This is a genomic window from Streptomyces sp. NPDC002889, from assembly GCF_042888425.1.
In the GTDB taxonomy this organism is placed as follows: Bacteria; Actinomycetota; Actinomycetes; order Streptomycetales; family Streptomycetaceae; genus Streptomyces.
In genome coordinates this window covers 73678-131348 of the sequence record NZ_JBIAPT010000013.1, presented here as the reverse complement: position 1 = coordinate 131348, position 57671 = coordinate 73678, and the positions used below count along the sequence as shown (strand labels likewise).

General features: G+C 69.8%; 50 protein-coding genes (1 of these 50 running past the window's edge). 24 read left to right on the top strand and 26 right to left on the bottom strand.

The window, feature by feature from the left end; all coding sequences use genetic code 11:
• The 3 genes in view from ACFYWI_RS21090 to ACFYWI_RS21080 are tightly spaced (at most 14 nt apart) and all read left to right on the top strand, a layout consistent with a single transcriptional unit that may run on beyond the window.
• A protein-coding gene (locus tag ACFYWI_RS21090) for a hypothetical protein (RefSeq protein ID WP_389234504.1) crosses the window boundary here: on the top strand, positions 1-296 show its final stretch. Its footprint begins 526 nt before the window's first position; 296 of the gene's 822 nt are visible here — the last part of the coding sequence; the start codon falls outside the window, past its left edge; it ends in the stop codon at positions 294-296.
• 14 nt (positions 297-310) lie between these two features.
• The gene (locus ACFYWI_RS21085) at positions 311-2263 is read left to right on the top strand and encodes a fumarate reductase/succinate dehydrogenase flavoprotein subunit (protein ID WP_389234501.1); all 1953 of its coding nucleotides are present in this window, start codon (positions 311-313) and stop codon (positions 2261-2263) included.
• On the top strand, positions 2260-3045 hold the full coding sequence (locus tag ACFYWI_RS21080; RefSeq protein WP_389234498.1) for a succinate dehydrogenase/fumarate reductase iron-sulfur subunit: 786 nt from the start codon (positions 2260-2262) through the stop codon (positions 3043-3045). The genes ACFYWI_RS21085 and ACFYWI_RS21080 overlap by 4 nt, the downstream gene beginning before the upstream one ends.
• Before the next feature lie 61 nt (positions 3046-3106).
• Here ACFYWI_RS21080 and ACFYWI_RS21075 read toward each other — a convergent pair whose 3' ends face one another.
• Complete coding sequence (locus tag ACFYWI_RS21075) at positions 3107-4207, bottom strand: hypothetical protein (protein WP_389234495.1); 1101 nt, start codon at positions 4205-4207, stop codon at positions 3107-3109.
• 87 nt (positions 4208-4294) lie between these two features.
• On the opposite strand from ACFYWI_RS21075, the gene ACFYWI_RS21070 reads away from it, so the two are divergent.
• Positions 4295-6355 (top strand): TPM domain-containing protein, encoded by a 2061-nt coding sequence (locus ACFYWI_RS21070; RefSeq protein ID WP_389234492.1) that lies wholly within the window; start codon positions 4295-4297, stop codon positions 6353-6355.
• Positions 6356-6575: 220 nt separating this feature from the next.
• Here the strand turns inward: ACFYWI_RS21070 and ACFYWI_RS21065 are convergent, their stop codons facing one another.
• The 5 genes from ACFYWI_RS21065 to ACFYWI_RS21045 all read right to left on the bottom strand — a co-directional run bounded on the left by ACFYWI_RS21065 (position 6576) and on the right by ACFYWI_RS21045 (position 11480).
• Positions 6576-9152 (bottom strand): SpoIIE family protein phosphatase, encoded by a 2577-nt coding sequence (locus tag ACFYWI_RS21065; RefSeq protein ID WP_389234489.1) that lies wholly within the window; start codon positions 9150-9152, stop codon positions 6576-6578.
• A 147-nt stretch (positions 9153-9299) separates the two neighbouring features.
• Positions 9300-9716: an ATP-binding protein gene (locus ACFYWI_RS21060; protein ID WP_389234486.1), complete on the bottom strand. Its 417-nt coding sequence runs from the start codon at positions 9714-9716 to the stop codon at positions 9300-9302.
• A gap of 150 nt (positions 9717-9866) precedes the next feature.
• Positions 9867-10280, bottom strand: a complete 414-nt coding sequence (locus ACFYWI_RS21055; RefSeq protein ID WP_389234483.1) for a (deoxy)nucleoside triphosphate pyrophosphohydrolase — start codon at positions 10278-10280, stop codon at positions 9867-9869.
• Between the two features lie 42 nt (positions 10281-10322).
• Positions 10323-10505, bottom strand: a complete 183-nt coding sequence (locus ACFYWI_RS21050) for an SPOR domain-containing protein (protein ID WP_389234480.1) — start codon at positions 10503-10505, stop codon at positions 10323-10325.
• Between the two features lie 222 nt (positions 10506-10727).
• On the bottom strand, positions 10728-11480 hold the full coding sequence (locus ACFYWI_RS21045) for a GntR family transcriptional regulator (RefSeq protein WP_389234477.1): 753 nt from the start codon (positions 11478-11480) through the stop codon (positions 10728-10730).
• Positions 11481-11741: 261 nt separating this feature from the next.
• Here ACFYWI_RS21045 and ACFYWI_RS21040 point away from each other — a divergent pair, with 261 nt between their 5' ends.
• Positions 11742-13085 (top strand): glycoside hydrolase family 18 protein, encoded by a 1344-nt coding sequence (locus tag ACFYWI_RS21040; protein ID WP_389234473.1) that lies wholly within the window; start codon positions 11742-11744, stop codon positions 13083-13085.
• A 118-nt stretch (positions 13086-13203) separates the two neighbouring features.
• Here the strand turns inward: ACFYWI_RS21040 and ACFYWI_RS21035 are convergent, their stop codons facing one another.
• Together ACFYWI_RS21035 and ACFYWI_RS21030 are read right to left on the bottom strand one after the other, a co-directional pair.
• On the bottom strand, positions 13204-14265 hold the full coding sequence (locus ACFYWI_RS21035) for a DUF4190 domain-containing protein (protein WP_389234470.1): 1062 nt from the start codon (positions 14263-14265) through the stop codon (positions 13204-13206).
• 226 nt (positions 14266-14491) lie between these two features.
• A complete protein-coding gene (locus ACFYWI_RS21030) occupies positions 14492-16066 on the bottom strand; it encodes a S8 family serine peptidase (protein WP_389234467.1) in 1575 nt (524 codons plus the stop codon).
• A gap of 221 nt (positions 16067-16287) precedes the next feature.
• Here ACFYWI_RS21030 and ACFYWI_RS21025 point away from each other — a divergent pair, with 221 nt between their 5' ends.
• Positions 16288-17382 (top strand): threonine synthase, encoded by a 1095-nt coding sequence (locus tag ACFYWI_RS21025; RefSeq protein WP_389234464.1) that lies wholly within the window; start codon positions 16288-16290, stop codon positions 17380-17382.
• Between the two features lie 28 nt (positions 17383-17410).
• Here the strand turns inward: ACFYWI_RS21025 and ACFYWI_RS21020 are convergent, their stop codons facing one another.
• Together ACFYWI_RS21020 and ACFYWI_RS21015 are read right to left on the bottom strand one after the other, a co-directional pair.
• Positions 17411-17860, bottom strand: coding sequence for a winged helix-turn-helix transcriptional regulator (locus tag ACFYWI_RS21020; RefSeq protein ID WP_389234461.1), 450 nt, complete (start codon positions 17858-17860; stop codon positions 17411-17413).
• A 35-nt stretch (positions 17861-17895) separates the two neighbouring features.
• A complete protein-coding gene (locus ACFYWI_RS21015; RefSeq protein ID WP_389234458.1) occupies positions 17896-18930 on the bottom strand; it encodes a hypothetical protein in 1035 nt (344 codons plus the stop codon).
• Between the two features lie 139 nt (positions 18931-19069).
• Here ACFYWI_RS21015 and ACFYWI_RS21010 point away from each other — a divergent pair, with 139 nt between their 5' ends.
• Positions 19070-19777 (top strand): SDR family oxidoreductase, encoded by a 708-nt coding sequence (locus tag ACFYWI_RS21010; protein WP_389234455.1) that lies wholly within the window; start codon positions 19070-19072, stop codon positions 19775-19777.
• A gap of 280 nt (positions 19778-20057) precedes the next feature.
• Here ACFYWI_RS21010 and ychF read toward each other — a convergent pair whose 3' ends face one another.
• Positions 20058-21146 carry a redox-regulated ATPase YchF gene (gene ychF / locus ACFYWI_RS21005; protein WP_389234844.1) on the bottom strand — a complete coding sequence of 363 codons (1089 nt, stop codon included), beginning with the start codon at positions 21144-21146 and terminating at the stop codon, positions 20058-20060.
• A 184-nt stretch (positions 21147-21330) separates the two neighbouring features.
• On the opposite strand from ychF, the gene ACFYWI_RS21000 reads away from it, so the two are divergent.
• The gene (locus ACFYWI_RS21000; RefSeq protein ID WP_389234452.1) at positions 21331-21900 is read left to right on the top strand and encodes a DUF6542 domain-containing protein; all 570 of its coding nucleotides are present in this window, start codon (positions 21331-21333) and stop codon (positions 21898-21900) included.
• A gap of 131 nt (positions 21901-22031) precedes the next feature.
• Here ACFYWI_RS21000 and ppgK read toward each other — a convergent pair whose 3' ends face one another.
• Together ppgK and ACFYWI_RS20990 are read right to left on the bottom strand one after the other, a co-directional pair.
• Entirely contained in the window at positions 22032-22769 is a 738-nt protein-coding gene (gene ppgK, locus ACFYWI_RS20995; protein ID WP_389234449.1) for a polyphosphate--glucose phosphotransferase, read from the bottom strand.
• A 66-nt stretch (positions 22770-22835) separates the two neighbouring features.
• Positions 22836-23828: a 4-hydroxy-3-methylbut-2-enyl diphosphate reductase gene (locus ACFYWI_RS20990; RefSeq protein WP_389234446.1), complete on the bottom strand. Its 993-nt coding sequence runs from the start codon at positions 23826-23828 to the stop codon at positions 22836-22838.
• A gap of 114 nt (positions 23829-23942) precedes the next feature.
• Here ACFYWI_RS20990 and xseA point away from each other — a divergent pair, with 114 nt between their 5' ends.
• The 3 genes from xseA to ACFYWI_RS20975 all read left to right on the top strand — a co-directional run bounded on the left by xseA (position 23943) and on the right by ACFYWI_RS20975 (position 26178).
• Positions 23943-25151: an exodeoxyribonuclease VII large subunit gene (xseA, locus tag ACFYWI_RS20985; RefSeq protein ID WP_389234442.1), complete on the top strand. Its 1209-nt coding sequence runs from the start codon at positions 23943-23945 to the stop codon at positions 25149-25151.
• Positions 25152-25220: 69 nt separating this feature from the next.
• Complete coding sequence (locus tag ACFYWI_RS20980; protein ID WP_389234439.1) at positions 25221-25463, top strand: exodeoxyribonuclease VII small subunit; 243 nt, start codon at positions 25221-25223, stop codon at positions 25461-25463.
• 124 nt (positions 25464-25587) lie between these two features.
• A complete protein-coding gene (locus tag ACFYWI_RS20975) occupies positions 25588-26178 on the top strand; it encodes a malonic semialdehyde reductase (RefSeq protein WP_389234436.1) in 591 nt (196 codons plus the stop codon).
• A gap of 79 nt (positions 26179-26257) precedes the next feature.
• Here the strand turns inward: ACFYWI_RS20975 and ACFYWI_RS20970 are convergent, their stop codons facing one another.
• Positions 26258-26827, bottom strand: coding sequence for a DUF4245 domain-containing protein (locus tag ACFYWI_RS20970; RefSeq protein WP_389234841.1), 570 nt, complete (start codon positions 26825-26827; stop codon positions 26258-26260).
• A 134-nt stretch (positions 26828-26961) separates the two neighbouring features.
• Between ACFYWI_RS20970 and glpX the strand changes: the two genes are divergently transcribed.
• Positions 26962-27993 carry a class II fructose-bisphosphatase gene (gene glpX, locus ACFYWI_RS20965; RefSeq protein WP_389234433.1) on the top strand — a complete coding sequence of 344 codons (1032 nt, stop codon included), beginning with the start codon at positions 26962-26964 and terminating at the stop codon, positions 27991-27993.
• Between the two features lie 238 nt (positions 27994-28231).
• On the opposite strand, the gene ACFYWI_RS20960 is transcribed toward glpX, so the two are convergent.
• Both ACFYWI_RS20960 and ACFYWI_RS20955 read right to left on the bottom strand, forming a co-directional pair.
• Positions 28232-28585: a WhiB family transcriptional regulator gene (locus tag ACFYWI_RS20960; RefSeq protein ID WP_389234429.1), complete on the bottom strand. Its 354-nt coding sequence runs from the start codon at positions 28583-28585 to the stop codon at positions 28232-28234.
• 153 nt (positions 28586-28738) lie between these two features.
• Positions 28739-29401 carry a DUF1707 domain-containing protein gene (locus tag ACFYWI_RS20955; protein ID WP_389234426.1) on the bottom strand — a complete coding sequence of 221 codons (663 nt, stop codon included), beginning with the start codon at positions 29399-29401 and terminating at the stop codon, positions 28739-28741.
• Between the two features lie 189 nt (positions 29402-29590).
• Here ACFYWI_RS20955 and ACFYWI_RS20950 point away from each other — a divergent pair, with 189 nt between their 5' ends.
• Entirely contained in the window at positions 29591-31267 is a 1677-nt protein-coding gene (locus ACFYWI_RS20950; protein WP_389234422.1) for a fumarate hydratase, read from the top strand.
• A 130-nt stretch (positions 31268-31397) separates the two neighbouring features.
• Here the strand turns inward: ACFYWI_RS20950 and ACFYWI_RS20945 are convergent, their stop codons facing one another.
• Positions 31398-32954: a ricin-type beta-trefoil lectin domain protein gene (locus tag ACFYWI_RS20945; RefSeq protein WP_389234419.1), complete on the bottom strand. Its 1557-nt coding sequence runs from the start codon at positions 32952-32954 to the stop codon at positions 31398-31400.
• A gap of 106 nt (positions 32955-33060) precedes the next feature.
• Here ACFYWI_RS20945 and ACFYWI_RS20940 point away from each other — a divergent pair, with 106 nt between their 5' ends.
• The 4 genes from ACFYWI_RS20940 (at position 33061) to ACFYWI_RS20925 (ending at position 39048) form a co-directional block, all read left to right on the top strand.
• Positions 33061-34455 (top strand): class II fumarate hydratase, encoded by a 1395-nt coding sequence (locus tag ACFYWI_RS20940; RefSeq protein ID WP_389234416.1) that lies wholly within the window; start codon positions 33061-33063, stop codon positions 34453-34455.
• An 80-nt stretch (positions 34456-34535) separates the two neighbouring features.
• Positions 34536-35213 carry a DUF402 domain-containing protein gene (locus ACFYWI_RS20935; protein WP_389234413.1) on the top strand — a complete coding sequence of 226 codons (678 nt, stop codon included), beginning with the start codon at positions 34536-34538 and terminating at the stop codon, positions 35211-35213.
• Positions 35214-35539: 326 nt separating this feature from the next.
• Entirely contained in the window at positions 35540-37477 is a 1938-nt protein-coding gene (locus ACFYWI_RS20930) for a SpoIIE family protein phosphatase (RefSeq protein ID WP_389234410.1), read from the top strand.
• A gap of 107 nt (positions 37478-37584) precedes the next feature.
• Positions 37585-39048 (top strand): catalase, encoded by a 1464-nt coding sequence (locus ACFYWI_RS20925; protein WP_389234407.1) that lies wholly within the window; start codon positions 37585-37587, stop codon positions 39046-39048.
• Positions 39049-39304: 256 nt separating this feature from the next.
• Here the strand turns inward: ACFYWI_RS20925 and ACFYWI_RS20920 are convergent, their stop codons facing one another.
• Positions 39305-41539, bottom strand: a complete 2235-nt coding sequence (locus tag ACFYWI_RS20920) for a transglycosylase domain-containing protein (protein WP_389234404.1) — start codon at positions 41537-41539, stop codon at positions 39305-39307.
• A gap of 381 nt (positions 41540-41920) precedes the next feature.
• Here ACFYWI_RS20920 and ACFYWI_RS20915 point away from each other — a divergent pair, with 381 nt between their 5' ends.
• The 3 genes from ACFYWI_RS20915 to ACFYWI_RS20905 are packed head-to-tail and all read left to right on the top strand — an operon-like array spanning position 41921 to position 45458.
• Entirely contained in the window at positions 41921-42445 is a 525-nt protein-coding gene (locus ACFYWI_RS20915; RefSeq protein WP_389234401.1) for a PadR family transcriptional regulator, read from the top strand.
• Positions 42442-43128 carry an ABC transporter ATP-binding protein gene (locus tag ACFYWI_RS20910; protein WP_389234398.1) on the top strand — a complete coding sequence of 229 codons (687 nt, stop codon included), beginning with the start codon at positions 42442-42444 and terminating at the stop codon, positions 43126-43128. Before ACFYWI_RS20915 ends, ACFYWI_RS20910 begins: the two co-directional genes overlap by 4 nt.
• Positions 43125-45458, top strand: a complete 2334-nt coding sequence (locus ACFYWI_RS20905; RefSeq protein WP_389234395.1) for an FtsX-like permease family protein — start codon at positions 43125-43127, stop codon at positions 45456-45458. Before ACFYWI_RS20910 ends, ACFYWI_RS20905 begins: the two co-directional genes overlap by 4 nt.
• Before the next feature lie 142 nt (positions 45459-45600).
• Here the strand turns inward: ACFYWI_RS20905 and ACFYWI_RS20900 are convergent, their stop codons facing one another.
• On the bottom strand, positions 45601-46614 hold the full coding sequence (locus ACFYWI_RS20900) for a hydrogen peroxide-inducible genes activator (RefSeq protein WP_389234392.1): 1014 nt from the start codon (positions 46612-46614) through the stop codon (positions 45601-45603).
• Positions 46615-46745: 131 nt separating this feature from the next.
• On the opposite strand from ACFYWI_RS20900, the gene ACFYWI_RS20895 reads away from it, so the two are divergent.
• Both ACFYWI_RS20895 and ACFYWI_RS20890 read left to right on the top strand, forming a co-directional pair.
• Positions 46746-47300, top strand: coding sequence for a peroxiredoxin (locus tag ACFYWI_RS20895; protein WP_389234389.1), 555 nt, complete (start codon positions 46746-46748; stop codon positions 47298-47300).
• Between the two features lie 6 nt (positions 47301-47306).
• Positions 47307-47840: an alkyl hydroperoxide reductase gene (locus ACFYWI_RS20890; RefSeq protein ID WP_389234386.1), complete on the top strand. Its 534-nt coding sequence runs from the start codon at positions 47307-47309 to the stop codon at positions 47838-47840.
• Between the two features lie 43 nt (positions 47841-47883).
• Here ACFYWI_RS20890 and ACFYWI_RS20885 read toward each other — a convergent pair whose 3' ends face one another.
• The 5 genes from ACFYWI_RS20885 to ACFYWI_RS20865 all read right to left on the bottom strand — a co-directional run bounded on the left by ACFYWI_RS20885 (position 47884) and on the right by ACFYWI_RS20865 (position 53683).
• The gene (locus ACFYWI_RS20885) at positions 47884-48678 is read right to left on the bottom strand and encodes a hypothetical protein (RefSeq protein WP_389234383.1); all 795 of its coding nucleotides are present in this window, start codon (positions 48676-48678) and stop codon (positions 47884-47886) included.
• Positions 48675-50006 carry an AI-2E family transporter gene (locus ACFYWI_RS20880; RefSeq protein WP_389234380.1) on the bottom strand — a complete coding sequence of 444 codons (1332 nt, stop codon included), beginning with the start codon at positions 50004-50006 and terminating at the stop codon, positions 48675-48677. The genes ACFYWI_RS20885 and ACFYWI_RS20880 overlap by 4 nt, the downstream gene beginning before the upstream one ends.
• 115 nt (positions 50007-50121) lie before the next feature.
• Positions 50122-50820, bottom strand: a complete 699-nt coding sequence (locus tag ACFYWI_RS20875; RefSeq protein ID WP_389234377.1) for a transglycosylase SLT domain-containing protein — start codon at positions 50818-50820, stop codon at positions 50122-50124.
• A gap of 420 nt (positions 50821-51240) precedes the next feature.
• Positions 51241-52563: a PhoH family protein gene (locus tag ACFYWI_RS20870; protein WP_389234374.1), complete on the bottom strand. Its 1323-nt coding sequence runs from the start codon at positions 52561-52563 to the stop codon at positions 51241-51243.
• A 358-nt stretch (positions 52564-52921) separates the two neighbouring features.
• A complete protein-coding gene (locus ACFYWI_RS20865) occupies positions 52922-53683 on the bottom strand; it encodes an isoprenyl transferase (RefSeq protein WP_389234371.1) in 762 nt (253 codons plus the stop codon).
• 106 nt (positions 53684-53789) lie between these two features.
• Between ACFYWI_RS20865 and mgrA the strand changes: the two genes are divergently transcribed.
• Complete coding sequence (gene mgrA, locus ACFYWI_RS20860; protein WP_389234368.1) at positions 53790-54827, top strand: L-glyceraldehyde 3-phosphate reductase; 1038 nt, start codon at positions 53790-53792, stop codon at positions 54825-54827.
• A 1204-nt stretch (positions 54828-56031) separates the two neighbouring features.
• Here the strand turns inward: mgrA and ACFYWI_RS20855 are convergent.
• Positions 56032-56196, bottom strand: coding sequence for a hypothetical protein (locus ACFYWI_RS20855; RefSeq protein ID WP_389234365.1), 165 nt, complete (start codon positions 56194-56196; stop codon positions 56032-56034).
• A 155-nt stretch (positions 56197-56351) separates the two neighbouring features.
• On the bottom strand, positions 56352-57164 hold the full coding sequence (locus ACFYWI_RS20850; RefSeq protein WP_389234362.1) for a prepilin peptidase: 813 nt from the start codon (positions 57162-57164) through the stop codon (positions 56352-56354).
• Positions 57165-57203: 39 nt separating this feature from the next.
• Between ACFYWI_RS20850 and ACFYWI_RS20845 the strand changes: the two genes are divergently transcribed.
• On the top strand, positions 57204-57557 hold the full coding sequence (locus ACFYWI_RS20845; protein WP_389234358.1) for a DUF192 domain-containing protein: 354 nt from the start codon (positions 57204-57206) through the stop codon (positions 57555-57557).
• Positions 57558-57671: the final 114 nt, after the last annotated feature.

The window sequence follows — 57671 nt, the reverse complement described above, 5'->3', positions numbered from 1 at the left end:
TCCGCGACGAGCACTACGAGTGGGGCCACATGGGCCTCGGCACCCTCGTCTTCCTGGTCAACATCGTGCTGATCTGGGCGTACACCCTCTCCTGCCACTCCTGCCGGCACATCATCGGCGGCCGGCTGCGGCACTTCTCCAGACACCCGGTGCGTTACCGCCTGTGGGGCTGGGTCGGAAAGCTGAATGAGCGTCACATGGTGCTGGCATGGACCTCGTTGATCAGCGTCGCGCTCGCCGACTTCTACGTCTATCTCGTCGCCTCCGGTGCCTTCGACGATCCGCGGCTGTTCTAGAGGGAAGGTGCCTGATGACTCAGCTCGAACGGCAACAGTGGGACGTCGTGGTGGTGGGCGCGGGAGGCGCCGGCCTGCGGGCCGCCATCGAGGCGCGCGAGCGGGGCGCCCGTACGGCGGTGATCTGCAAGTCGCTCTTCGGCAAGGCCCACACGGTGATGGCCGAAGGCGGCATCGCCGCCTCTATGGGCAATGTGAACGCCGGCGACAACTGGCAGGTCCACTTCCGCGACACCATGCGCGGAGGGAAGTTCCTCAACCAGTGGCGGATGGCCGAGCTGCACGCCCGAGAGGCCCCGGACCGGGTCTGGGAGCTGGAGACCTGGGGCGCGCTCTTCGACCGGACGAAGGACGGGAAGATCTCCCAGCGCAATTTCGGCGGCCATGAGTACCCGCGGCTCGCCCATGTCGGCGACCGGACCGGTCTGGAGCTGATCCGCACCCTCCAGCAGAAGATCGTCTCGCTCCAGCAGGAGGACAAGGAGGAGTTCGGGGAGTACGAGGCCCGGCTCAAGGTCTTCCAGGAGTGCACGGTCACCCGTGTGATGAAGGACGGGGAGAGGGTATCGGGCGCCTTCTGCTACGAGCGCGAGTCCGGGCGCTTCTTCGTCCTCGAAGCACCGTCCGTGGTGCTGGCCACCGGCGGCATCGGCAAGTCCTTCAAGGTGACGTCGAACTCCTGGGAGTACACCGGGGACGGCCAGGCGTTGGCGCTGCTGGCGGGCGCGCCGCTGGTCAACATGGAGTTCGTGCAGTTCCATCCGACCGGGATGGTCTGGCCGCCGTCGGTGAAGGGGATCCTCGTCACCGAATCGGTACGCGGCGACGGCGGGGTGCTGCGCAACTCCGAGGGCAAGCGGTTCATGTTCGACTACATCCCGGACGTGTTCAAGGAGAAGTACGCGCAGTCGGAGGAGGAGGGCGACCGCTGGTACGAGGACCCGGACAACAACCGGCGTCCCCCCGAGCTGCTGCCGCGCGACGAGGTGGCCCGTGCGATCAACTCCGAGGTCAAGGCGGGCCGCGGCTCACCGCACGGCGGGGTGTTCCTGGATGTCTCCACCCGTATGCCGGCCGAGGTCATCCGGCGCCGGCTGCCGTCGATGTACCACCAGTTCAAGGAGCTGGCTGATGTCGACATCACGGCCGAGGCGATGGAGGTCGGACCCACCTGTCACTACGTGATGGGCGGTATCGCCGTCGAGTCGGACACCGCGGCCGCCGTCGGCGTACCGGGCCTGTTCGCGGCCGGCGAGGTCGCGGGCGGTATGCACGGCTCCAACCGGCTGGGCGGCAACTCCCTGTCCGACCTGCTGGTCTTCGGCCGGCGGGCGGGGCTGCACGCGTCCGAGTACGCCGAGCGGCTCGACGAGCGGCCGGCGGTGGACGAGGCCCAGATCGACGCGGCGGCCGCCGAGGCGCTGCGCCCGTTCAGCGCCGAGGGGCCCGAGGCCGGGGCCGCGCCGGAGAACCCGTACACGCTCCATCAGGAGCTGCAGCAGACGATGAACGACCTCGTCGGCATCATCCGCCGCGCGGGCGAGATGGAGCACGCCCTGGAGAAGCTGGCCGAGCTGCGGGTGCGGGCGAGGCGGGCGGGGGTCGAGGGGCACCGGCAGTTCAACCCCGGCTGGCACCTGGCCCTGGACCTGCGGAACATGCTGCTGGTCAGCGAGTGCATCGCGCGGGCGGCGCTGGAGCGTGCGGAGAGCCGCGGCGGCCACACCCGCGAGGACTGTCCCACGATGGAGCGCTCGTGGCGGCGGGTCAATCTGCTGTGCCGACTGGCCGGTCCCAGCAGTGGTGCGGCGGCCGCCGAGCCCGCCCCCGGCTTCGCCCTGGGGGATCCCCGCGGACAGATCGATCTCGTCCGGACGACGACCGAGCCCATCCGTCCCGACCTGCTCGCCCTCTTCGAGAAGGAGGAGCTGGTCAAGTACCTCGCCGAAGAGGAGCTCTACGAGTGAGTTCGACTGCTGCCACGCAATACGTGGCCAACTTCCGGGTGTGGCGGGGCGACCAGGACGGCGGGGCGCTCGAGAACTTCGACGTCGAGGTGCACGAGGGAGAGGTCGTCCTCGACATCATCCACCGGCTCCAGGCGACCCAGGCGCCCGATCTGGCGGTCCGCTGGAACTGCAAGGCGGGCAAGTGCGGTTCGTGCAGCGCGGAGATCAACGGCAGGCCACGCCTGTTGTGCATGACCCGGATGTCGGTCTTCTCCCGCGACGAGACGATCACGATCACACCCCTGCGCGCCTTCCCGGTGGTACGGGACCTGGTGACGGACGTGTCCTTCAACTATGCGAAGGCCAGGGAGATCCCGGCGTTCGTACCGCCGCCGGGGCTGGCCGCCGGCGAGTACCGGATGCAGCAGATGGACGTGGACCGCTCGCAGGAGTTCCGCAAGTGCATCGAGTGCTTCCTGTGCCAGGACACCTGCCATGTGGTGCGCGACCACGAGGAGAACAAGGAGGCGTTCGCGGGCCCGCGGTTCCTGATGCGGGTCGCCGAACTGGACATGCACCCTCTGGACGCGGCGTCCGAGACGGGTCTGGACCGCAAGAAGGCGGCCCAGGACGAACACGGGCTGGGGTACTGCAACATCACCAAGTGCTGCACGGAGGTGTGCCCCGAGGAGATCAAGATCACGGACAATGCGCTGATCCCGCTGAAGGAGCGGGCGGTCGACCGCAAGTACGACCCTCTGGTGTGGCTGGGCAACAAGATCAAACGGCGCGGGGAGTGATCGCTCGAGGCTGTCGGCAGCCGGTACGTCGACCATCCGGAGCAGGCACTCCTCCGCGCCTCTAGCGCTCGCCCCAGCCCTCGCGGTACGCGGCCCAGTCCTTGTCCTGTGCCGCGAAGTCCACGTACAGCGCGACCCCGAAACGTTTCCGGTCGCGGTCGGTGCGGCCCAGGCCCAGCCGGGTTCCGCGGACCGCGGCCGGGACGGTCTCCGCGTTCTCGTGGTGGCCGAGGTCGTCCTCGTGGAAGAACGGCAGCCCCATCAGCAGATCGGTGTCCTCGGGAGTGACTTCCAGGGCGAGCGAGGTCTGCTGGGCGACATAGCCGCCGTACAGTCCCTCCAGCGGCATCCACGTGTCGTACGACATGACGGCGATCTGGTCGACCCGGCGGGCCACCTCGCCGAAGAACTCCTGCGACCACCACTTCTGACTGCCGGTGAGCGCACCGTTCACGCTGTGGGCGGCCGGCAGCGGGTCTATCTGGTGGGCGGCGACGGAGAGCGGGGCCTTGCGCGCCCGCGTCAGCTCGCCCAAGTCGTCGAGCAGCGACAGATAGTCGCGGTCGCCGGAGTGCAGCGGCTCCAGGTCGAAGTGGACACCGTCGAAGCCGGCATCCAGGATCTGCCGGGTGGATCGCACCACCGCGGCTCTGGACCCGGCCCTCTCCAGACGCAGCCCGTCGGGCCCTTCGGTGGCCAGCACATCACCGAGCCAGGCCTGCACCCGGATGCCCGGAATCTCGCGGTGGACGGAATCGATCAGCCACCGCGCGCGGGGGTAGCGGTCGGCGGGCAGGGTGCCGTCGTGCTCCAGCGGACCCGCATGCACATAGAGGTCACGGATGCCGGTCCCCCGGACGCGCTCGGCGAACGCGGCGAGATCGGCGTCCTTCTTACGGCCGTCCACCCAGGCGTGGCCGAGCCAGATCGCGTCCTGTCCGCGGGTGCGGGTGCCGTCCTGGATCTCGCCCGCGTAGTTGACGCGCAGGGCGAGAGCGGCGCCCGCGATCGGTACGAGGACGACGAGCGCCAGCACGAGGGCGATCCGCCGCGGCCATTTCAGACGGGTGCTTCGCCATCCCCGTACAAACACACGCACGACCCGCGTCCGGCTCAGAGCCCTCAGGCGCACCCGCGTCCCCACCCCGTTTTCTGTCCCCATGCGCCGCAAGCCTAGCCATGGTCCCGCCCCCCGTTCCGGCCGGTCGTCCGGTCGCGGCCGCACAACACCGGGCATAGCCTCCCGAATGTGACACGAAGAGCCACCCGGCCCGTCCTTGCCCTGCTGGTGGCGGCGTGGTGGCTGGTGGTGCCCGCCGCGCCGGGCGCACGCGCCGAGGAACCTGTGGTCCTGTCCCACGAGGGGCCGGCCACCGGCCTCGCCGACCGGACGAACGAGACAGCCCGGAAGACCGGACCCGGCCGCAGCGACGTACTGCTGTCGACCGCCGCCCACGACCGGCAGGACACCTGCTCCGTCGACGCCTGCACCCGGCCGACCGACGCCCGGCTCCCCGCTGTCCTGGTCGCCGTCGCAGACGCCGACCAGGACGTGGAACCTGCGCTGCGCGAGAACGACCGGACCGGCGCGGCGATCGGGGCGACGGACGGATGCACCGCCTTACTGTCCGGCCGTCCGGCACCCCCGGTCGCCATCACGCCGGGCGCAGCGGATCCGGGGGCGGACACCGGCGCGGGCACGGGGGCGGCCGATCTGGTGCTGCCGGTCGCTTTGGTGGCCGGAGCCGGGGCGGTCGCCGCGTACGCATTCGTCAAACGCAGACGGAGAACCGCGACCCGCACCACTCCGCAGGGTGGTCAGGAAGGCTGGGGCACGCCGGAGCAGCAGACCCCGCTGCCGGAGCTCGACGCCCGGGCCAAGCAGGCACTGGTGGACACCGATGACGCGGTGAGCACCAGCGAGGAGGAACTCTCGGTCGTCGCCGCCCGGTTCGGGGCGGCGACAGGACCGTTCACCGAGGCGGTGGCAGAGGCGAAGAGCGAACTGAGCTCAGCGTTCAGGTTGCGTCAGCAGTTCGGCGACGCGGATCCGGAGGACGATGCCGGCCGCCGCCGGATGCTCGACGAGATCATCGCCCGCTGCGCGGCGGCCGATCGCCGCCTCGACGCGGCGTCCGAGGACTTCGACCGGCTGCGGGAACCGGAGCGCAACGCGCCACAGGCGCTCGCCGCCGCCGACGAGGCCTTCCATGACGCCCACGGCCGCCTCGTCAGCGCGGAGGCAATGCTCCGGGTGATGCGCGAGCGCTATGCGGCGTCCGCGTCCGCCCCGGTCCAGGGCAGCGTGGGACAGGCCAAGGAACGTCTGGACTTCGCGGCGAACAGCCTGACCCAGGCCTTGCGGGCGGTGGAGGGCGCGGACCACGGCGCGGCTGCGGTGCAGGTACGGGCGGCGGAGGGAGCCGTCGCCCAGGCGAGGCAGCTCATCGAGGCCGTCGACCGGCGTGCACAGGAGCTCGCCGAGGCGGCGGGAAAGCTGCCCGGCGCGCTCGTCGAGACCCACACGGACCTGGCCGAGGCGCGCGCACTGCTGGAGGGGACGCAGGAGGAGGCGTCGACGGCCGGGCTGCGGGGACGCATCGCCAACGCCGAGACGGTGGCCGCGGAGGTACGCAGGGAGGTGGAGGCGGGGCCGTACGACCCGATCGGCGCACTGCGGCGGGTGGAAGAGGCGGACGCTGCGCTCGACGAGTCCCTGACGGGTGGGAGGGAGAGCGAGCAGGGGACGCGGCGTGCGCGGACCCTGCTGGAGCGGACGATGCTCGTGGCGCGTTCCGGCGTCGGGGCGGCCGCCGACTACATCACGACGCATCGGGGCGCGGTCGGCAGCGAAGCGCGCACACGCCTGTCGGAGGCACAGCGCCGGCTGGAGGGGGCGCGAGCACTGGCCGGTGTGGAGGAGGGGCCGGGCGGGGGCGAGGCGGACGCCGGGGATCCGCGGGGCGCACTGGCCGAGGCGCAGCAGGCGGACGTGCTGGCCCAGCAGGCGCAGAGGCTGGCCGAAGAGGATGTGCGCGGCTACGGGAACCCGTTCGGCCCGGGCGGTGTACAAGGAGCAGGAAGCGCGGGGGGTGGGCTCGGGGGCGCGGTGCTCGGCGGGATCATCCTCGGCGGACTGTTCGGCAACGGGGGGAGGAGCGGGGGCCATGACGGCGGTTTCGGCGGGGGCGATTCTGCGGGTTTCGGGGGGATGGGGGGCGGCGACTTCGGCGGGGGCGGTCCCGGCAGCTTCGGCGGCAGCGGCACGCGCCGCCGAAGGGTCGGTGACCGCTTCCGAGCCGACTCCTGAGCGGGAGTGCCCGGCCCCTGGGACATCCCCGAAGCGGCGACCGGCCCCCTTGCGGCCGGTCCTCGGCCGACGGGCGCTGCCCGGCCGGGCACATGGCCCGGACCGACGGCTCCCGCCCTACCCGACCCGGCGGCCGGACCGGCACCGCGGCGGGCGCACGTCAAATCGGCCGACGCATGCCAACCGGTCGGCGCATGCCGCCGGGCCGGTTCCCGTTCGGTCAGAACATGCTGAGCAACTGCTCGACGGTCGGCTCGGACGCCGATCCCTCGTCGGGCAGGGCGAGTTCGAACCACACGGTCTTGCCGCGCGGGGTACGGCGGGAGCCCCAGGCCGCGCTCAGCAGGCCGACCAGCTGCAGTCCCCGGCCGCCCTCGTCGGTCTCGCGCGCCCGGCGCCGGCGCGGCTGGACCAGTCCGGCGTCCCACACCTCGCACACCAGGGTCCGGTCACGCAGCAGGCGCAGCCTGATCTCCCCCTCGCCGTACCGCAGGGCGTTGGTGACCAGTTCACTGACGAGCAACTCGACGGTGTCCACCAGCGCCTCGAGACCCCAGGTGAGCAGTTGCGCGCGGGCCAACTCCCGGGCCCTGCCCACCGAACGCGGCTCGCGGGGCAGCTGCCAGTCGCCGACGGCGTCCGCGGGCAACCCTTGTATCCGGGCCATCAGCAGCGCGATGTCGTCCTCGCCGTGCGCGGTGTCGAGAGAGGTCAGCACATGGTCACAGACGTCCTCCAGCGGGCGTACGGGGTCGGTGAGCGCCGTGCGGAAGGCGCGCAGCCCCTCGTCGAGCGGATGGTCGCGGGATTCGACGAGCCCGTCCGTGTAGAGGGCGAGGAGGGAGCCTTCGGGGAGTTCGACCTCCACCTCCTCGAAGGGCTCGCCGCCCACGCCGAGCGGCATCCCCGGCGGCACGTCCAGCAGCAGTGCCTCCTCACCCGGTTCGACGAGGACGGGCGGCAGATGGCCCGCGTTGGCGAAGGTGCAGCGGCGGGTGACCGGGTCGTAGACCGCGTAGACACAGGTGGCGAGATAGACCTCCGAGAGGTCCGCCTCGCGCGACTTGTGGGCGACCCGGGACGGTACCTGGGTCCCTCCCGCGGAGCGACCGTTCTGCGAGGGACTGCCCAGCCCGCGGGCGATCTCGTCGAGCGCGGAGAGCACCTCTGCCGGCTCCAGGTCCAACAGCGCCAAGGTTCGTACGGCCGTACGGAGTTCACCCATGGCGACCGCGGCGCGCAATCCACGGCCCATCACGTCGCCGACGACCAACGCGGTGCGATGACCGGGGAGTTCGATGACGTCGAACCAGTCACCGCCCACCTCGGTGGTGGTGGTGCCGGGCAGATAGCGGCAGGCGATGTCGAGACCGGCGGCCTCGGGGTCGCCGGGGGGCAGCAGGCTGCGCTGGAGGATCAGAGCGCGCTGGTGTTCCCTGCGGTACAGGCGGGCGTTGTCGATACAGACCGCCGCGCGGGCGGCGAGCTCGACGGCCAGTGCTCTGTCCCGCTCGCCGAAGGGCTCGCTGCCCTTGGCCCGGGAGAACTGCACCAGACCGACGACTGTGTCGTGGGCGACCATCGGCACGGCGAGCGTGGACTGGACGAGACTGCCCTCCTCGCCCGGGATCGACTGCACCCTTGCGGTGCGCAGCGCGCTGGCGCAGGGCGAGTTGAAGGCGTAGCGGTGGACCTCGCCGACCTCGGCGGGGGTTCCGTCGGCGCTGCAGTCGGGGGTGGTCATCAGCGGGGCGTCGGATACGGCGCTGGCGATGGCGACCCGGCGAAGTTCGGCGCTGCCGCCGCCGAACCCCTCGGCGTGCGGGGATGCCTGTCCCGGCGGGGCCTCGTCGCCGGTGAGCAGCCCTTGATAGAGGTCGACGGCCGCGAGGTCGCAGAAGCCGGGGACGGCGACGTCGAGGAGTTCGCGGGCTGTGGTCTCCAGATCGAGGGAGTTGCCGATGCGGGCGCTGGCCTCGTTGAGGAGGGCGAGATTGCGCCGTGCGCTGGCCGCTTCACGGGCGGCGATCTGGCGGCGGGTGACATCGGTGCCGAGGCCGGCGACTCCGACGGGCCGGCCGGATCCGCTGTGCACCCGGTAGAGGTTGACCGACCAGTGCCTGCGGTCGGTACTGCCCGGTGCCGTGCCGACGATCTGCAGGTCGGTCACGGATTCGCCGGTCTCCAGCACGCGGCGCAGGGCCGCGTCCATGCGGTTGGCCTCGGGGCGGGAGAGGTAGTCGTGCACGGTGCGGCCACGGTGGTCGTCCGCGGCGCCGCCGAAGACGGTGGCGAATCGCTCATTGGCGCGTTGCACCGTGAGGTCCGTGCCGAAGAGCAGAAAACCAAAAGGAGATTGGCCGAAAATCGCCTGCGATGCGGCCAGATCCGTTTCGATCCGGCGCAGCGCGCGGACGTCCACGACGATGCAGAGCGCCCCCTGCTCGCCGCCGTCCGTCTCGCTGGGCATCACATAGACCTCGGCGACGCCGTGCACTCCGAGCGCACCCGGCATACGGAAGGGGACAAGGCCCGTCCATTCCTTGCCGTCGAGGATCTCGGCGATTTGGCGATGCCCACGCGGGCGCAGCTCCGCGGGCATGAAGGCATCGACGGGATCCTTGCCCCTGACCTCGTCGGCCGTGATGCCGAAGAGATCCACCGCGCGTCGGCTCCACTGGTCGACCAGGCCGTCGGGGCCGATCGAGAAAGAAGCGACCTTGATGTAGTCATAGATCGAGCCAGGCGGGCTGCTCTGCCACACGACACCGCTCGCCGTCTCAGGTATTTCGCTCACGCGACCGTCCCCTCCAGCTCACCGCACCGGACCGGCCATGACCGCAGTATTCAGCACTACGGCCCCGGCGGGCACGGCGTTCACGATCACAGAGAGGTCTCGTTCGTTTTGAGCCGAGTCCAGCGTGATCGTCGTCCCCCCATCCTTCTAACCAGCAAGTGCCAGCTCGAACCACACGGTCTTACCGGTCCTGCCACGCCTCGTCCCCCAGCGGCGGGCGGTACAGGCCACAAGTTGCAGCCCCCGGCCGGTCTCGTCCTCGGGTCGCGCGGCGCGCTCGGTGGGCGCATCCGGAAGGGGATCCGAGACCTCCACCCGCAGGATCGGCCCCGGACTGTCCCCCTGCGACAGGATCAGCCGAACCCCGATCGGGCCCGAGGCATAGCGCAGTGAATTGGTCACCAGCTCGCTGACCAGCAATTCCGTCACATCGCCGACGGCGGCGTCCAGACGCCACTCCCGAAGCGTGTCACGAACGGCGTGGCGGGCGGCGCCCACAGCATTGGGCTCGGCCGGAAAAGTCCACTCGGCGCATTCGCCTTCGGTGCCGACCACGCCGCTCACTTCCCCAGACCACCAGCGGTACCCGCGTCCTCTTCAGGGGGTTAAACAGCCCATACCCGAAATATGAGGTCAAGTACCGCGATACGGACTCAGGAAGCGAACAGTGCTCGAACGGCGCACCCGCGCAAGGCGCACGCCCGCCCTCAACTGCTACGCACACCCGGGGCTCCCACCACTCAGTCGACGGGCGGCCTCCGCGACTGCCGGCCGGTCCTGGTCGAGCCAGTCGACGGCGTCGGTCTCATGGGGGGCGAGCCAGCGCAGCGCGTCATGATCCTCCAGCGGCCGGGGCTCGCCGGAGACCAGCCGTGCGGTCCACACCTGGAGCACATAGCCGGGCTTCAGCGGCCACTCGCCGGGGATGCGCTCCACCGGCTCGGCCTCGACGCCGAGCTCTTCGCGCAGCTCGCGCACCAGGGCCTGCTCCGGACTTTCCCCCGGCTCCAGCTTGCCGCCGGGCAGCTCCCACCGGCCGGCCAGCTCCTCGGGGGCGCTACGCCGCGCGGCGAGCAGCCGCCCTTTGTCGTACACGGCTCCGGCCACGACCACGACTCGATCAGTCATGCGCCGGAGCGTACTGCGGCACAGTGTGAGACGGCCTGCCGGTCAGTGCACCGTCCGGCCGATGTGCTCGACGGAGTACAGCTGCTTGTGTCCCCGCTCGTCGAGGGTGTCCGCGATCTGCTGCGCTTCGTCACGGGTGGCATACCTGCCGACGCGGTAGCGGTTGCCGTTGTCGTCCTGCCGTATGACGAGCCAGGGGAGTACAGCGCCACCACTGTCGTTCATCGCGCCCCTCCCTCGGTCGGCCTGATTGCCGGTAACGCTCGCCAGGAAACCGCACTACGCATATGCCTGAGCGTACGCCTGACCTTCACTGAGCGGATACGGGTTTTCACAAAGAGATAGGAAGGCGGCCCGCATCCGGCCGGATACACCCCCTTGGCTGCCCGAGAAGCGTCGGGTGGGGAAATCGGCGCGCTCAATCGGTGCGCGCCGGCGGCGCCGGGCTCACTTCACCGGGAGGTGGTACGCGACGCGGTAACGGTCGGCCGGGACGACGATGTCCGCCGTCTCCACCGCACGGCCCGATGCGTAGTACGTCCGCTCCACGACCATCACCACATGGCCCGGCACACCGCCCAGGGCGAGCAGTTCCTCCGCGAGGCCGGGGCGCGCACCGACCTCCTCCACCACGTTGTCCACGACGATGTCGATGGCGGCCATCCGCTCGACGACCCCGCACCCGCCCAGCGGTCCCTCCTCCGGGAGCATCACCGGCGTCCGGCCGGTGACTTCGAGGGGCTCCCAGGAGGTGGAGAGCATCATCGCCTCACCGGCGTCGCGGAAGAGATAGCGCGTACGCATCACGCGGTCACCGAGCTGGATATTGAGCCGGGCCGCGATCTCAGGCCCTGCGGCATCCTGTTCGCTGCTGGACTCCCAGGTGCCACGGGCGCCGTCCGCCGCCTGCTCCTGACGGAAGGGGTTGGCCCCGGACGGGGGACGGAAGCCCGAGCGGGCGACTTTGCGGGGCACCGGACGCTCGCGCACATAGGTCCCCGAACCCGACCGGCCCTCCACCAGGCCCTCGGCCATCAGAACCTTGCGGGCCTCGAGGGCGACCGTGTCCGAGACTCCGTACTCGCTGCGGATGCGGGCCTGCGAGGGAAGGCGGGTGTGCGGCGGCAGCGAGCCGTTGACAATCTTTTCGCGCAGATCGCTCGCAACGCGCAGATAGGCGGGCTGCTCACCGAATGTCACAGGCCACTCCCAACAGGTTGACAGACAGCAACAGCGTGGCAACCGTGGGTTGTTGGCCGCAAGCGCGGGCCAAGGTTTCACTCGAAGTGATGATTCGCCCCGGGCCAGGGGTTTACCCCAGGTAGGTTCAGCCATTTCGGTCTACCCCTTGACCTCAATGGTCCAGACCAATACGTTCCTGCGTGGACGACACCGTGCATGGAATCCGTTCATGGAGTCCGTTCGCAAAATCCCTTTCCGGCACGCACAGGAGTGAGTCCCATGCGTCGAAGAACCCTTGCCCGAACGGCCGTTGCCGCCTGCGCACTCTCGCTCCTCGCCGCTCTCGCACCCGCCGCGTCAGCACAGGGCGGCAGTCACGGGGACCGGCACGGGAAGCCGGCGTACAAGCGCGTCGGCTACTTCACCCAATGGGGTGTCTACGGGCGGGACTTCCAGGTCCAGGACATCGACACCAGCGGACAGGCAGCCAAACTCACCCATATCAACTACGCCTTCGGCAACGTGAGCGCCGAGGGCACGTGCTTCACCGGCAACGTCCCGGGCGAGGCGGACGCCTGGGCCGACTACGCCCGCCCGCTGGTCGCGGAGAACTCGGTCGACGGCGTCGCGGACACTGCCGAGCAGCCGCTGGCAGGCAATTTCAACCAGCTGCGCGAGCTCAAGGCCAAGCACCCCGGCCTCAAGGTGCTCATCTCGCTGGGTGGCTGGACCTGGTCCACCCACTTCTCCGACGCGGCGCGCTCTCCCGCCTCCCGCAAGGCGTTCGTCTCCTCCTGCATCGACCTGTACATCAAGGGCAATCTGCCGGCCGACGGAGCGCGCGGTGGCAGGGGCGCGGCGGCCGGGCTCTTCGACGGTGTCGACCTCGACTGGGAGTGGCCGGGCTCGGCGGGCGACACGGACACCGTGTACCGGCCGGAGGACAAGAAGAACTTCACCGCGTTGGTACACGAGTTCCGCACCCAGCTGGACGCGTACGGGAAGTCCCTGCGGAAGCGGAAGCACTACGAGCTGACGGCCTTCGTGCCCACGGCACCCGCCAAGATCGACGCGGGCTTCGAAGTCCCCGAGATCATGCGGGACTTCGACTTCGTCAACCTCCAGGGCTACGACTTCCATGTCTCGGGCGAGAGGAACACCGCCCAGCAGTCCGCGCTGCGCGCCGCCCGCGGCGACTTCAGCGTGGACCGGACCGTACGGGACTGGCTGCGCCGCGGCGCTCCGGCGCGCAAGCTGGTGGTGGGCATGCCCTTCTACGGCCAGGGCTGGACAGGGGTGACCGGTGGCGGCGACGGGCTGAACCAGCCGGCGACCGGGCCCGCACCCGCGACCTGGGCGGCGGGGTACGAGGACTACAAGGCCCTCAAGAAGCTCGCCGATTCGGGTACGTACACCATCCACCGCGACCGCAAGGGCTCTCACGCCTGGCTCTTCGACGGCACCACCCTGTGGACGTTCGACGACCCGCAGGTGCTGAGCGCCAAGACCACGTACATCCGCCATCGGGATCTGGGCGGTGCGATGTTCTGGTCGCTGGACGGGGACACATCGGACGGGGAGCTGATGGCCGCCGTCGACCGCGGGCTGAACCGCCGGCACTGACGTAGGTGACAGGGGTAGGGGCGGGGTCCGGCGCATGTCGGGCCCCGCCCCTCTGCGCCCGCCCCTCCCTGTCCCGTTCCGTGCCTCAGGCGCTCAGGCGCACGGGCGCACACCCGGCTCAGACACTCGTCCCCTCGTCCCACACCGGCGTGGTGCTCAGACCGAGCGCGCCGCGGGCTCTGCCCTCGGTCTCCTGGAAGAGCGCTTCCTCGGCCAGCGAGAAGTGCCGCCAGAAGTCGTCCTCATCGCTGACGGCAGCGGCATCGTCCCAGTGCCCCCGCGCCTTCTCGAGCTCCGCGGCCCTCGCCTTCAGCGCAGGCCCGGCCTCGGCCGGCCAGGTCCTGTCACGGAGCCTGCGTGCCTGCTCCCCGAAGGTCTTCGACGACTGCTCCGCCCACGCGCGGTAGCCGTCCCGGTCCTCGGCGAACTCCCCTGCCGGGTCCGCGTCCAGGGCCGTCCTCACTGCCGCCTCGAGCGAGATATAGCTCAGTTGGTCCTCGTCGCGGGTGCTCGGGTCGGTCCGCAGCGATCCCTCGAGCTTCTCTTCCTCCACCGCGAAACCGCAGACCACCGTGTGGTCCCCGAGCCGCCAGCCACGCCTGGTGGGGATGTAGTAGTACGTCCAGGCTTCCTCGGGGATGATCCACTCGTCCTTGGCGTACTGGTTGTTGGTCTTCTCGCAGCGCCCCTCGGTCTCCGCCTCGGCTTCGCCCGCGCCGGGCCAGGTGTCGGACTTCTTCAGGGTGAAGGTTCCGCTGATCTCGCCCTCGTGCGGCTGGGCACAGTCGACGACCTCCACTCCTGTGACCTCTCGTTCGAGGTCCGCGCCGGGCACGTTGAAGCAGTCGCCCTTGCGCAGGTCGAGCGTGCTGCGCGTGTGCGAGGCCTCCCGCATCCCTTCCCGCACGTCCTCCCATACCTTGGCGCCCCCGCCGCTCAGCAGGAAGACCAGCACCAGCAAGGTGCTGATGGAGGACAGGATCACGCCCGCGACGGCCATGCCCTTGCCGCGCTCGCCCTTGCGCCGGATCTGGCGCAGTGCGATCAGGCCGAGTATCAGCCCGAGCGGCGGCACACAGCACACAAGGCCCACCACGAGCGCGGTGATGGCGAGGCCGTTGACGGGGGTTCTCTGCGGGTACTGCGGATACGGTTGCCAGCCCTGCGCTGCGGGGTCCACGCCTACGGGTCTCCTCGAGATCATGCGAACAGGCCGCCGGATCATATGACGTGGCGCGCGCAGGACGGTAAGCAGCCGGCATGACGGGCGGCGCAGTCATGCGCTCCGGCGGGAGGGGCCATGGCGAAGGGGCGGCCGCCAAGGGCGGCCGCCCCTCATGTCTCTCGGTTCACCGTGTCACTGACGAGTGTTCGGAGCCCGATCAGGACCCGGCTGCTGGACCCGCTCAGAACTGAAGCGCCCAGGAGTCGATCTTCCCGGTGTCGTACCGCGCGTTGTCGCTCACCCGCAGCTTCCAGGTGCCGCCCGCGACCTCGGACGACGCGTTCACCGTGTAGGTGGTGTTGATGTTGTCCGTGCTGCCGCCGGAGCCGAAGGCCTTCAGCGTGTAGGCGGTGCCGTCCGGGGCGATGAGCTGGACCTGGAGGTCACCGATGTACGTGTGCTGGATGCTGACCGGCACCTGAAGAGCGGCCGGGGCGTTGCCCGGGACACCGCTGACGGTGATCGGCGACTCGGCGGTGGCGTTGTCGTTGATCGCGTAGTCGCCGGTGTTCTCGAACTTCGGGCCGGGCGGCTGGGTGCTGCCGCCGCCCACGTACAGCAGACGGTTCGGCGAGCCGGTGCCCGGGGTGCCCACGACACCCGTGGTGGCCGCCGAGGTCAGGGCCGTGGAGACCTGCGCCGGGGTCGCGGTCTTGTTGGCCGCGAGGTACAGGGCGGCCGCGCCCGCGACGTGCGGGGTCGCCATCGAGGTGCCGGAGATGGTGTTCGTCGCCGAGTCGTTGGTGTTCCAGGACGAGGTGATCGACGAGCCCGGCGCGAAGATGTCGAGCACGCTGCCGTAGTTGGAGAAGCTGGAGCGGGCGTCGGTGCTCGTGGTGGAGCCGACGGTGATGGCCTCGGTGACCCGCGCGGGCGAGTAGTTGGACGCGTTGGCGCCGTCGTTGCCCGCGGCAACCGCGTAGGTGACGCCGGAGGCGATCGAGTTGCGCACCGCCGTGTCGAGCGCGGTGTCGACGCCGCCGCCCAGGCTCATGTTGGCAACGGCCGGCTTGACGGCGTTCGCCGTCACCCAGTCGATACCGGCGACGACCTGCTCGGTGGTACCCGAGCCGGAGTTGTCGAGCACGCGGACGCCGACGATCTTGGCCTTCTTGGCGACGCCGTAGGCGGACCCGGCGACGGTACCGGCGACATGGGTGCCGTGGCCGTTGCCGTCCTGCGCGGTGTTGTCGTTGTCGATGGCGTCGTAACCGTAGGAGGCGCGGCCGCCGAAGTCGCTGTGCGTGATGCGGACGCCGGTGTCGATGATGTACGCCGTCACACCCTCACCCGCGGTGTCCGGGTAGGTGTAGCTCTGGTTCAGCGGCAGGGCCTTCTGGTCGATCCGGTCCAGGCCCCAGGACGGCGGGTTCGGCTGGCTGCCGGAGATCTTGAAGACGCGGTTCTGCACGACGGACTGGACGGCCGGGTCCGCGGCGAACCGCTTGGCCTGGCGCGCGGAGAGCCGCACGGAGTAGCCGTTGAGCGCGGCGTCGTACGTCTTCTTGATCGTCGCGCCGTACTTGGCCGCGAGCCTCTTGCCCGCCGCGGAGCTCGCGTCGGGTGCCGACTCGTCGAGGGTGACGATGTAACTTCCCGCGATGGCACCGGGTGCGCCGGCGTTCTGGACGACGCCTTCGGCAGGCGCCGGGGCCGCGACTGCCGGAAGGGCGGACGCCGTGCCGAGGGCGAGGGCGGCGACGGCTATGGCGCTGGTCGCGGCCAGTCTTCGCCGCGAGTGACGCATCACTGACATGTGAGGGGTCCTCCTCATTGGTGGTGCGTTCCTGTGGGGGATGGCGGCAGACCGGGACAAGGAACATCGCTGCTCCGCCGACCTCCTGGTGAGCTGTCTGCTGAGGTTGCGTCACTCCCTGTCCGCCTGCCGAGCGAAAGATTGACCGATCCGTAGGAATCACACAAGGGTCCGGGAGGTGCCGTAACAGATGCGCCACACAACTGCCATGCTGATGACTCATGATGATCTACAACTGCCCCAACTGCGCAACCAATTCGCCTGTCGAGAGCGCCCCCTGGTGCTGCCCCGACTGCCGCGGACCCTGGGACCTTGAATTCGAGGCCGGTCCGGTTTCCCTCAAGTTCCTTGCGGGTCGGGTGAATTCACTGTGGCGTTACGAAGAGGCGCTGCCGCTCGCCCGTCCCACGGTCTCCCTGGGTGAGGGACGCACCCCGCTCGTCGCGCTCACGGACACCGTCTCGGTGAAGCTCGACTTCCTGATGCCGACACTGTCCTTCAAGGACCGCGGTGCGGTCATGCTGGCCGAGCTCGCCCGCCGGCTCTCGCCCCGCCGGGTGATCGCCGACAGCAGCGGGAACGCGGGCACGGCCGTCGCCGCGTACTGCGCCCGGGCGGGACTGGACTGCACCGTATACGTGCCCGAGGCCACCTCCGCCAAGAAGGTCGAGCAGATCCGGGCGCACGGCGCTCAGTTGGAGCTCGTTCCGGGCGATCGCGAGGCCACCGCCGCTGCCGCCCGCGCGGCCGCCGACACGCCCGGCACCTTCTACGCGAGCCATGTCCACAATCCGTACTTCCTGCACGGCACCAAGACATACGTCTACGAGCTGTGGGAGGACCTGGGCGGCCGACTGCCCGAGGCGATCGTCGTCCCGGTCGGCAACGGCACCCTGCTGCTGGGCGCTTCACTCGCCCTCGACGAACTCCACTCCCACGGCCTGATCGACCGACGCCCCGCCCTGATCGCCGTCCAGGCCGAGGCGGTCTCGCCGCTGGCCGCGGCCTTCCACGCGGGTGCGGCCGACCTGCTCGACGCGCCGGGCACCGCGCTCGCCGCCACGCTCGCCGAGGGCATCGCGATCCCGAGACCACCGCGCGCCCGTCAGATCCTGCGGGCGGTCCGCGAGACCGGCGGCACGTTCCTGACCGTCACTGAGGACCAGATCCGCGCCGCGCAGCGGGACCTGGCCGCCCGGGGGCTGTTCGTGGAGTCGACAGGGGTGGCGTGCTGGGCGGCCGCGGGCACCTGGACCGACCGCACCGCCGTCGTACCCCTGTGCGGCGCGGGGCTGAAGACCGGCCTCGCCCCCTGAGAACCACGCCCGGGCCGCCCCGGACGGCTCAGTCGGCGGCCGGCACACCACGGCCCGTGGGTGAGTGCGCTCCCGCGCGGGCCGGTCCGCCGCAGTTCGCGCAGACGAGCACAGGCTCCAGCGTGTGACCGCATGTGTGCTGCCAACGCACCGGTGGGTCATCGGGGTTGAGGTGCCGGTCGCCCCAGCTCATCAGTGCGAGCAGTACATCGCCCAGCTCCCGGCCCGCGGGCGTGAGGTGGTACTCGTACCGCGGCGGGTGATCGTTGTAGCGCTCGCGGCGGACCACGCCCGCGGCCTCCAGCTTGCGCAGTCGGGCCGCCAGGATGTCGCGGGACGCCCCGGTGTTGCGGACGATCCCGTCGAAGCGACGGACGCCGTGGATCAGCTCCCGTACGGCCAGCAGAGTCCAGCGCTCGCCCACGACGTCGAGCGCGTCGGCGATGGAGCACTCCCGGGGTGCAACGGGCTTCGGCATGCGCGCATTGTAGGGAACGGGGCCGGCGGCCGGGGTCAGATGCGACGGACGCCTGTCGGCGGCCGGGCGAAGCACCTGATCTGCGGCGACGTCCCGTCGCGCTGCAGCAGGGTCCGGGCGTCCGTTCCGTCGACTGCGCAGCTGACGACCTCGTGCTCGGTCGAGACGAGCAGCCGGCCACCCAGAAAGGCGGCGTTGCCACGGCGGAAGGCCGTGCGTTTCCACCCCTTCGCCCGGGTGTACGTCCACAGCCGGCCCTTCGAGGTGACGACGTGTGCCGTGCCGTCGGCGGTCACCTGCAGATCGAGCACCTGGTCGAAGGCGAGCGTCACGGTGGACCACAGGCCGCGCGAACGGTCGATGGCGTGCAGCACCCCGTGGTCGTCCCAGTTCCAGTCCATGTCGGCCGCTACACAGACGAAGAGTTCGCCGTTGCCCGCACCCAGGTCCAGCTGCCCCTCGGAAGGGTCGAAGGGATACCTGCGCAGCCGGTCCCGCCGTCTCCACGTGGGCCCCTGGGCCGGCAGGCTCAGCTCCTTCAGGGTGCGCTCGGCGAGATCCACCTCGAACAGGGCGGGGCGGTGCTCGAAGAGCGGCCCGGTGGCGCCGCTGACGTACACCGTGTCCTCTCCGGCGGACCCGACCACGCCCCCCAGGCCGACCGATGCAGGCACGTCGATCTCGTTCCACTCCTGCGAGCCCCAGCGCAGGAAGAAGCAGCGTCCGTTGGGGGACCCGCTCCTGCCCCAGTCGACCTGGACGAGTGCGGTGCCGTCGTGCGTCACTCCGAGGACCGCGGACAGCCGCCGCTCCGGAATGCTGGGCACCGGCTGCAGATCGGACCCGTCGGCGGGCCCGACGAGCAGGGGCATGTTGCTCGCCTGGATCGTCGCGCCCACCGTCAGGCCACGGTCGTGCGCTACGGCAAAGACGTGCGGAACCCGCTGGGCGAGCTCCCAGGTGATGCGCCGGACCCGGCGCAGCTCCCCGCCCTCGATCTCGGCGTACGCCAGTCCCGAGGTGTCCACGACGACCACGGGCACTGCGGCGTCGGGTGCCGCATCGATCATGAATCAGTCCCCCAGACACTCCACACGCGTGCGCACACCATGCCGCATGGGGGCGCGTCAGGCTGTGACGTGGTTGACATCGACCGCACTCGAAGTGCTGAAATCCCCTTCACCCAGTACCAGTTGATCAGGGGGAGACATGTCCGGGAACGACACGCCCGTCACGCTGATCACCGGCGGCGGCAGCGGGATCGGGGCTGCTACGGCCCGCCAGCTGCTGGACTGCGGCCACCGCGTGGCCGTCACCGGCCGGAGCGAGAACCGACTGCGCCGGTTCGCGAGTGAGCTGGGGTCACCCGCGGAACTGTTGACGCTTCCCGGTGACGCAGCCGACCACGAGTCGGTCCAGTCGGCCGTGGACACCACGGTCAAGGAGCTCGGCCGCCTCGACACGGTCGTCGCCAACGCGGGCTTCGCCACCCACGACACCCTGGCGGACGGCGACCCGGCCGGCTGGCGCGAGATGGTCCTGACGAACGTACTCGGCCCGGCCCTGCTGATCCGCGCCTCGCTGGCGGCGTTGAAGGAGAGCCGTGGCCGGATCGTCCTGATCGGCAGCGTGGCGGGCGTCCAGAACACTCCGGGCAACATCTACGGCGCGACGAAGTGGGCGGTCACGGGCCTCGCGGAGAACATCCGCCGCCAGGTGACGGCCGACGGCGTCGGCGTCACCCTGATCGCCCCCGGCCGCGTGGAAACCCCTTTCTGGGACACCCTGGGCACCCTCCCCGACGGCCATCTGCTGACGGGCGACCAGATCGCCGACTCGATCGTGTGGGCGATCGGCCGGCCGCACGGAGTGGACATCAACACCGTGATCATCCGCCCGATCGGCCAACCGGTCTGAGCGCGACCGGACGCGGTTCGCACCGGACGACGTGCGACTCGTCGTCGAGGTCGTCTCCCCCTAATCCGCCCAGCGGGACGGCACGGTGAAGCTCCGCACGTACGCGGAGGCCGCAATCCGGACCCACTCCCACATCCGCTGCCGTTCGAGATCCGCCTCGACCCGGACAAACTCGCTCCGCCCCGAAACCCCTGAAGAGTCAGCACCGCATCGGTCCGGAACGGGGAAGGGCCGGGCTCTCCGGAGCCCGGCCCTGCTGATGCGCACGTGTGACGCGCGGCTACACGTTGAAGCGGAACTCCACCACGTCGCCGTCCTGCATCACGTACTCCTTGCCCTCCATACGCGCCTTGCCCTTGGCGCGGGCCTCCGCGACCGAGCCCGTCTCCACCAGGTCGGCGAAGGAGATGACCTCGGCCTTGATGAAGCCCTTCTGGAAGTCGGTGTGGATCACACCGGCCGCCTCGGGGGCCGTGGCGCCCTTCTTGATCGTCCAGGCACGGGACTCCTTCGGGCCCGCCGTGAGGTAGGTCTGCAGGCCGAGGGTGTCGAATCCGACGCGGGCGAGGGTCGCCAGACCCGGCTCCTCGGCGCCGACGGACTGGAGGAGCTCCATGGCGTCCTCGTCGTCGAGCTCGGCGAGGTCCTGCTCCAGCTTGGCGTTGAGGAAGATCGCCTCGGCGGGGGCGACCAGGGCGCGCTGCTCGTTCTTGAAGTCCTCGTCGACCAGCTCTTCCTCGTCGACGTTGAAGACGTAGAGGAAGGGCTTGGAGGTGAGCAGGTGCAGGTCGTGCAGCAGCTCGTCCTTCTCGCTGCCCTGGACGATGCCCGCGGAGAAGAGCGTGTTGCCCTGTTCCAGGATGGCCTGCGCGGCCTCGATGGCGGCGACCTTCGGGGCCACGTCCTTCTTGATGCGGGCTTCCTTGGCCAGGCGCGGCAGAACCTTCTCGATGGTCTGCAGGTCGGCCAGGATCAGCTCGGTGTTGATCGTCTCGATGTCGTCCCCGGGCGAGACCTTGCCGTCGACGTGCACGACATTCTCGTCCTTGAAGGCACGGATGACCTGACAGATCGCATCCGACTCACGGATGTTCGCGAGGAACTTGTTGCCCAGTCCCTCGCCCTCGCTCGCGCCGCGCACGATGCCCGCGATGTCGACGAAGTCGACCGTCGCCGGGAGGATCCGCTGCGACCCGAAGATTCCGGCCAGTTCGGTCAGCCGGGCGTCCGGGACGCCGACGACACCGACGTTCGGCTCGATGGTGGCGAACGGGTAGTTGGCCGCCAGCACGTCGTTCTTGGTCAGGGCGTTGAACAGGGTCGACTTGCCGACATTGGGCAGGCCGACGATTCCGATCGTGAGCGACACGTTGGCGACTTCCTGGAGTGAGGACTGGCTGGTGGCCGTACGGCCCGGAGGTGGGCCGATCCCCCAGTTTACGGGCGGGCCGAAGCAGGCATCGACGGCGCCGGTCGCCGAACTCAGGACCAAGGTCATCCAAAGGGCGTGTCTGGTACCTGTTTCCTCCCTCTTCCCGACCTACGTTGGTCAGGTGGAGCAGCACAGGACAAGTAGCCCCCAGCCCCGGCAGCGCCCCCAGGCCCCGCTGTCCCCGCAGGGCGCGCTGGCCGAGCGTCCCGCGGTGTATCCGGTGACCGCTCCGAAGCGGCCCGCGCCGCCGGTCGTACTGGCCCTGCGCCGACTGCCCAACCCCCGGCTGACCGGCCTGGGGGCGGGACTGTTCGGTGCGGCGGTGATGCTGGTGCTCGGCAGCCTGAACCAGCTGCTCCTCGGGGGCTCGGCCGTGGTCTACGGGCTGCTGTTCCTGCCCGTGAGTGCGCTGACCGCCCTGTGGGTGCGGGAGGCCGACCTGGTCACGGCCCCGATCACCGTACCGATCGCCTTTGCCGTCGGGATCGTGCCGATCGCGGGCGGGAACGGCGGCTTCGGCGGGCGGATGATGGCCGTGGTCACCGCGCTCGCCGTGCACGCCGGCTGGCTTTACGGAGGGACGCTGATCGCCGGGCTGATCACCTGCGTGCGGAAGGTGCGGATGATGGGGCGCCGCATGCGTCGCGGCGGCCGGCCGCGCGGCCCCGGCGGCCCCGTCCGTCGCGGCTGAGCCCCGCGCCCGGGCGACGGCAGCCGAGGATTCGGTACGGCTCCGACCGACTGGAGCCTCCCCCTGGGCACCGGCGACCGTACGGCGTGCGGCTGTAACCCGGAGAGCCCCCGGGCTGGGCACGACCCCCGCTACCGGCCCGCCGCCGCCATTGCCGCGCCCACGATGCCCGCGTTGTTCTGCAGCCCCGCCGGAACGATCTCCGCCCGCACGCCCTCGATCAGCGGCACGAACTTGTCCGCCTTGCGGCTCACCCCGCCGCCGATGATGAACGCCTCCGGCGAGAACAGCATCTCCACATGCGCCAGATACCTCTGGACCCGGCGTGCCCAGTGCGGCCAGCTCAGTTCCTCGTCCTCCTTGGCCTTCGACGAGGCGTGCTTCTCGGCGTCGTGCCCGTGCAGCTCCAGGTGGCCCAGTTCCGAGTTCGGTACCAGTCGGCCGTCGGTGAAGACCGCGCTTCCGATGCCCGTACCGAACGTCAGCAGGATCACCGTGCCCTTGCGGCCGCGGCCCGCCCCGAACGTCATCTCCGCCACGCCCGCCGCGTCCGCGTCGTTCAGGATCGTCACCGGCAGTCCGAGACGCTCACCGAGCAGCTTCCCGGCGTCCATGTCGACCCAGTCCTTGTCGACATTGGCCGCGGTGCGGGTGATCCCGCCGGTGACGACTCCGGGAAAGGTGATGCCGACCGGGCCGGTCCAGCCGAAATGGCCGATCACCTGGGCGACGCCGTCCGCCACCGCAGCCGGCGTCGCCGGGTGCGGGGTCAGGACCTTGTGACGCTCCTGCGTCAGGTCGCCGCGCTCCAGGTCCACGGGAGCGCCCTTGATGCCGGTTCCACCGATGTCCACTCCGAACACGTTCATGGACACAACGTTACGGCCAGGGGCCGACAGGCACCGCCTGTTCGATCACTTCCCGGGAGCCCCCGGCTACTTGCCGGAGAGTCCGGCCGCCTCGGCGCGCAGATCACGGCGCAGCTCCTTGGGGAGCGAGAAGGTGATGGACTCCTCGGCCGCCTTGACGATCTCGACGTCCTCGAAGCCGCGCTGCGACAGCCATTCCAGGACGCCTTCGACCAGTACCTCGGGGACGGAGGCACCCGAGGTGAGGCCGACCGTCGTCACGCCCTCGAGCCACGCCTCGTCGATCTCCTCGGCGAAGTCGACCAGATGGGCGTCGCGCGCGCCCGCGCCGAGTGCGACCTCGACCAGGCGGACGGAGTTCGAGGAGTTCTTGGAGCCGACGACGATGACCAGGTCGGCCTCGGCGCCCATCTGCTTCACGGCGATCTGACGGTTCTGGGTGGCGTAGCAGATGTCGTCGCTCGGCGGCGAGATCAGCAGCGGGAACTTCTCCTTCAGCGCCCCGACCGTCTCCATCGTCTCGTCGACCGACAGCGTGGTCTGGGAGAGCCAGACGACCTTGGACGGGTCGCGGACCTCGACGTTCGCCACATCTTCGGGGCCGTCGACCAGGGTGATGTGCTCGGGGGCCTCGCCGGAGGTGCCGATGACCTCTTCGTGGCCGTCGTGGCCGATCAGCAGGATGTCGTAGTCCTCGCTGGCGAAACGGACCGCTTCCTTGTGGACCTTGGTGACCAGCGGGCAGGTCGCGTCGATGGTGGCCAGCTTGCGCGCGGCGGCCTCCTCGTGGACGACGGGGGCCACGCCGTGCGCGGAGAACATGACGATCGAGCCCTCGGGAACCTCCGCCGTCTCGTCGACGAAGATCGCACCCTTCCGTTCCAGGGTCTGTACGACGTACTTGTTGTGAACGATCTCGTGCCGGACGTAGATCGGCGCCCCGTACTGCTCCAGGGCCTTCTCCACGGCGATCACGGCGCGGTCCACGCCCGCGCAGTAGCCACGGGGAGCGGCGAGCAGGACGCGTCGGGCAGGGGTCGAAGCAGTCATGCGTCCCATCGTAAGGCCGCGCAGAACAGGCGGGTGTTCGCCCTGCGGCACCGGACCGGCCGGGCCGGGCGCGGCCGGTTCGGGTCGGCGGGACTGTCGGAGTCGGCCGATACGCTCGCCCGTATGGCTCTCAACACGTCCGCGGACGCTCCCCTGCCCGTCGGCGAGGTGTCGCGGCTCATCGGAGGGTGGATCGACCGGCTCGGCTCGGTCTGGGTCGAGGGGCAGATCACCCAGCTGTCGCGGCGCCCGGGCGCCGGCGTCGTCTTCCTGACGCTGCGCGACCCGTCCCACGACATCTCCGTGAGCGTCACCTGCTTCCGGCAGGTCTACGACGCGGTCGCGGACGTCGTGTCGGAGGGCGCGCGCGTTGTCCTGTACGCCAAGCCGGAGTGGTACGCGCCGCGGGGACAGCTGTCGTTGCGGGCGGTGGAGATAAGGCCGGTGGGGATCGGCGAGCTGCTCGCCCGGCTGGAGCAGCTGAAGCGGACCCTGGGCGCGGAGGGACTCTTCGCCGTCGAGCGCAAGAAGTCGCTGCCCTTCCTGCCGCACCGGGTGGGGCTGGTGTGCGGCCGCGCCTCCGCGGCCGAGCGCGACGTGCTGGAGAACGCGCGGCGGCGCTGGCCCCATGTCCGTTTCGAGGTGCGCAATGTGGCCGTGCAGGGCGTGCACGCCGTCACGCAGGTCGTCCAGGCCGTCAAGGAACTGGACGCACTGCCCGACGTCGACGTGATCATCGTGGCCCGCGGCGGCGGCAGCGTGGAGGACCTGCTGCCGTTCTCGGACGAGCAGCTGGTGCGGGCGGTGGCCGCGTGCGCCACACCGGTCGTCTCCGCGATCGGGCACGAGCCGGACTCGCCGCTGCTCGACCTGGTCGCCGACCTGCGGGCTTCCACACCGACGGACGCGGCGAAGAAGGTCGTCCCGGACGTCGGCGAGGAGCTGGAGCGGGTGCGGCAGCTGCGGGACCGCGCGCTTCGTCACGTACAGGGGCTGCTGGAGCGGGAGGAGCGCGGCCTGGCCCATGCGCTGGCCCGGCCGTCGATGGAGCATCCGCACCGGATGGTGGACGAGCGCGAGCAGGAGGTGGAGTCGCTGGTGGCGCGCAGCCGCCGGGTCCTGGGACATCTGCTGGACCGGGCGGACTCGGAGCTGGCCCACACCCGCGCACGGGTCCTGTCGCTGTCGCCCGCGGCGACACTGGAGCGGGGGTACGCGGTACTGCAGCGTGCGGACGGGGCGGTGGTGCGCTCGCCGGACGAGGTCGCGGCGGGCGACGAGCTGCGGGCGCGTGTCTTCGAGGGCGAGTTCGCGGTGCGGGTCGCCGAGTGAGTCCCGGGCAGGATGCCCGGGCGTACTGCATCGCTGTCGTTGTCGTAGCTCACACATAGGGTGGATCGCATGGCTGCCAAGACGGAAGAGGCCGCGCTCGGGTACGAGCAGGCGCGGGACGAGCTGATCGAGGTCGTACGCCGCCTGGAGGCGGGTGGGACGACGCTCGAGGAGTCCCTGGCGCTGTGGGAACGCGGCGAGGAGCTGGCGAAGGTCTGCCGCCACTGGCTGGAGGGCGCCCGCGCCCGCTTGGACGCGGCACTCTCCGCGGGCGGGAACGACGGCCCCGGCACCGGTGCCGCCGAGGAGTGAGAGCGGGTCGGACCGGGCGCGGGAAGTGATCCGGGTCACGATCACCAGGTAGTTGAAATTTAACGTACCGGTCGGGTGTTGGAAGCGCCGTAAAACTCCTGCACGCACCGGAAGGCACGCCAGCATGTCACTCGTTCTCGACTCCGCCGCCCAGGACCTCCTCTTCCGTGAGGCCCGCACCGCCAACTCGTTCACCGACGAGCCGGTGACCGAGGAGCAGGTCCAGGCGATCTACGACCTGGTCAAGTACGGCCCGACCGCCTTCAACCAGACCCCGCTGCGCATCGTGCTCGTCCGGTCCGACGAGGCCCGCGAGCGCCTCGTCGCGCACATGGCCGAGGGCAACCGGGCGAAGACCGCCTCTGCCCCGCTCGTCGCGATCCTTGCCGCCGACAACGAGTTCCACGAGGAGCTCCCGAAGCTGCTGCCGCACTTCCCCCAGGCCAAGGACATGTTCTTCAGCGAGCGCCCGGCGCGTGAGTCGGCCGCCGGCCTGAACGCCGCCCTGCAGGCCGCCTACTTCATCGTCGGTATCCGCGCCGCCGGTCTGGCCGCAGGCCCCATGACCGGTTACGACGCCGCCGGCGTCCACAAGGAGTTCCTGGACGGCGACCACACCCCGCTGATGGTCGTCAACATCGGCAAGCCCGCCGAGGACGCGTCGTTCCCGCGGTCCCCGCGGCTGTCGTACGACGAGGTCGTCAGCACCGTCTGAGCGCCTGCTGGGACACGGCACAGGCCTCCGTACCCGGATCGGGTACGGAGGCCTGTGCCGTTCACTGCTGCGGGGGCGCCTACTCCGGCGCGCCTTCGGATGCTTTCCCCGGGGCCTTTTCGGGCGTCTTCTCGGGCACCTTTCCGGCCTCCAGCGCCGCGGCCATCTCGGCGAGCCTCTGCGGCGAGGCGGTGCCGGTGACGACCGTCGTCGAGCCCTTGGACTTCAGCACCAGGGCGTCGTACTTCGACCCCTCCCAGAGCTGCCAGGCCTCCCCGGCGACCTGCCGGGTCTTCTTGGTGTCGCTCGCCTGCTGGCTCACCGCGCGGATGTACTTCGCGGACGACGCCGTGGACTGCTCGACCGCGACGTACTCGCCGTCCGGGTCCAGGAAGCCGAGGTGCCAGGCGTGGCCCTCGGAACCGGTGTAGGAGACGGAAGTCGGCTTCCACCCCTTGGCCAGGCCCTGTGGCGCCGCCACCGGGTACGGCGCCGCACGCTGCGCGGTCCGGAGCTCCACGCGATAGTCGACCGCCTTGATCGGGTTTGCCCTGTCGTCATGCGGAACCAACATGTAGATCCCAGCGACGACGGCGCCGATCACCGCCATCGACAGCACCATGTCGCGTACCGTCTGTCTGCCTCGCATACCTGCCACGCCCACCATGTTCGCATCCGCGGCCTCTGCTCAGACGTGGCCCCCTCTGCTCATTTTGTCGACGTACCGATAGAGTCGCATCACCCTCTTTTCCCGGCCGTCGTCGTACAGAAAGGTGCGCTCCGATGACCGAGCACAACTTGCCGCCCCAGCTCGAGGTCTCGCCCGAGGCCCCCGACCGCAACCTCGCCCTGGAGCTCGTCCGGGTCACCGAGGCCGCCGCCATGGCCGCCGGTCGCTGGGTCGGGCGCGGCGACAAGATCGGCGCCGACGGAGCGGCTGTCAGGGCCATGCGGACCCTTGTCTCCACCGTCTCGATGAACGGCATCGTCGTCATCGGCGAAGGCGAGAAGGACGAAGCTCCCATGCTGTTCAACGGCGAGAGGGTCGGTGACGGCACCGGCGCCGAGGTCGACATCGCCGTGGACCCGATCGACGGCACCACGCTCAACGCCAAGGGCATGCCGAACGCCATCGCCGTACTCGCCGCCGCCGACCGCGGCACCATGTTCGACCCGTCCGCGGTCTTCTACATGGAGAAGCTGGTCACCGGTCCCGAGGCCGCCGACTTCGTCGACATCAACGCCCCGGTCTCGGTGAACATCCGACGTGTCGCCAAGGCGAAGAACGCCAATCCCGAGGACATCACGGTCGTCATCCTGGACCGCCCCCGCCACGAGGGCATGGTCAAGGAGATCCGTGAGACCGGCGCCCGGATCAAGTTCATCTCGGACGGCGACGTCGCCGGTTCGATCATGGCCGTCCGCGAGGGCACCGGCGTCGACATGCTGATGGGCATCGGCGGTACGCCGGAAGGCATCATCTCCGCCTGCGCGATCAAGTGTCTCGGCGGCACGATCCAGGGCAAGCTCTGGCCGAAGGACGACGCCGAGCGGCAGCGCGCGATCGACGCCGGGCACGACCTGGACCGGGTTCTCCACACGAACGACCTGGTCAGCGGTGACAACGTGTTCTTCGTCGCCACCGGCATCACCGACGGTGAGCTGCTGCGCGGCGTGCACTATCGCGCGGAGACCGCCACCACGTCCTCGCTGGTCATGCGCTCCAAGTCCGGCACGATCCGCAAGATCGACTCGACACACAAGCTGTCGAAGCTGCGGGCGTACAGCGCGATCGACTTCGACCGCGCGCAGTAGTCGCCGAGGCCCATCAGCGGGTACAGCGAGGGAAGAACACGCGGAGGCTGCGAGGAACGAGCAGCCGAGCGTGATCGACCGTCGATGCACGCTTCAGCGCCACATGGGGGTCCCCCGACGAAGCCAGGGGGAGAGCCGAGCCACAGAAAACAGAAAAAGAGAGGCGCCCCCATGTCCGACGGGGGCGCCTCTCCCATGCCGTACGAATCCCCTGAGCGAAACCGCGCCGCCAGGCCGGTCAGGCTGCCGACGCGGGCTTCTTCAGCTCCATCTCGCGCCTGCGGCGCCTCGCCAGCACCACGCGGCGCTCGGCGGCCGTGAGCCCGCCCCACACGCCGTACGGCTCGGGCTGGAGCAGCGCGTGCTCGCGGCATTCCACCATCACGGGGCAGCGGGCACAGACCCGCTTGGCCGCCTCTTCCCGGGACAGCCTCGCGGCCGTCGGTTCCTTGGACGGGGCGAAGAACAATCCGGCCTCGTCCCGGCGGCACACCGCCTCCGCGTGCCAGGGGCCGGCCTGATCCTCCCGAGCAGGACTGCGCTGGGTGGGCACGGCGGCTACCTGCAGGGACTGATGCGGCAGTTGCAGCACGGTCTACTCCTGACGACGGCTTCGCGAGCGAGAGACGATGCAGCACTCCCTACCCGCTGTGCGCACGCCTATGCACTGAGTGGCACTGAGTTCCGACGTACGGAATTGCGCACCCGCGCGGGCTGCGCGGAAAAGCACCGTGCCGCGGCGGCGTCAGTGGAGGTGTTTGCGCAGGCGGCCGTGGAGATCGGAGATACGGCGGCCCCGCTTCGGCTTGGCCTCGACATTGCCGAAAATCGTGTACCCGTTCACGACGACCACCGGCGCCTGCGGGTCGGCCGCCTCGAGCGTGTGGACCTCGAAGTTCCCGAAGATCCCGGTGCCGCTGCCGCGCAGTGAGATGTTCTCCGGGACGCGCACTTCGACGTTGCCGAAGATGGACGTCGCGTTGATCACCGTGAGCCGCTGCCCGAAGAGCGCCTCGGTGAGGTCGATCTCGATGTTGCCGAAGAGGGCGAAACTGTTGGTCCTGCGTCCGACGCGCCAGCGGCCTTTGCGGGTGGTGCTGGAGAAGACGGCGATCAGGTTCTCGGCGGGGCCGGTGGGCAGTTCGGAGCCGTACAGGTCCTCGGCGGGGGCGGCCGCGCGCCTGGTGGTCGCCGGCAGGTCCCGTACCAGCGGCTCGAGCTCTCCGACGGTCTTGGCGCGGTAGACGGCGTCGATCCGCTCGGAGTGCTCCTCGGCGTCCAGTCGGCCCTCGGCCATGGCCTCCCGGAGGATGTCCGCGATCCGGTCGCGATCGGCGTCCGAGGCGCGGATGGCGCCGTCGGCGTCCAGGGGGACGGCCGGCTTCTGGGGCTGCTTGTCGAGGTCCACGGAGCCAGCGTAGCGAAACGCGATAGATCGCGACTAGTGGCCCACGCCGGGTCCGGGCACGGGTCCGGCACTGGCGCCGACACCTGCCACCGTCCAAGTGAGCCCTACCTCACAGGATCGACGCTTCCCGGGCGCTCTACATTGGATTGCGCTGCCAATGGAGGCCAGCCGCTGTCTGTCAAGTGAGGAATGGGCGAAATGCCGGAGTTCGCGTACACGGATCTGCTCCCGCTCGGAGAGGACACCACCCCGTACCGGCTGGTGACCGCCGAGGGTGTCTCGACCTTCGAGGCCGACGGGCGCACCTTCCTCAAGGTCGAGCCGGAAGCACTGCGCAAGCTGGCCGCCGAGGCGATCCACGACATCCAGCACTACCTCCGCCCCGCCCACCTCGCCCAGCTGCGGCGGATCACCGACGACCCCGAGGCGTCCTCCAACGACAAGTTCGTCGCCCTCGACCTGCTGAAGAACGCCAACATCGCGGCCGCCGGTGTGCTGCCCATGTGCCAGGACACCGGCACGGCGATCGTCATGGGCAAGCGCGGCCAGAACGTGCTGACCGAGGGCCGCGACGAGGAAGCCCTCTCCCGCGGCATCTACGACGCGTACACCGAGCTCAACCTGCGCTACTCGCAGATGGCTCCGCTGACCATGTGGGAGGAGAAGAACACGGGCTCCAACCTGCCCGCGCAGGTCGAGCTGTACGCCACCGACGGCGGCGCGTACAAGTTCCTCTTCATGGCCAAGGGCGGCGGCTCCGCCAACAAGTCCTTCCTCTACCAGGAGACGAAGGCCGTGCTCAACGAGGCGAGCATGATGAAGTTCCTGGAGGAGAAGATCCGCTCGCTGGGCACGGCCGCGTGCCCGCCGTACCACCTGGCGATCGTCGTCGGCGGCACGAGTGCCGAGTTCGCGCTGAAGACCGCCAAGTACGCCTCCGCGCACTACCTGGACGAGCTGCCGGCCGAGGGCTCCCCCACCGGTCACGGCTTCAGGGACAAGGAGCTGGAGGAGAAGGTCTTCGAGCTCACCCAGAAGATCGGCATCGGTGCGCAGTTCGGCGGCAAGTACTTCTGCCACGACGTGCGCGTGGTGCGCCTGCCCCGGCACGGCGCCTCGCTGCCCGTCGCGATCGCCGTCTCCTGCTCGGCCGACCGCCAGGCCGTCGCGAAGATCACCGCCGAGGGCGTCTTCCTGGAGCAGCTCGAGACCGACCCGGCACGCTTCCTGCCGGACACCACGGACGAGCAGCTTGCCGAGGAGGGGGACGTCGTCAGGATCGACCTCAACCGCCCCATGGACGAGATGCTGGCCGAGCTCTCCAAGTACCCGGTCAAGACCCGCCTCTCGCTGACCGGCCCGCTGGTCGTGGCGCGCGACATCGCGCACGCCAAGATCAAGGAGCGGCTGGACGCGGGCGAGGAGATGCCGCAGTACCTGAAGGACCACCCGGTCTACTACGCGGGCCCGGCCAAGACCCCGGAGGGCTACGCCTCCGGTTCCTTCGGCCCGACCACGGCCGGCCGGATGGACTCCTACGTCGAGCAGTTCCAGGCGGCAGGCGGCTCCAAGATCATGCTCGCCAAGGGCAACCGGTCCAAGCAGGTCACCGACGCCTGCGGCACGCACGGCGGCTTCTACCTCGGCTCGATCGGCGGTCCGGCGGCGCGCCTCGCGCAGGACTGCATCAAGAAGGTCGAGGTCGTCGAGTACGAGGAGCTCGGCATGGAGGCGGTCTGGAAGATCGAGGTCGAGGACTTCCCGGCGTTCGTCGTCGTCGACGACAAGGGCAACGACTTCTTCACCGAGCCGGCCCCCGCGCCGACGTTCACCTCGATCCCGGTGCGGGGGCCGGGGCTCGCATAGATCTTCCCCACCCCGCCCCTTCCCGTTCCCGGGGGCTCCGCCTCCGGGCCCCCGCGCCTCAATCGCCGGCGAGGCTGAAAATCAGCCCGTCCGGCGATTGAGGACACTCCCCGCAGGGGGAGAGGAAGACCTACGCGAAGCGCTGGTTCGACGCCCCCGTGCACGGCTGCAGCCGCACCGCCTCACCCCGTGAGGCCACCGTCAGGCACAACGACCGCGCCGCCGCCGGCCGAAGCGTCCCGGCCTCGCGGACGAACTGCTGGTTTCCGCCCCCGTGGCAGTTCCACACGATCAGCGCCGCGCCCGCGCGGTAGGTGCCGCCGGAGACGTCCAGGCAGCGGTCCTGGGTCAGTTCGGTGTGCAGCGTCCGGCGGGCGGCGTCGTACCACCAGCCCTGGTTGCGGCCGCCGTGGCAGTCCCAGCCGAGGACGGCCGTGCCGTTGCGGCTCACCGCCGCCTCGACATCCACGCAGCTGCCCGTGCCCTCGTTCCTCAGCGGGCGGTACGCGTCGTCCCAGGCCAGCTGGAAGAGCTCAGGCCTCCCGCTGGACGCCACATCCGCGCAGCTCGCCTCACGCAGCCCGGAGTTGTAGAGCTGGGTGAGACAGGTGGCGAAGGCCGCGTGGCCGCGGGCGTTGGGGTGGAAGGACTGCCGGAACGAGTTGGAGTCCGGCGGGAAGGGGTTGGTGATGTCCACGTACAGCCCGCGCGCCCAGGTGTCCTCCATGCAGACCTCATGGCCATGGAAGAGGCGGGAGTTGTCCAGGTAGAGGGCGCCCGTGTTCCGGGCGACCTGGCGCATACCGCGTTCGAAGGCGGGGACCGCGGTGTTGCGGCCCCACACGGTGTCGGAGTCGTATCCCAGCCCGCCGCAGATCAGCTTGCCCGGGAAGTTCGCGTTGTCGCGGAAGTCGGGGCCGATGGGGCTCGGGTAGCCCATGACGACCAGCTTGTAGTCGCCGTCCGCGTAGCCGGCGTCGCGCATGACGGTGCGCAGGTCACGTACGGTCTGCTCGACCTTGGGCACCAGGCCGTCGACGCGGGCCTGCCAGCCGGGGGCGTACTTGGGGGCGCACGGTCCCTGGAGCGTCAGATAGCGCACGACACAGTCGGTGATCACCGGGCCGAACTGGAGGTCGTCATTGGCCCCCGCCACCAACAGCACCATCTTGATACGGGTGTTGCGGGCCTTGATGGCGAGGTTGTCGCTCTGGACGAGCTCGTCGGAGTACTGCTTGCCGCCGCCGATCCTGATGTTTCCGGTGTACGCGCCGGAGCAGGAGACGTTGTACGTGACGTCGGCGGCGATGGCGGTGCGGTGGATGGCCGCGTCGGGCGAGCGGTGGCACCAGTTGTCGGGGCCGTTGGTGCCCGGTTCGTAGGTGCCGACGCCCTCGCCGGAGATCTCGCTGTCGCCGAGCGAGATCAGGCCGGTCTTGCGCTGGGCGAGCGGGCGTTCGGCGGGACTGCCGTAGAGCGCGGTGGCCTCGGCGGCGCGGACGGCCTCCAGGTCGGGCGGCAGAGGGACTGATGCGGTGGTGGAGGGGTCGGCCACGGCGGGCGTCACGGCGGCGGCCGTCCCACCCAGGACGGTGGCGAGTACGGCGGCGGTCGCGACCGTACGGCGGAGGGTGCGGGGTGTGCGGGCAGTGCGGGATGTGCGGTGTCTGTGACCGGTGCCCTTCATTGCGCCTCCCCGGAATGTGGTTTCCCGGGGTATTTACTGGCGGGTAGCGCAGATGGGAATAGACGGAACAGGACAACTGCTCACCTTTTCAGGAGGCATGACACCGATGAGCGACACGAGCGGGTTCCGGATCGAGCACGACTCCATGGGCGAGGTTCGGGTCCCGGCCCATGCCAAGTGGCGGGCCCAGACCCAGCGGGCCGTGGAGAACTTCCCCGTCTCGGGGCAGCGACTGGAGCGCTCGCACATCGCGGCCCTGGCCCGTATCAAGGCGGCTGCCGCAAAGGTCAACGCCGAACTGGGCGTGCTCGACAAGGACATCGCCGAGGCCGTCGCCGACGCCGCCACCGAGGTCGCCGAGGGCCGCTGGGACGAACACTTCCCGGTCGACGTCTTCCAGACCGGCTCCGGCACCTCGTCGAACATGAACGTCAACGAGGTCCTCGCGACGCTCGCCGCCGAGCGGCTCGGCCGCGACGTGCACCCCAACGACCATGTGAACGCCTCCCAGTCGTCCAACGACGTCTTCCCCTCCTCCATCCACATCGCGGCGACCGCGGCCGTGACCGACGATCTGATCCCGGCGCTGGAGTATCTGGCCGCCTCGCTGGAGCGCAAGGCCGCGACGTTCGCCGCGGTCGTCAAGGCGGGCCGTACGCATCTGATGGACGCCACCCCTGTCACGCTCGGCCAGGAGTTCGGCGGCTACGCGGCCCAGGTCCGGTACGGGGTCGAGCGCCTGAAGGCGTCCCTTCCCCGCCTCGCCGAACTTCCCCTCGGCGGCACCGCGGTGGGCACCGGCATCAACACCCCGCCCGGTTTCCCGGCCGCGGTCATCGCCGAGGTGGCCCGGGTGACCGGGCTCCCGCTGACGGAGGCACGCGACCACTTCGAGGCGCAGGGCGCACGCGACGGCCTGGTGGAGACGTCCGGCCAGCTCCGGACGATCGCCGTCTCGCTGACCAAGATCTGCAACGATCTGCGCTGGATGGCCTCCGGACCGCGCACCGGCCTCGCCGAGATCAGTCTGCCCGATCTGCAGCCCGGTTCCTCGATCATGCCGGGCAAGGTCAATCCGGTGGTCCCGGAGGCCGTCCTGATGGTGGCGGCGCAGGTGGCCGGCAACGACGCCACGGTCGCGATCGCCGGCGCGGGCGGGAACTTCGAGCTGAACGCGATGCTTCCGGTGATCGCCAGGAATCTCCTGGAGTCGGTCCGGCTGCTGGCCAACGCCTCACGTCTGCTGGCGGACCGTACGGTCGACGGGATCACGGCCAATGTCGAGCGGGCCCGCGAGTACGCGGCGTCCTCGCCCGCCGTCGTCACGCCGCTGAACAAGTACATCGGGTACGAGGAGGCGGCGAAGGTCGCCAAGCGGTCGCTCGCCGAACAGAAGACGATCCGGGAGGTCGTCCTCGAGTCCGGCTATGTGGAGCGTGGAGCGCTGACCCTGGAGCAACTGGACGAGGCGCTGGACGTGCTGCGTATGACGCACCCGTGAGCCGCGGGAGCGGGCGCCCGTGACGCGCGACCGTGACCCGCGTCGCAGCGGCGCAGGTGCCGTCCTCCTAAAATCTGCTCATGACAGGCAGGGAACACATCGCACGCTGGACGCCGGGGGACCAGATCCTTTGGCGCTACCGTGGCCATGCGCCCGACCTGCACGGCCGCTCGCTCACCATCTGCCGCCCTGTGACCGTCGTCCAGGACACGGAGGAGCTGCTGGCGGTGTGGATGGCCCCGGGCACGGAGTGCGTGAAGCCGGTGCTCGCCGACGGCACCCCCGTCCACCAGGAGCCGCTCGCCACCCGCTACACGGCACCCCGCACCGTCACCCGCGACCGCTGGTTCGGCACCGGGGTCCTCAAGCTGGCCCGTCCCGGCGACCCGTGGTCCACTTGGCTGTTCTGGGAACCGGGCTGGCGCTTCAAGAGCTGGTACGTCAACCTCGAGGAGCCCCGCACCCGGTGGACCGGCGGCATCGACTCGGAGGACCACTTCCTCGACATCTCGGTCTACCCGGACCGCAGTTGGCTGTGGCGCGACGAGGACGAGTTCGCCCAGGCCCAGCACGTCGGCCTGATGGCCGCGGAGAAGGCCGAGCGGGTACGGGAGGCGGGCCGGGCGGCCGTCCGGGCCATCGGGGCCTGGGAAACCCCTTTCTGCGACGGCTGGGAACAGTGGCGCCCGGACCCGTCCTGGCCGGTCCCCCACCTCCCGGCGGACTGGGACCGCGCCCCGGCGCGGCTGGCCTCCTGACCTCCGGTCACCGTGTCCGGGGGAGTTGAGTGAAGTGGCTGATTCCCGTTCGGGAACACGCTCCGGCGCATACGACCTCGTGAGACTCTTGATGCGCCCCCTGGGGTCAAACGTAGGATCGTCGTCCGCAAGGCTGCGCCGTACAAGGGAGATCTGAGCGCAGGGAAGAGCCCGACCGTAAGTCATCACAAACGATCACGACTCTCAACAGGGGGTGGAGCTGTGCCGGATGCCCGCCACCCTGTCGTCGCTGCCCGCAGAGCGGGTATACCGCCCCACGAGGCGGTTGCATCGCCCAACCGGCCCGGACGGACGGAATCCCACGCGTGACGGAGCATCCCACCTCCCACGAAGGCCGGCAGCCCCTGGCTGCCCGGCCGCAGGAACGCACCCGGCCGCGGGACCGGTCGCCCGCGGCCGCGGCCGCCCCTGCCGGGCCGCCGCCGCAGCCCCAGCCGCAACCCCAGCCGCACGCCGCCCAGTCACCGCTGCAGGCACAGGCGCAGACATCCGCCCAGTCGCAGCCGCAGCCACCTCAGGACATCGCGGGGACCGCGCGCCGCGAGGGCGACCGGCTGCGGTTCGTGGGGGCCGCCACCCGGCGGATCGCGCGCGGTATCGATCTGGACGAGATCGTGCTCGGCCTGTGCCGGGCGACCGTGCCGACGTTCTCCGACGCGATCCTCGTCTATCTCCGCGACCCGCTGCCCGTGGGCGACGAACGGCCCGTGTCGCCCTTCGTGCTGCGGCTGCGCCGCACCGACCGGCTGCGTTTAAGCGGTGACGACACGGACCAGAGCATGGCCTCCGCCATGCCGGTCCTCGACTCCCAGCACGACCTCGCTCCGGCCGCCGAGTTGTGCGAAGTGCGTTCCGGCGGGGCCCTGTCCGAGGTGCTGCGCGGGGTGCGCCCCGTCTTCGGCGACTCGGCGGCCGCCCGCGCCGCCCTGCCGGAGCTGCTCGGCGACGGGCGCTCCGTACCGAGCGGCCATCGCGCCATACTCGCCCCGCTGCGCGGCCGGCGACGCGTCATAGGTGCCGCCGTCTTCCTGCGCCGCCCCGACCGGCCCGCCTTCGAGCCCAACGATCTGCTGGTCGCCGCCCAGCTGGCGACCCACACCGCGCTCGGCATCGACAAGGCCGTGCTGTACGGCCGCGAGGCGTACATCGCCGACGAGCTGCAGCGCACCATGCTGCCCGACTCGCTGCCCCAGCCGACCGGCGTCCGGCTCGCCTCGCGCTATCTGCCGGCCGCCGAGACCGCCCGGGTCGGCGGTGACTGGTACGACGCCATCCCGCTGCCGGGCAGCCGCGTCGCGTTGGTCGTCGGGGATGTCATGGGCCACTCGATGACATCGGCCGCGATCATGGGGCAGCTGCGGACCACCGCGCAGACCCTGGCCGGACTCGATCTGCCGCCCCAGGAGGTCCTGCACCATCTGGACGAGCAGGCCCAGCGGCTGGGCACCGACCGGATGGCGACCTGCCTGTACGCGGTGTACGACCCGGTCTCGCACCGGATCACCATCGCCAACGCCGGTCACCCGCCGCCCATCCTGCTGCACCTGGGCGGACGGGCGGAGGTGCTGCGCGTGCCGCCCGGTGCGCCCATCGGCGTCGGCGGGGTGGACTTCGAGGCCGTGGAGCTGGACGCCCCGGCCGGGGCCACGCTGCTGCTGTACACGGACGGCCTCGTCGAGTCCCGGCTGCGCGACGTGTGGACCGGTATCGAGCAGCTGCGGGAGCGGCTCGCCGCCACCGCCCAGCTGACCGGCCCCGACCACTCGCCGCCGCTGGAGGCGCTCTGCGACGACGTACTGGACATGCTCGGCCCCGGTGACCGGGACGACGACATCGCTCTGCTGGCGGCCCGCTTCGACGGGATCGCGCCGAGCGATGTCGCCTACTGGTTCCTGGAGCCCGAGGACGCGGCTCCGGGACGGGCCCGCAGGCTGGCCCGCCGCGCGCTGTCCCGCTGGGGGCTGGAGGAGCTCAGCGACTCGGTGGAGCTGCTGGTCAGCGAAGTGGTGACCAATGCCGTGCGGTACGCCGAGCGGCCGGTGACGCTGCGGCTGCTGCGGACGGACGTGCTGCGCTGCGAGGTCGGCGACGACTCCCCGCAGTTGCCCAGACAGCGGAGGGCCCGGGACACCGACGAGGGCGGTCGCGGACTGTTCCTGGTGAACCGCCTGGCCAGGCGGTGGGGGGCGACCCGGCTGTCCAGCGGCAAGGTGGTCTGGTTCGAGCTGCCCACCCGTACGTAACCCACATCTGGAATCCGTCCAGATGTTGCCGAGTTCGCATGGGCGGAGTTGACTGGGGCAGACGGCCGAAGCGACCACAAATCCCTCGAACGGATGGGAGGACGCTCGTGACCGAGTCATCCCCCAGGGCTCCTTACACGACCAACAATGCCGGTATCCCGGTGGAGAGTGACGAGCATTCGCTCACCGTGGGCCGCGACGGTCCGATCCTGCTCCAGGACCACTATCTGATCGAGAAGATGGCCCAGTTCAACCGTGAACGGGTTCCCGAGCGGGTGGTGCACGCCAAGGGAGCGGGAGCGTACGGCGTCTTCGAAGTGACCAACGACGTCAGCCAGTTCACCAAGGCCGACCTCTTCCAGCCGGGCAGGCGCACCGAGATGCTGGCCCGCTTCTCCACGGTCGCCGGTGAGCAGGGTTCCCCCGACACCTGGCGCGACCCGCGTGGCTTCGCGCTGAAGTTCTACACCGAGCACGGCAATTTCGACCTGGTCGGCAACAACACGCCGGTCTTCTTCGTTCGCGACACGATCAAGTTCCAGGACTTCATCCGCTCCCAGAAGCGCCACCCCGCCACCGGGCTGCGCAGCAACGACATGCAGTGGGACTTCTGGACGCTCTCACCCGAGTCCGCGCACCAGGTCACCTGGCTGATGGGCGACCGGGGCATCCCGAAGACCTACCGCCATATGAACGGCTACGGCTCCCACACCTATATGTGGATCAACGGCGAGGGCGAGCGGTTCTGGGTGAAGTACCACTTCAAGACCGACCAGGGCATCGACTTCCTCACCCAGGCGGAGGCCGATGAGCTGGCCGGCTCGGACGGGGACAAGCACCGCCGTGACCTGTACGAGTCGATCGAGTCCGGGAACGCCCCGTCGTGGACCCTGAAGGTCCAGGTCATGCCGTTCGACGACGCCCCCGACTACCGCTTCAACCCGTTCGACCTGACCAAGGTGTGGCCGCACGCCGACTACCCCCTGATCGACGTCGGCCGGATGACGCTCAACAAGAACCCCGAGGACTACTTCATCCACATCGAGCAGGCCGCCTTCGAACCGTCGAACATGGTGCCCGGCGTCGGGCCCTCGCCGGACAAGATGCTGCTCGGCAGGCTGTTCTCCTACCCGGACACGCACCGGTACCGGATCGGGCCGAACTACGCCCAGCTGCCGCCCAACCGGCCGCACGCGGCGGTGAACTCGTATGCCAAGGACGGCGCGATGCGGTACGTGCCGTCGAACGCGGCACGGCCGTACGCGCCGAACTCGTACGGCGGACCGGCTGCCGACTTCGGGCGGTTCGGCGAACCGGCCGGCTGGGAGGCCGCGGGCGAGCTGGTGCGCGAGGCGTACAAGCTGCACGCCGAGGACGACGACTGGGGCCAGGCGGGCACGATGGTCCGCGAGGTCCTGGACGACGCGGCGCGTGACCGGCTGGTGTCGAACGTCAGCGGCCATCTGCTGGCCGACGTCAGCAAGCCGGTGCTGGAGCGGGCGCTGGAGTACTGGCGCAACATCGACCTGGATGTCGGGGACCGGATCGCCAAGAAGGTGAACGGCGGCTGACCCCGCAGCCGGGGCCGTGGCTGACGAGGGCAGGGGCCGTTGAGGGTCACCCCCGGCGATCGGTTCCCCCGAAACCCACCCCCGCAGCCCGGACCGTCCCCGACCACGGCAGAGGCCGTTGAGGGTCACCCCCGGCGATCGGTTCCCCCGAAACCCACCCCCGCAGCCCGGACCGTGGCTGACCGAGCAGACGGCGCCCGTGGACCCGGCCGGGTCCACGGGCGCCGTCGCGCGCGCGGGGCTCAGAGCCCCTGCCTCATGGTCTGGGGCGCGCCCGTGTGCCGTCCGGGTCCTCGTCCCCCGGTTCGACCGGCGGCGTGAACGTCGCCCCGCCGGATGGCGAGAGGGTCGGCGTCGGATCGTCGGTCGGCGTCGGGTCGTCGGTCGGCGTCGGATCCTCCGTCGGGTCCTCCGTCGGGTCCTCGGTCGGGTCCTCGGTCGGCGTCGGGTCCGGATCCTCGGTCTCCGTCGCGGTGTCTGTCGGCGTCGGGACCGGGTCCGGGCTGGCGATCTCCGCGACGTCCAGGTCGAACTCGGCGTCCGAGCCGCCGTTCAGCGCGCCCAGCGTGTAGTCGGCCCAGATCTTGGCGGGGAAGCCACCACCGTTGGCGCGGCCGGCCTCCGCGGTGCCGGTGAGGGAGACCTGGCGGCCGCCCTCACTGGGGGGCGATTCTCCGAACAGGGCCACCACGGTGGCGAGTTCGGGGGTGTAACCCGCGAACCAGGCGGACTTGTTGTTCTCCGAGGTGCCGGTCTTGCCGGCCGCCTCGTACGCACCCGACTTCGCGTTGATGCCGGAGCCGTTCTTCACCACGCCCGTCAGCCCGGCGGTCACCGTGTCGGCCGTCTCGCGGCTGATCACCTGGTCGCCGATCGGGTCAGGGAGATCGAGCTGGCGGTCCTTGTGCTCGACCTTCGCGACGATCGTCGGCGTGACCTTCTTGCCATGGTTGTCGAGGGTCGCGTAGACACCGGCCATGTCCCAGGTCGAGGCGCCCATGGTGCCAAGCGCGATCGACGGCCGCAACGGGAAGTTCTTGTCCGGCACGCCCAGGTCCAGCGCGGTCCTCTTGACGTTGTCCAGACCCACGTCGACGGCCATCTGCGCGAAGGCGGAGTTGATCGACCTGTTCAGCGCCGTCTGGACGGTGACCGGACCGTAGCTGCGGCCCAGGTCGTTCTGCGGGGCGAAGGGGGTGTCGCTGCCCTCGACCGGGCGCTTGCTGGTGCCGTCGTAGATTGTGTTGATGCCGATCGGGCGGCCGTCCTGCGTCTTCGATCCGTTCTCGAGCGCGGAGGCGAACACGACGGGCTTGAAGGTGGAGGCGGGCTGGTAGTCGCGGCGGGTGGCGTTCGACATCCAGTGCTTGGTGGCGCTCACACCGCCGTACATGGCGACGACCTTGCCGGTCTTGGGGTCGACGGAGGTCGCGCCGGCCTGCACGGTGGCGTCGACCTTGCTGCCCTTGCGGTCGAGCTCGTCCTCGAGCTGCTCCCCGACCGCCCTCTCGAGCTCCTTCTGACGCTTGGAGTCGACGTTGAGGGTGATCGTCCAGCCGCCGGCCACGAGCTCCCTCTCGTCGAGCCCCTGCCGGGCCAGCTCCTCCTTGGCCGCCTCGACGATGTACCCGGTCTGGCCGCTGAGGCCGGGCAGGGCCTTCGGTTCCTTGGGGACGGGGAACTTCAGGCCGTCGCGCTTCTGCTGGTCGAGCCAGCCCTCCTCGACCATGTTGTCCAGTACGTAGTTCCAGCGCTCGGTCACCAGCTTCTTGCCGGTGTCGGAGGCGATCGCCCAGTCGTACTGGTTGGGGGCCTGGAGCAGGGCCGCGAGATACGCGCCCTGGGCGACGTTCAACTTGTCGGCGTCGACACCGTAGTACGCCTGGGCCGCGGCCTGGATGCCGTAGGCGCCCCTGCCGTAGAAGCTGGTGTTGATGTACCCGGCGAGGATCTCGGTCTTTTCCTGCCTCTGATCCACCTTCAGCGAGATCACCAGCTCCTTGAGCTTGCGGGTGACCGTCTGGTCCTGGTCCAGGTAGTAGTTCTTGACGTACTGCTGGGTGATGGTCGAGCCACCCTGCTTGCCCTTGCCGCTGAGCGTGTTCATCAGACCGCGGGCGGTGCCCTTGAAATCGATGCCGGAGTCCTGGAAGAAGGTCTTGTTCTCGGCCGCGACGAACGTGAACTGGACGTCCGTGGGGATGTCCCCGAGCTCGACGATCTCCCGGTTGACCGTGCCGGTACGGGCGAGGATCTTGCCGTCGCTGTACTTGTAGACGTTGCTCTGCAGCTTGGCCTCGGCGTTGGGCTTGGGCACAGGCACCAGCAGGTAGACCACGAAGAACGCGGCCATCACCAGCAGGCACAGCCCGAAGAAGGTGCCCAGCAGCTTCCTCCAGGTGAAGAACCGGCGTATGCCCGTGGGCCCCGCTTTCTTCGCCCGGCGCGCACCGCGCTGCCGGGCCGCCTGTCGCGCTTCCGCTCGGCCCATCGCTTCGTTGCTCCGCTCTTCGTCTTCGTCCGTCGTCGCGTCCGTCTGGTCGTCGTCGCGTCGCTCTGTGGTCCGTCTCTTGTGGCTCGCCGGTCTTTTCCCACTGCCCGGAACCAGCCCGAAACAGCTCCGAAAGTTAACACCGGTTACGCAGACAAAGCGCCCTTGATCCGTCCTTTTCCGGACGTGACAATCAGCACCCCGTCTGAAGGAACCGACTCACGAGAGGGGCGCAGGGTTGCGACAAGCAGGGAAGTGTTACCACTTCGCCGGGTACAGCCTCTCCGGGCCGACAGGCCGTCCGGGCCACCGCGTGGCCGAAAGACAGCTATTCACCCCAGGTATACACACGATGTATACACCGCGTGTACAGTGACCGCCATGTCCATCGGTCACACACTCCTCGGGCTCCTCGAGTCCGGCCCCCGCCATGGTTACGACCTCAAGCGCGCCTTCGACGAGAAGTTCGGTCACGACCGGCCCCTGCACTACGGGCAGGTCTACTCGACGATGTCCCGACTGCTGAAGAACGGCCTCGTCGAGGTCGACGGCGTGGAGGCCGGCGGCGGCCCCGAGCGCAAGCGGTACGCCATCACCGACGCCGGGATCACCGATGTCCAGCAGTGGCTGGCGCAGCCGGAGAAGCCGGAGCCGTACCTCCAGTCGACCCTCTACACCAAGGTCGTCCTCGCTCTGCTCACCGGCCGCGGCGCCGCCGAGATCCTCGATGCGCAGCGCTCCGAGCATCTGCGGCTGATGCGGATCCTCACCGACCGCAAGCGCCGCGGCGACCTCGCGGACCAGCTCATCTGCGACCACGCCCTCTTCCATCTCGAAGCGGATCTGCGCTGGCTGGAACTGACTGCCGCGCGGCTCGACCAGCTCGCCAAGGAGGTCCGCGGATGACTCCCGCCGGTTCCCTGCTCGCCGCCACCGATGTGCGCAAGACCTACGGGCCCACCAACGCCCTGGACGGCGCCGAGTTCTCCATCCACCCGGGGGAGGTCGTCGCCGTCATGGGCCCCTCCGGGTCCGGGAAGTCGACACTGCTGCACTGCCTCGCCGGGATCGTCACCCCCGACGCGGGCAGCATCACCTACGACGGCCGTGAGCTGTCGGCGATGAACGACGCCGAGCGCAGCGCCCTGCGCCGCAGCGAGTTCGGCTTCGTCTTCCAGTTCGGCCGGCTCGTCCCGGAGCTGACCTGCGTCGAGAACGTGGCGTTGCCACTGCGGCTCAGCGGCGTCAAGCGCAAGGAGGCGGAGCGCGCCGCCCTGCGATGGATGGAGCGTCTGGAGGTCGACGACCTCGGCGCCAAGCGCCCGGGGGAGGTCTCCGGCGGCCAGGGCCAGCGCGTCGCCGTGGCCCGCTCGCTGGTCACCGGCCCGCGGGTGCTCTTCGCGGACGAGCCGACCGGCGCCCTGGACTCGCTCAACGGCGAGCTCGTGATGCAGCTGCTCACCGAGGCCGCCCGGTCCACCAACGCCGCCGTCGTCCTCGTCACGCACGAGCCCCGCGTCGCCGCGTACTCCGACCGGGAGATCGTCGTACGTGACGGCAGGTCCCGGGACATGGAGCGCGCCATATGAGCACGCGGACCTGGGCCAGGGACCTGCTGATGGGCGCCCGGTTCGCGATGAGCGGCGGCCGCGAGGGCTGGACCCGCACCCTGCTCACCGGTATCGGCGTCGGCCTGGGTGTCGCGCTGCTGCTCGTCACCACCGCCGTCCCCAGCGCACTGGGCACCCGCGATCTGCGCGCGAACGCCCGCAGTGAGCACACCGCGCCCACCGCCGAGCAGCCGGGCCGCGACACCCTGCTGATCGGCGAGGCGGACACCCGCTTCCACGACGAGGAGATCCACGGCAGGCTGCTGAAACCGGAAGGCCCGGACGCGCCGGTGCCACCCGGCCTCACCGCGTTCCCCGCCCCCGGCGAGATGGCCGTTTCGCCCGCCCTGGACAGACTGCTGAAGTCCAAGGACGGCACGCTGCTGCGCGAGCGCCTCGACGGGAAGACCACCGCGATCATCGGGGACGAGGGGCTGCTCGGCCCCGGCGAACTCGCCTACTACGCGGGCAGCGACACCCTGAAACCGCTCGGCGGGAAGGTCCCGCGGGTCACCGGATTCGAGAACTCGGCGGAGCCGGAGCCCCTGGACCCGGTTCTCACGCTCCTCGTCGTCCTGGTCTTCGTCGCCCTGCTGATGCCGGTCGCCGTCTTCATCGCCGCCGCCGTCCGCTTCGGCGGTGAGCGCCGCGACCGCCGTCTCGCGGCGCTGCGCCTGGTCGGCGCCGACGGGCGGATGGCGCGGAGGATCGCGGCGGGCGAGGCACTCGCCGGCTCCCTGATCGGGCTGGTCCTCGGTGCCGGGTTCTTCTTCGTGGCCCGTCGGTCCGCGGCCGAAGTCGATCTGTACCGGCTGAGCGTCTTCCCCGGCGACCTCGATCCCACTCCGTTGCTCGCGGCGCTCGTCGCGCTCGCCGTGCCGGCCGCCGCGGTCACCGTGACGCTGTTCTCGCTGCGCGGGGTCGTCATCGAGCCTCTCGGAGTGGTCCGTGCGGCCAAGCCCGCCCGCAGGCGCATCTGGTGGCGGCTGATGCTGCCGCTGGTCGGGCTCGGCCTGCTCTACCCGATGCTCGGACAGGGCAACGACAACGGCGAGTTCAACCAGTGGCTGGTCATCGCCGGTGTCGTCCTGCTGCTGATCGGGATCACGGCGCTGCTGCCCTGGCTGGTGGAAGCGGTCGTCTCCCGGCTGGGTGGCGGCTCGGTCTCCTGGCAACTGGCCGTCCGGCGGCTGCAGATGAACAGCGGAGCCGCGGCCCGGCTGGTCAACGGCATCGCCGTCGCGGTCGCGGGCGCAATCGCCCTGCAGATGATGTTCTCGGGTGTCGAGGGCGCGTACACGAAGAGCACCGGTGACGACCCCTCGCGGGCCGCCATCTCCACGATGGTCCCCTCAGGCGGCGACGCCGCGCTGCGCGTCGAGGAGATCGCCGGGCAGATCGGCGCGGCCACGGGCGTCGCCAAGTCGATCCCCCTCATCTCCACCGACGTGTCCACCACCCCGAAGGACCCGCAGGAGACGGCCGGCCTCACCATCGGCAGCTGCGCCGCGCTGCGCGAGGTGGCGCGGCTGCCCTCCTGCAAGGACGGCGACACCTTCCTGCTGCGCCCAGGCCCCGATGACGCCACCACCGAGGTGGTGGCCAAGCCCGGCCGGAAGCTGTACACCGGCAACGTCTACGGCGAGGAGGGCGGACCGAGGGCCGTCCCCTGGACACTTCCCCGGTCCACCAAGGAGGCCGAGAGCCGCCCCTCCCCGATGGGCGAAGAGCGCGTCGGCATCCTCGCCACCAACGGCGCGGCGCCCAAGGGCCTCGGCTCGTACCGGTTCGCCAGCATCTATGTGCAGCTCGACGGCGCGGTTCCGGACGCCATCGAGCACGCCCGTACGGCGATCCTCAAGGCCGATCCGACGCTGACACCGTTCCACCTCCACGCGACCGAGCAGGCGCAGCGCTTCACGTCGATCCGTACCGGGCTGTTCGTCGGTGCCGCATGTGTGCTGGTCCTGATCGGGGCGAGCCTGCTGGTCTCCCAGCTGGAGCAGCTGCGTGAGCGCAAGAAGCTGCTGTCGTCCCTGGTCGCCTTCGGCACCCGCCGCTCGACGCTCAGCATGTCGGTGCTCTGGCACACCGCGGTCCCCGTCGCGCTCGGTCTGCTCCTCGCGACCGCGGCCGGCCTCGGCCTCGGCGCGATCCTGCTCACGATGGTGAACGCCCCGGTGAGGGTCGACTGGGCGTCGGTCGCCTCGATGTCGGGCATCGGCGCCGGCGTCGTCCTTCTGGTGACGCTGCTCAGCCTCCCGCCCCTGCTCCGTCTGATGCGCCCGGACGGCCTGCGCACGGAGTAGCGGCCGGGCGCCTCGCCTGCGCGGGCTTGGCCCGGGAGCCCCGCCCGCGCGGGCCCGGCAGCCGCTGTCCTTCCCCCGAGCGGAAGGACCGGGACTGTCGTGCGAGGGGATACGACGCCGGTCGACCGAGAACCGGAGCTGCCTACGGTTTCGCGCCGGTCCCCGGCGCCGCGCGGAACTCCGGTCGCAGCACCCGGACCGGGAGTGAGGACAGTGCCTCGCGCAACGCCCCGGCGAGCTCCTCGAACTCGTCCTGACGCGCCGCTCCCGTGCGCATCGCGAGGGCGATACGGCGTGCGGGGGCGGGGTCCGCGAAGAAGCCGGTCTGGAGGCGGCCGCCGCGGCCCGTCTCCACGTCGACCGCGGTACGCGGCAGCAGCGTCACGCCGATGCCGCCGGCCACCAGCTGGACCAGCGTGGACAGACCCGCCGCCGTCGTGGTGACGGGGGTGCCCTCCGTGCGGCCCGCCTCGCGGCAGATGTCGAGGGCCTGGTCGCGCAGACAGTGCCCCTCGTCCAGCAGGAGCAGATGCAGCTCCCGCAGGGCCTCGCGCGGAATGTCCTGGCGGCCGCCCAGCCAGTGCTCCTCGGGCGTGACCAGCACGAAGTCCTCGTCGAAGAGCGGCAGCTCCGTCACACCGGGGACCCCGAGAGGCACCGCGAGCAGCAGCAGGTCGAGCCGCCCGCCGGCCAGTCCCTCGAGCAGGGAGGACGTCTGCTCCTCGTGGACCTGGAGATCCAGCTCCGGGTAGCGCTCATGGACCAGCCGCAGCACGGTCGGCAGCAGATAGGGCGCGACCGTAGGGATCACGCCGAGCCGCAGGACGCCGGTGAACGGCGCCCGCACCGCCTCGGCCTCCTCCAGCAGCTCGCCGACCGCGTCCAGCACCGCCTTGGCGCGTACCGCGAGCCGCTCACCGGCCGAGGAGAGCAGCACTTTGCGGGTCGTACGCTCCAGGAGCTGGACACCGAGTGCCTCCTCCAGCGCGGACACGGCTCCGGAGAGTGCCGGCTGGCTCATCCCGATTGCCGCCGCCGCGTCCCGGAAGTGCAGATGCTCCGCCACCGCGGCGAAGGCGCGCAGCTGCGCGAGGCTGGGCTGCTTACCCCGCCCGAGCCCCTTATTTCCGGCATTGACGACATTGCCTACCGACACTGATAGGTACCTCCGATCACGATGACCGAGTCTAGCTATTTCCGCGATCAATGCACCCTGTGCCACTATCAAGATCCGTCCAACCCCTGGAAGGTCCCCACAAGGGAACTTCCTGTCTGCAAGGAGAGCGCGTGCTCACTGTCGGTGACCAGTTCCCCACGTTCGAACTGACTGCCTGCGTCTCGCTGGAGAGCGGCAAGGAGTTCGAGGAGATCAACCACAAGTCCTACGAGGGCAAGTGGAAGGTCGTCTTCGCGTGGCCCAAGGACTTCACCTTCGTCTGCCCGACCGAGATCGCCGCGTTCGGCAAGCTGAACGACGAGTTCGCCGACCGTGACGCCCAGATCCTCGGCTTCTCCGGCGATTCCGAGTTCGTCCACCACGCCTGGCGCAAGGACCACGCCGACCTGCGTGACCTGCCCTTCCCGATGATGGCCGACTCCAAGCACGAGCTGATGCGCGACCTCGGCATCGAGGGCGAGGACGGCTTCGCGCAGCGCGCCGTCTTCATCGTCGACCCGAACAACGAGATCCAGTTCACGATGGTTACCGCCGGCTCCGTCGGCCGTAACCCCAAGGAGGTCCTGCGGGTGCTGGACGCCCTGCAGACCGACGAGCTGTGCCCGTGCAACTGGAACAAGGGCGAGAACACCCTTGACCCGGTCTCGCTGCTGTCGGGCGAGTGATCCGGCATGGCTCTCGATGAACTGAAGTCCGCCGTCCCGGACTTCGCCAAGGACCTGAAGCTGAACCTCGGCTCGGTCATCGGCAACAGCGACCTTCCGCAGCAGCAGCTGTGGGGCACCGTCCTGGCCTGCGCGATCGCCTCGCGCTCGCCGAAGGTGCTGAAGGAGCTGGAGCCGGAGGCCAAGGCCAACCTGAAGCCGGAGGCGTACACCGCCGCCAAGTCCGCCGCCGCGATCATGGCGATGAACAACGTCTTCTACCGGACCCGGCACCTGCTGTCGGACCCGGAGTACGGAACGCTGCGCGCCGGTCTGCGGATGAACGTCATCGGCAACCCGGGCGTGGAGAAGGTCGACTTCGAGCTGTGGTCGCTCGCCGTCTCCGCCATCAACGGCTGCGGCCAGTGCCTCGACTCGCACGAGCAGGTGCTGCGCAAGGCCGGTGTGGACCGCGAGACGATCCAGGAGGCGATCAAGATCGCCTCGGTGATCCAGGCCGTGGGGACGACGCTGGACGCGGAAGCCGTCCTGGCCCAGTAGTACGCATACGAAGTGCCCCCGCCGATCCGGCGGGGGCACTTCGTCACTTCTTGAGCTCGGCCATCAGCGCCCGCATGTCGCTGATCATCAGAGCCTCCGCCCCCGACAGATCGGTGAGCTTCTCGCCGTCGTCGGAGTAGCCGCCGCTCACGCCCAGCGTGAACACCGCCTGGCCGTCCAGCACAAACAGCCTCGGCGGTCCGACGTCGTCCTTCAGCCCGACGAAGTAGGCCTGCTCGCCCAGGCCGTTCACGCGCTTCTTCGTGATCTCGGAGTCCGGCAGGGAAGCTTCCGCGACGGCCGTGGCTTCGAACTCCGGCCCCGGGTCCGTCCTCTTGTGCAGCACATAGCTGATCTCGACGTACGAGGGCTGGCCTTGGAACTCGTACTCCCCGTCCACCTCCACGGGTTCCTCGGATCCCCCCGGAGGCTCTCCCAGGTCCGCCGAGCAGGAGGCCATGTCCATGGCCACATGCCTCCGTGAAACGTGCGAGGCCGGTGCGTTCATGGCGCCGATCTCGCTCGTCAGGGCCTTCAGCTTCGCCGACTTGCACAGGTTCTTGGCTGCCCGGTATCCGCCCAGGTCCGGGTCCTTCGGCCCGTACGCGTACACCCCGCCGGCCCACACCGCCGAGGCGACGACCGCGCCGCCGAGCGCCCACAGCCATGCCTGGCGCGGCAGCCGCCGCCCTCCCGGGCCCCCGCCCTGGCCGGCGTCGCCGTCCCCCACCGTCTCGGCGCCACCGGCCCCGGCACCCGCCGAACCGGCGGGCCGCGGGCCGAGAACCTCCGGGGCCCCGAACGGCTCCTCGCCCACCAGCTCCGGTTCGGATATCACTCCTGCTCCTCCGTCTTCGGGCCGGCGTCCGGCGTCGGCCCTGATGCGGGCGCGGCGTCGGACGCCGTCGCCCCGTGCGGCCCCGGCGCGTAACGCAGCGCCTGTTCCCTGCCGTACGCGCGCAGATAGCCGACGACCGTGTTGGTCACGGCCACCAGCGGTACCGCCACCACCGCGCCGCCGATCCCCGCGGTCAGACCGCCCGCCGCGACGGCGAGCACCACGGCCAGCGGATGCACCCGGACCGCGCGGCCCAGGATGAACGGCTGCAGCACATGGCCCTCGATCTGCTGTACGGCGAGCACGACGAGCAGCACCATCAGCGCGGTGAACACGCCCTGGGTCACCAGGCCCACGACGACCGCGAGCGCACCGGAGATCACTGCGCCGACGAGGGGGATGAACGCGAACAGGAAGATGAACACCGCGAGCGGTACGGCCAGCGGGACGTCGAGGATCCAGAGCCCGAGGCCGATGAAGATCGCGTCGATCAGGGCCACGAGCACCGTGCCACGCACATACGCGGTCAGCGTCCTCCAGGCGCGCGGTCCCGCACCGGCGACTCCCCCACGGGCCTGCGCCGGGACGAGCCTGAGAACCCACTGCCAGATGCGCTTCCCGTCGTACAGCAGGAAGAGCGTGGAGAACATCGCGAGCAGTATGCCGGTGAGGATCTCGACCATCACGGTCACGCCCTGCAGACCGGCGGAGGTGATCTCCTGGGTGTTGGTGCCGATCGTGTCACTGAGGTTCTTGGCGATGTCGTTGATCTGGCTCTCGGTCACATGGAACGGACTGTCGAGCAACCAGCGCTTGAGCTCCTCGATGCCGTCCCTGACCCGGTCGGAGAGATTGTCGAGGTTGTCCAAGACCTGCCAGACCACAAACCAGCCGACCAGGCCCATGACGACAAAGCCTGCGATCGCCGTGACGGCGGTGGCGAGCCCGCGCGGCAGGCCGAGCCTCCTGAGCCGGGCGACGGTGGGCTGGAGCATCGCGGTCACCAGCAGAGCAGCGACAAAAGCGAGCACCACGAGTTGTACGGCGCTGATCGCCTTCATCAACACCCAGAGCGTGCCCGCCAGTACGAGCAGGCGCCAGCCGGCCTCGGCCGCGACCCGCATCCCCCACGGGATCGCGGCGACAGGGTCGGGCCGGGCCGCGACGGCCGGCGCGTACGCGGGCGGCGGCGGCACGCTGTCCGGGGCCGGCGGTGCGGCCTCCGGAAGGTCGTCCTTCTCGGCTTCCTTGCGGCGCTCGTCCCATCGCTCGGCCATCCCGGTCAGCCCGGCGCCCACCCGGCCGAGCCAGCCTGGAACCTTCGACATGATGCTCCCTCTTCCCCCCACCACTCCCCCCGGGAGTTTCCGACTGACCGTACACGTACGGAGCCCCTCACCGTAGGACGGTGAGGGGCTCCGAAAAGTTGAGCGCCTGCGGCCTCTAGTACCAGTGGTTGGCCTGCCAGAACGACCACGCGCCACAGGGGCTGCCGTAACGGCTGTCCATGTAGTTCAGGCCCCACTTGATCTGGGTGGCCGGGTTGGTCTGCCAGTCGGCGCCGGCGGAGGCCATCTTGGAACCCGGCAGCGCCTGGACGAGACCGTACGCACCCGACGAGGGGTTCTGCGCTTGGTAGTTCCAGGTCGACTCGTGGTTCACGATGTTGCTGAAGCACTGGAACTGGTCGGCAGGGACCATCTGCCGGGCGATCGCCTGGACCTCGGCGACCGTGTAGGAGCTCTTCGCGGAGAAGCTCGAAGCGCTGCGCACCTCGTCGCGGTTGGCACGTGCCTCCGCCGCCTCGCGCTCGCGCTCGCGCTCCGCCTTGTCCTCGGCGGCTTCCTTCTTCGCCTGGGCGGTCTTGGCAGCCTGGAGGCGGGCCGACTCCTCGGCAGACTTCTTCGCAGCGGCGTCCGCGGCAGCGGCCTGTGCTTCGGCCTGCTGCGTCAGGGACGACACCTGCACCTGGGCCTGCTCGCCCATGGGGATGTCTGCGAGGAGCGTGGCATCGGCGGCAGACGCCTCGAGGTTGTCCCCCGAGGGCGGAGTGCTGCCCGACGCAACGCCCACGACGGCGCCGACGGTGGTGACCGCAGTGGCTGACGCCACCGCGAATCCCCGGACCGAGATCCGGCTCACACGGTTTCCTTCCAGCAACGCCCGCACAGGTGACCTCGCGAGCGCAATCGTGCCCCTGACACTGGCCTCCCCATTGCTTAGGTCACGGGAGGCGCGGGCCCGGTGGGCAACTCCCTTGCGGGAGTGCCACGTGGTACTCGCGGGCGGCATGTGACGGCAAGTCTTGAGTTGTGTGGTGCTGTGCACCTCTGGAGGTGCGGGTGTGCCACATGCGGGGCCTGACGGAAGCAAGACTCTGCCGGAAGGCGACACCGCAAGGCAATTCTTCGTTGCGTGTGAAAGCTCACACCCCGTTTACCCCTGGGGTTTTACGAGAAGAGGCGGACAGCGCGGCGCCGCCCGGCTACGCTCTTGCGCTTCGCCGGGCGGCGCCAACTGACTTGCCCCTTTTGCCGGAAGAGACCTTGAGAATCTTTCCGGCTAAATGTGCCCCTCCTCCAGCATTTCGGTCACCAGTGCCGCGATCTGCGAGCGCTCGGAGCGGGTGAGGGTGACATGGGCGAAGAGCGGATGCCCCTTCAACTTCTCGACCACGGCGACGACTCCGTCGTACCGCCCGACCCGCAGATTGTCGCGCTGCGCCACATCGTGGGTGAGGATGACACGGGAATTGGCCCCGATACGGGACAGAACGGTCAGCAGCACGTTCCGTTCCAGGGACTGGGCCTCGTCGACGATGACGAACGCATCGTGCAGCGAGCGGCCGCGGATGTGGGTGAGCGGCAGCACCTCGAGCATGCCGCGCCCCAGCACCTCCTCGATCACCTCACGGCCCGCCACCGCGGACAGCGTGTCGAAGACCGCCTGCGCCCAGGGGCTCATCTTCTCGGCCTCGGAGCCCGGCAGATAGCCGAGCTCCTGCCCGCCGACCGCGTACAGCGGACGGAAGACCATCACCTTCTGATGCTGCCTTCGCTCCAGGACCGCTTCGAGACCGGCGCACAGCGCCAGCGCCGACTTGCCGGTGCCGGCCCTGCCGCCCAGCGAGACGATGCCGACGTCCTGGTCCAGCAGCAGATCCAGCGCGATGCGCTGCTCGGCGCTGCGGCCGTGGATACCGAACGCCTCGCGGTCCCCGCGCACCAGCCGCACATTGCCCTCGGCCGTGATCCGGCCGAGCGCCTTGCCGCGCTCGGACTGCAGGACGAGACCGGTGTGCACGGGAAGGTCGGCGGCCTCGGGGACGTACAGCGTCTCCTCGCTGTAGAGAAGGTCCACCTGTTCCGCGGAGAGCGGCAGATCGGCCATGCCGGTCCAGCCGGCGTCGGTGATGGCGAGCTCCGCGCGGTACTCCTCGGCCAGCAGACCGACCGAGGACGCCTTGATACGCAGGGGCAGGTCCTTGGAGACGACAGTGACGTCGTACCCCTCGGCCTGCAGATTGCGCGCGACCGCCAGAATCCGTGAGTCGTTGTCCCCCAGCCTGAAGCCGGCCGGAAGAACGCCGGGATCGGAGTGGTTGAGCTCCACACGCAGCGTGCCGCCGAGGTCGCCCATGGGGATGGGTGCGTCGAGGCGGCCGTAACGGATTCGGAAGTCGTCCAGCAGGCGCAGCGCCTGCCGGGCGAAGTAGCCGAGCTCCGGATGGTGCCTCTTGGCCTCCAGCTCCGTGATCACCACGATCGGGAGCACGACCTCGTGCTCGTCGAAGCGGCTCAGGGCCTTCGGATCGGCCAGCAGGACGCTGGTGTCGAGAACATAGGTGCGCCGGTCAGGCATGCGGCGCTTTGAGCTGTTCACCACGGAAGGACGTACCCCCTCGGACGAGGTCGGGGTGCGACGGCGTCATCGCGGGCCATGTGCCGCACCGCAGAAGCGTGCGACGGGCCGGGCTCAGGCCACGATGCGCGGGCCGAGCGCCGGCCCTCCGCGTGGTCCGCACCTGGGGTGCAGTCCTTCGTATGCAAAGGGCCTCCCGGGCGAGCGGTATCGGCCGCTCACTGAGATACGACGTTCGTGGATCGGACGTCGTACTGCAAGGGGTATTCCCTCGAACAAGTGCGGCCATGCCATGGCATATGACGGCGCACGGGTGAACGAAAGGTGTCTCGCGCTGCGGTGGAGGCCGGTGGAGCGCGGTGAAAGAGACGAGGTGGGAGCGTCAGGAGCCGTAGCGGCGGCCCCGCGCGGCATAGTCGCGCAGCGCCCGCAGGAAGTCGACCTTGCGGAACGCGGGCCAGAAGACTTCACAGAAGTAGTACTCGGAGTGCGCGCTCTGCCAGAGCATGAATCCGGACAGCCGCTGCTCGCCGCTGGTGCGGATGACGAGGTCGGGGTCGGGCTGGCCGCGGGTGTAGAGGTGCTCGGAGATGTGTTCGACGTCGACGATCTCGGCGAGCTCCTCGAAACTGGTGCCCTTCTGGGCGTGCTCGAGGAGGAGGGAGCGGACGGCGTCCGCGATCTCCTGACGGCCGCCGTAGCCCACTGCGACGTTGACGAGTATGCCGTCGTTGCCGTCGGTCGTCTCTTCGGCTTCCTTCAGTACGGACTGGGTGTGGGCGGGCAGCAGATCCAGCGTGCCCACGTGGTGCACGCGCCAGCGGCCGTCGGCGGCCAGGTTGCGCACGGTGTTCTCGATGATGCGCAGGAGGGGGGTGAGCTCTTCCTCGGGACGGTCGAAATTGTCCGTGGACAGCAGCCAGAGCGTGACGACCTCGACGTCCGTCTCGGCGCACCAGCCGAGCAGCTCGGAGATCTTGTCGGCCCCGGCCTGGTGGCCCTGTGCGGCCGTGCCGCCGGACGCCTTCGCCCAGCGCCGGTTGCCGTCGAGGATGACGCCGATGTGCTTCGGCACCTGGGCGTGGTCGAGGCGGCCCTCCACCCGGCGTGCGTAGAGCCCGTACACCAGGTCGCGCAGGTTCACTGTTCTTACACCCCTCCAGCCGGCCGTCCCCGAGAGCGCCACATTACTGCGCGCCCGGCACAGCGGCCCAACCCGGTCTGTCACAAGTCCGTGATAAGCAGAGAAGGTGACTGAATCCTCCCTCTACCGGGCAGACGCGGACCGCTACGAGTCCATGGAGTACCGCCGCAGCGGACGCTCCGGTCTCAAGCTGCCCGCCGTTTCGCTCGGCCTCTGGCACAACTTCGGCGACGACCGCGCCCTCGAATCGCAGCGTGCGATCCTGCGCCGCGCCTTCGATCTGGGCGTGACGCACTTCGACCTGGCGAACAACTACGGGCCGCCGCCCGGGTCCGCCGAGCTCAATTTCGGCAAGATCTTTGCACAGGACTTTACGCCATATCGTGATGAACTGATCATTTCCACTAAAGCGGGCTATTTCATGCACCCCGGCCCGTACGGCGAATGGGGTTCGCGGAAGTACCTGCTGTCGTCGCTCGACGCGTCCCTGAGCCGTACGGGACTCGACTACGTCGACATCTTCTACTCGCACCGCTTCGACGCGCACACTCCGCTCGAGGAGACGATGGGGGCGCTCGCATCCGCCGTGCAGCAGGGCAAGGCGCTGTACGTGGGTATCTCGTCGTACAACGCGGAGCAGACCGCCGAGGCGGCCCGGCTGCTCACGGAGATGGGCGTCCGCCCCCTCATCAGCCAGCCGTCGTACTCGATGATCAACCGCTGGATCGAGAGCGACGGGCTGCTCGACGCGCTGGAGAGCGTCGGCATGGGCTGCATCTCCTTCGTACCGCTCGCGCAGGGCCTGCTCACCGGCAAGTACCTCAAGGGCATCCCGGAGGGCTCGCGCGCCACGCAGAGCAAGTCCCTCGACCCGGATCTGCTGTCCGGCGATGTCGTACGACGGCTGAACGGGCTGAACAACATCGCGGCCCAGCGCGGCCAGTCGCTCGCCCAGCTGGCGCTCGCGTGGGTACTGCGCGATCCGCGGATGACGTCCGCGCTGATCGGCGCGTCCAGCGTGCTGCAGCTGGAGGAGAACGTCGCGGCGCTGGCCGGACCGCCGCTGAGCGACGCGGAGTTGAAGGAGATCGACACCTTCGCCGTGGACACCGCGGGCACCAACATCTGGGCCGCGCGGAGCTAGGCCGGCAGCGGGAACAAAAAACGGGCCGGTCCGTGGGGGGGGATACGGACCGGCCCGAGGGGGGGTTTCCACCATAACCCTTCGTAAGTGCTGCTGGGTGCCACGCCATGCCATAACTACGCTCCGAATGCGGCGGACGACGGGCCCGCCCCGGTAATCGGGCCGTGCGGCAGCACACACGGGCCGGATGCGTACCTCCCACGGGGGACCCCCGGCCACAGGCGCCGCATTGACGCCGCCGCGCGACAAGCAGTCAGATCATCGACTTTCATACAATGTTGTACGAAGTTGTACTCCCCGGCGACCGGATGCGGGCAGAAACCGAGCTGTATCAGCTCCTGACCTCGCCCCTTCGTGATGGTCGCTTGCCAGGGGCGAAGGATGCGGGAGGCGGTCCGGCCGGGCCCATGGGCACGGCAGGTCGGTGAGATCGGGCCCGAGCCCGTCGACGATGTCGGGGACCGCGATCCCATGACCTTCGGCAACTCCGAAGCAGGTCGGCTCGCCGGTTTCGGCCGCAACTCCCAACAGGCCGTCCAGATCGCGCAATGCTGCCGCATGACGCGGTGCGTCGTGCGCGTACACAGCGGGGTGCGGCCTCCCAGCGTCCGGGGCTGCGGGCAGCCGCACCGCCCGCCCGGAGCTCGGGGCGCGGGTGTCGCTACGTACAGTCCTGAGCGTGATCGAGTTTGCCCCCACCCGAACCCAAGTGGGCGCAGATCGCCGACGCCATCCGGGAGCGGATCGCGACCGGCGAGTACCCGCCGCGACACCTGATCTCCGAAGTGCAGTTGGAGCAGGAGTAAGGAGTTGCGCGCATGACCGTCCGGAAGGCCACCGCGGCCCTTCGGGAAGAAGGGCTGATCACGACGACTCCCGGCATGGGGATCGTTCGTCGCGGGGCGTCCGGAAGGCTCTGGCGCCGAAGAAGACGCCCACACCGATTGATCTGCGGCATTCCATGACAGCGGGGGTACCCAGCTTCCCGGCCTCAGGTGTCGAACTCCCCCACCCAGGAACGCTCCAGGAGATGCTTGGATCAGGTACTCGGACTCGACCTCGATCGGGAATCCCGCGTCGTGGGCATAACAGGCAACAGCCAGTGGGCTGATGGCCACCAGGCGATAGTCGTCCTCCCAGCCCCCTCGTCCGTCGGCGTTCGCCTCGGCGACAAGTTGGTCGAAGGTGGGCCGGTGGATGCTGGTCATGCCAGAAGGTGTCCCGTCGTGCTGTCGACATGGTCGGGGATGTCGCCGTCGTGCCGGTCGCCCGTCGACTGCGTACCGGACGGCTCGAAGATGCGGATGGACCCGCCGGGCGAGGACGGCCTGTGCTCGACACCCTTGGTAACGACGAAGGTGTCACCCAACAGTGGACTGGGTGCCGTCGATGGCGCGGAGCGCGATGGCGAAGCGACGGTCGAGGTCAAGGAAGAACTCGTTGACCGGTGTCGTCCCAGCAGGCCGCATGGCAGCGATTATCCAGGGCAAGTGCCGTTCCTTCGCGCGGATTTACGTGTCCCGGTCAGGCAGGAGGCGCTCCGAGGAGCAGGCCGATCAGCGCTCCCGCGATCATGAACGGGCCGAAGGGGATGGCGGTCTTGCGGCCGGCGCGGCGCAGGGCGATCAGACCGAGGCCATAGAGCGACCCGAGCAGAAAACCACCGAACGCGCCGACCAGCAGGACCGGCCAGCCGTACCAGCCGAGGGCGGTGCCGAGGGACAGGGCCAGTTTGACGTCGCCGAAGCCCATGCCGCCCGGATGGATCAGGAACAGCACCAAGTAGCCGGCGCCGAGAGCGAGTCCGCCGAGCAGTGCGGTGAGCCAGGAGCCGCCGTCGCCCGGCAGCAGCTCGGCAAGGCCGAGCAGCGCGGCTGCCCCGGCGGCGAGCGGGAGTGTCAGCTGATCGGGCAGCCGCTGGACGGTGCGGTCGACGAGTGCGAGCAGTACGGCAACGGGGGCGAGCAGCAGCCACACGACGAGCTCCGGCCGCGGCCCGGTGGCTGCGGCGAGCGCGGCACAGACGAGGGCGGTGACGAGGGAGACAGAGGTGGAGGTCCGGTACGGAACGGTTGCTGGGGCCGTCGGCCGGACCTCCTCGTCGGCGGCCAGGTCGAGCGCCGGTGCGGGCATCGGTGCAGGCACCGCCGCCACGCAGCGCGCACACCGGGCAATGCCGAGCCAGCCACCCGCCGCCCCGGTGATCGGATGCCCGGCAGGACACGCGTCCCGCCACGCCTCCCCCGGCTCGACCGCCAGCCGGTATGCGGCACGCGGCACAAACACCCCGGCGACGGCACCCCATGCGGCGGCTACGGCGATCAGTGTCACGTCCACGCCCATGACCCTAAGCGCCCTTTCGCTACGGTCGACCTCATGGGCATGTGGCGTGACGGCAAAGGCGCGTTGACGATTCCCGGGCACGAGGGGCCGGTCGATCTTCTGATCGCCGCCTCGTACCGGGCGCGCACCCGTGGCCTGCTGGGCCGTGACGGCATCGAGGGCGCGGTCATGCTGACCCCGTGCAACGGCGTGCACACCTTCCGGATGCGCTTCCCCATCGACGTGGCGTACCTGGACAGACAACTGCGCGTCCTGGCCGTCCACACGATGAAACCCGACCGGCTCGGCATGATCCGCCTCCGCGCGCGCCACGTCCTGGAGTCGGAGGCGGGCACGATGGCGCGATGGGGGCTGCGTCCGGGGATACAGGTCGCGATCGAGGCTTAGGGCTGCGGTCCGGGGGTCACGGGCGGAGACGGGCCCAGAATGTGGGCGGGGGTTGGGCGTGGGGCGCTCGGCGCTCCAGGTGGCCAGGTCCGTGGGTGTGACGCGGGGCCGGTC

Coding starts and splice junctions, on each gene's coding strand:
- ACFYWI_RS20905 (WP_389234395.1), top strand. CDS start 43,125: ATGAGCACGCGGACCTGGGCCAGGGACCTGCTGATGGGCGCCCGGTTC.
- ACFYWI_RS20915 (WP_389234401.1), top strand. CDS start 41,921: ATGTCCATCGGTCACACACTCCTCGGGCTCCTCGAGTCCGGCCCCCGC.
- ACFYWI_RS20880 (WP_389234380.1), bottom strand. CDS start 50,006: ATGTCGAAGGTTCCAGGCTGGCTCGGCCGGGTGGGCGCCGGGCTGACC.
- ACFYWI_RS20980 (WP_389234439.1), top strand. CDS start 25,221: ATGGCTGCCAAGACGGAAGAGGCCGCGCTCGGGTACGAGCAGGCGCGG.
- ACFYWI_RS20890 (WP_389234386.1), top strand. CDS start 47,307: ATGGCTCTCGATGAACTGAAGTCCGCCGTCCCGGACTTCGCCAAGGAC.
- xseA (WP_389234442.1), top strand. CDS start 23,943: ATGGCTCTCAACACGTCCGCGGACGCTCCCCTGCCCGTCGGCGAGGTG.
- ACFYWI_RS20950 (WP_389234422.1), top strand. CDS start 29,591: ATGGGCGAAATGCCGGAGTTCGCGTACACGGATCTGCTCCCGCTCGGA.
- ACFYWI_RS20970 (WP_389234841.1), bottom strand. CDS start 26,827: ATGCGAGGCAGACAGACGGTACGCGACATGGTGCTGTCGATGGCGGTG.
- ACFYWI_RS20920 (WP_389234404.1), bottom strand. CDS start 41,539: ATGGGCCGAGCGGAAGCGCGACAGGCGGCCCGGCAGCGCGGTGCGCGC.
- ACFYWI_RS20940 (WP_389234416.1), top strand. CDS start 33,061: ATGAGCGACACGAGCGGGTTCCGGATCGAGCACGACTCCATGGGCGAG.
- ACFYWI_RS21050 (WP_389234480.1), bottom strand. CDS start 10,505: ATGAACGACAGTGGTGGCGCTGTACTCCCCTGGCTCGTCATACGGCAG.
- glpX (WP_389234433.1), top strand. CDS start 26,962: ATGACCGAGCACAACTTGCCGCCCCAGCTCGAGGTCTCGCCCGAGGCC.
- ACFYWI_RS21040 (WP_389234473.1), top strand. CDS start 11,742: ATGCGTCGAAGAACCCTTGCCCGAACGGCCGTTGCCGCCTGCGCACTC.
- ppgK (WP_389234449.1), bottom strand. CDS start 22,769: ATGAACGTGTTCGGAGTGGACATCGGTGGAACCGGCATCAAGGGCGCT.
- ACFYWI_RS21030 (WP_389234467.1), bottom strand. CDS start 16,066: ATGTCAGTGATGCGTCACTCGCGGCGAAGACTGGCCGCGACCAGCGCC.
- ACFYWI_RS21015 (WP_389234458.1), bottom strand. CDS start 18,930: ATGATCGATGCGGCACCCGACGCCGCAGTGCCCGTGGTCGTCGTGGAC.
- ACFYWI_RS20945 (WP_389234419.1), bottom strand. CDS start 32,954: ATGAAGGGCACCGGTCACAGACACCGCACATCCCGCACTGCCCGCACA.
- ACFYWI_RS20935 (WP_389234413.1), top strand. CDS start 34,536: ATGACAGGCAGGGAACACATCGCACGCTGGACGCCGGGGGACCAGATC.
- ACFYWI_RS21010 (WP_389234455.1), top strand. CDS start 19,070: ATGTCCGGGAACGACACGCCCGTCACGCTGATCACCGGCGGCGGCAGC.
- ACFYWI_RS21055 (WP_389234483.1), bottom strand. CDS start 10,280: ATGACTGATCGAGTCGTGGTCGTGGCCGGAGCCGTGTACGACAAAGGG.
- ACFYWI_RS21020 (WP_389234461.1), bottom strand. CDS start 17,860: ATGCCGAAGCCCGTTGCACCCCGGGAGTGCTCCATCGCCGACGCGCTC.
- ACFYWI_RS20975 (WP_389234436.1), top strand. CDS start 25,588: ATGTCACTCGTTCTCGACTCCGCCGCCCAGGACCTCCTCTTCCGTGAG.
- ACFYWI_RS20845 (WP_389234358.1), top strand. CDS start 57,204: ATGGGCATGTGGCGTGACGGCAAAGGCGCGTTGACGATTCCCGGGCAC.
- ACFYWI_RS20910 (WP_389234398.1), top strand. CDS start 42,442: ATGACTCCCGCCGGTTCCCTGCTCGCCGCCACCGATGTGCGCAAGACC.
- ACFYWI_RS20990 (WP_389234446.1), bottom strand. CDS start 23,828: ATGGGACGCATGACTGCTTCGACCCCTGCCCGACGCGTCCTGCTCGCC.
- ACFYWI_RS21075 (WP_389234495.1), bottom strand. CDS start 4,207: ATGGGGACAGAAAACGGGGTGGGGACGCGGGTGCGCCTGAGGGCTCTG.
- ACFYWI_RS21025 (WP_389234464.1), top strand. CDS start 16,288: ATGATGATCTACAACTGCCCCAACTGCGCAACCAATTCGCCTGTCGAG.
- ACFYWI_RS21085 (WP_389234501.1), top strand. CDS start 311: ATGACTCAGCTCGAACGGCAACAGTGGGACGTCGTGGTGGTGGGCGCG.